The 57671-nt window shown below is 56.7% G+C and carries 57 protein-coding genes and 3 pseudogenes (2 of these 60 running past the window's edge); 40 read left to right on the top strand and 20 right to left on the bottom strand.

The features are described from left to right. The 5 genes from FHT76_RS28375 to FHT76_RS28355 all read left to right on the top strand — a co-directional run. Positions 1–224: the 3' portion of a glycosyltransferase gene (locus FHT76_RS28375; protein WP_183756755.1), read on the top strand. 847 nt of this gene lie to the left of the window's left edge; 224 of the gene's 1071 nt are visible here — the last part of the coding sequence; its start codon lies off the left edge, out of view; it ends in the stop codon at positions 222–224. Positions 225–259: 35 nt separating this feature from the next. Then, a complete protein-coding gene (locus FHT76_RS28370) occupies positions 260–1579 on the top strand; it encodes a polysaccharide biosynthesis/export family protein (protein WP_183756714.1) in 1320 nt (439 codons plus the stop codon). A gap of 130 nt (positions 1580–1709) precedes the next feature. Beyond that, entirely contained in the window at positions 1710–1997 is a 288-nt protein-coding gene (locus FHT76_RS28365) for a hypothetical protein (protein ID WP_183756754.1), read from the top strand. Between the two features lie 242 nt (positions 1998–2239). Beyond that, positions 2240–3379, top strand: a complete 1140-nt coding sequence (locus FHT76_RS28360) for a glycosyltransferase (protein ID WP_183756713.1) — start codon at positions 2240–2242, stop codon at positions 3377–3379. 27 nt (positions 3380–3406) lie between these two features. After that, complete coding sequence (locus tag FHT76_RS28355; protein ID WP_259186112.1) at positions 3407–4330, top strand: family 16 glycosylhydrolase; 924 nt, start codon at positions 3407–3409, stop codon at positions 4328–4330. Here FHT76_RS28355 and FHT76_RS28350 read toward each other — a convergent pair. Continuing rightward, entirely contained in the window at positions 4321–5784 is a 1464-nt protein-coding gene (locus FHT76_RS28350) for a hypothetical protein (protein ID WP_183756712.1), read from the bottom strand. The genes FHT76_RS28355 and FHT76_RS28350 overlap by 10 nt on opposite strands. Before the next feature lie 702 nt (positions 5785–6486). On the opposite strand from FHT76_RS28350, the gene FHT76_RS28345 reads away from it, so the two are divergent. Next, positions 6487–7911 (top strand): phosphomannomutase, encoded by a 1425-nt coding sequence (locus FHT76_RS28345; protein ID WP_259186110.1) that lies wholly within the window; start codon positions 6487–6489, stop codon positions 7909–7911. A gap of 36 nt (positions 7912–7947) precedes the next feature. Then, positions 7948–9375, top strand: coding sequence for a mannose-1-phosphate guanylyltransferase/mannose-6-phosphate isomerase (locus tag FHT76_RS28340; protein WP_183756710.1), 1428 nt, complete (start codon positions 7948–7950; stop codon positions 9373–9375). 17 nt (positions 9376–9392) lie between these two features. Here the strand turns inward: FHT76_RS28340 and FHT76_RS28335 are convergent, their stop codons facing one another. Continuing rightward, the gene (locus FHT76_RS28335) at positions 9393–10085 is read right to left on the bottom strand and encodes a bifunctional 2-polyprenyl-6-hydroxyphenol methylase/3-demethylubiquinol 3-O-methyltransferase UbiG (RefSeq protein WP_183756709.1); all 693 of its coding nucleotides are present in this window, start codon (positions 10083–10085) and stop codon (positions 9393–9395) included. A 503-nt stretch (positions 10086–10588) separates the two neighbouring features. Here FHT76_RS28335 and FHT76_RS41475 point away from each other — a divergent pair. Next, positions 10589–10840, top strand: a complete 252-nt coding sequence (locus FHT76_RS41475) for a hypothetical protein (RefSeq protein ID WP_405049520.1) — start codon at positions 10589–10591, stop codon at positions 10838–10840. Between the two features lie 149 nt (positions 10841–10989). Here FHT76_RS41475 and FHT76_RS28330 read toward each other — a convergent pair whose 3' ends face one another. The 4 genes from FHT76_RS28330 to FHT76_RS28315 all read right to left on the bottom strand — a co-directional run bounded on the left by FHT76_RS28330 (position 10990) and on the right by FHT76_RS28315 (position 14047). Continuing rightward, positions 10990–11592 (bottom strand): hypothetical protein, encoded by a 603-nt coding sequence (locus FHT76_RS28330; RefSeq protein ID WP_259130013.1) that lies wholly within the window; start codon positions 11590–11592, stop codon positions 10990–10992. Beyond that, entirely contained in the window at positions 11576–12172 is a 597-nt protein-coding gene (locus FHT76_RS28325) for a hypothetical protein (RefSeq protein WP_183756707.1), read from the bottom strand. Before FHT76_RS28325 ends, FHT76_RS28330 begins: the two co-directional genes overlap by 17 nt. Before the next feature lie 131 nt (positions 12173–12303). Then, positions 12304–12738: a SyrB-like regulator gene (locus FHT76_RS28320; RefSeq protein ID WP_183756706.1), complete on the bottom strand. Its 435-nt coding sequence runs from the start codon at positions 12736–12738 to the stop codon at positions 12304–12306. Positions 12739–12961: 223 nt separating this feature from the next. Then, positions 12962–14047 (bottom strand): YihY/virulence factor BrkB family protein, encoded by a 1086-nt coding sequence (locus tag FHT76_RS28315; RefSeq protein ID WP_259186107.1) that lies wholly within the window; start codon positions 14045–14047, stop codon positions 12962–12964. Between the two features lie 316 nt (positions 14048–14363). Between FHT76_RS28315 and FHT76_RS28310 the strand changes: the two genes are divergently transcribed. Further along, on the top strand, positions 14364–14558 hold the full coding sequence (locus FHT76_RS28310) for a hypothetical protein (protein WP_183756704.1): 195 nt from the start codon (positions 14364–14366) through the stop codon (positions 14556–14558). Positions 14559–14637: 79 nt separating this feature from the next. Here the strand turns inward: FHT76_RS28310 and FHT76_RS28305 are convergent, their stop codons facing one another. After that, entirely contained in the window at positions 14638–14841 is a 204-nt protein-coding gene (locus FHT76_RS28305) for a CsbD family protein (protein ID WP_183756703.1), read from the bottom strand. 85 nt (positions 14842–14926) lie between these two features. Next, positions 14927–15172: a hypothetical protein gene (locus FHT76_RS28300; RefSeq protein WP_259186105.1), complete on the bottom strand. Its 246-nt coding sequence runs from the start codon at positions 15170–15172 to the stop codon at positions 14927–14929. Positions 15173–15374: 202 nt separating this feature from the next. Here FHT76_RS28300 and FHT76_RS28295 point away from each other — a divergent pair, with 202 nt between their 5' ends. From FHT76_RS28295 to FHT76_RS28275, 5 genes are all read left to right on the top strand, one after another. Continuing rightward, positions 15375–16238, top strand: a complete 864-nt coding sequence (locus FHT76_RS28295; RefSeq protein WP_183756752.1) for an SDR family oxidoreductase — start codon at positions 15375–15377, stop codon at positions 16236–16238. 339 nt (positions 16239–16577) lie between these two features. Further along, a complete protein-coding gene (locus tag FHT76_RS28290) occupies positions 16578–17408 on the top strand; it encodes a phytanoyl-CoA dioxygenase family protein (RefSeq protein WP_183756702.1) in 831 nt (276 codons plus the stop codon). Positions 17409–17550: 142 nt separating this feature from the next. Then, positions 17551–18081: a DUF4142 domain-containing protein gene (locus FHT76_RS28285; protein WP_259186101.1), complete on the top strand. Its 531-nt coding sequence runs from the start codon at positions 17551–17553 to the stop codon at positions 18079–18081. 171 nt (positions 18082–18252) lie between these two features. Then, the gene (locus tag FHT76_RS28280; RefSeq protein WP_259186100.1) at positions 18253–18456 is read left to right on the top strand and encodes a transposase; all 204 of its coding nucleotides are present in this window, start codon (positions 18253–18255) and stop codon (positions 18454–18456) included. A 181-nt stretch (positions 18457–18637) separates the two neighbouring features. After that, positions 18638–18826 (top strand): hypothetical protein, encoded by a 189-nt coding sequence (locus tag FHT76_RS28275; protein ID WP_259186098.1) that lies wholly within the window; start codon positions 18638–18640, stop codon positions 18824–18826. Positions 18827–18938: 112 nt separating this feature from the next. On the opposite strand, the gene FHT76_RS28270 is transcribed toward FHT76_RS28275, so the two are convergent. Continuing rightward, a complete protein-coding gene (locus tag FHT76_RS28270; RefSeq protein ID WP_259186097.1) occupies positions 18939–19109 on the bottom strand; it encodes a hypothetical protein in 171 nt (56 codons plus the stop codon). Positions 19110–19486: 377 nt separating this feature from the next. Continuing rightward, a complete protein-coding gene (locus FHT76_RS28265; protein WP_259186096.1) occupies positions 19487–19717 on the bottom strand; it encodes a hypothetical protein in 231 nt (76 codons plus the stop codon). A gap of 707 nt (positions 19718–20424) precedes the next feature. Between FHT76_RS28265 and FHT76_RS28260 the strand changes: the two genes are divergently transcribed. The 14 genes and pseudogenes from FHT76_RS28260 to FHT76_RS28195 all read left to right on the top strand — a co-directional run bounded on the left by FHT76_RS28260 (position 20425) and on the right by FHT76_RS28195 (position 33705). Continuing rightward, the gene (locus FHT76_RS28260) at positions 20425–20829 is read left to right on the top strand and encodes a PAS domain-containing protein (protein ID WP_183864281.1); all 405 of its coding nucleotides are present in this window, start codon (positions 20425–20427) and stop codon (positions 20827–20829) included. A gap of 216 nt (positions 20830–21045) precedes the next feature. After that, positions 21046–21396: pseudogene (locus FHT76_RS28255) on the top strand (alpha-hydroxy acid oxidase); the annotation flags it as partial. A gap of 304 nt (positions 21397–21700) precedes the next feature. Further along, the gene (locus tag FHT76_RS28250; protein ID WP_259186095.1) at positions 21701–22051 is read left to right on the top strand and encodes a response regulator; all 351 of its coding nucleotides are present in this window, start codon (positions 21701–21703) and stop codon (positions 22049–22051) included. 53 nt (positions 22052–22104) lie between these two features. Continuing rightward, positions 22105–23082 (top strand): PAS domain-containing protein, encoded by a 978-nt coding sequence (locus FHT76_RS28245; protein WP_259186094.1) that lies wholly within the window; start codon positions 22105–22107, stop codon positions 23080–23082. Between the two features lie 6 nt (positions 23083–23088). Next, positions 23089–23478 (top strand): response regulator, encoded by a 390-nt coding sequence (locus FHT76_RS28240; RefSeq protein ID WP_259186093.1) that lies wholly within the window; start codon positions 23089–23091, stop codon positions 23476–23478. A gap of 595 nt (positions 23479–24073) precedes the next feature. Continuing rightward, positions 24074–24367, top strand: coding sequence for a hypothetical protein (locus FHT76_RS28235; RefSeq protein ID WP_259186092.1), 294 nt, complete (start codon positions 24074–24076; stop codon positions 24365–24367). Between the two features lie 275 nt (positions 24368–24642). Next, on the top strand, positions 24643–25281 hold the full coding sequence (locus FHT76_RS28230; RefSeq protein ID WP_259186090.1) for a UdgX family uracil-DNA binding protein: 639 nt from the start codon (positions 24643–24645) through the stop codon (positions 25279–25281). Positions 25282–25643: 362 nt separating this feature from the next. Next, a complete protein-coding gene (locus FHT76_RS28225) occupies positions 25644–28043 on the top strand; it encodes an FdhF/YdeP family oxidoreductase (RefSeq protein WP_259186089.1) in 2400 nt (799 codons plus the stop codon). Between the two features lie 26 nt (positions 28044–28069). Continuing rightward, complete coding sequence (locus FHT76_RS28220) at positions 28070–28660, top strand: c-type cytochrome (protein WP_183756692.1); 591 nt, start codon at positions 28070–28072, stop codon at positions 28658–28660. After that, on the top strand, positions 28657–29640 hold the full coding sequence (gene coxB, locus FHT76_RS28215; protein ID WP_183756691.1) for a cytochrome c oxidase subunit II: 984 nt from the start codon (positions 28657–28659) through the stop codon (positions 29638–29640). Before FHT76_RS28220 ends, coxB begins: the two co-directional genes overlap by 4 nt. After that, on the top strand, positions 29637–31544 hold the full coding sequence (gene ctaD, locus FHT76_RS28210) for a cytochrome c oxidase subunit I (protein ID WP_183756690.1): 1908 nt from the start codon (positions 29637–29639) through the stop codon (positions 31542–31544). Before coxB ends, ctaD begins: the two co-directional genes overlap by 4 nt. Continuing rightward, on the top strand, positions 31541–32143 hold the full coding sequence (locus FHT76_RS28205; protein WP_183756689.1) for a cytochrome c oxidase subunit 3: 603 nt from the start codon (positions 31541–31543) through the stop codon (positions 32141–32143). The genes ctaD and FHT76_RS28205 overlap by 4 nt, the downstream gene beginning before the upstream one ends. Positions 32144–32429: 286 nt before the next feature. Beyond that, entirely contained in the window at positions 32430–33320 is an 891-nt protein-coding gene (locus tag FHT76_RS28200; protein WP_259186088.1) for a cytochrome c oxidase assembly protein, read from the top strand. A gap of 19 nt (positions 33321–33339) precedes the next feature. Next, entirely contained in the window at positions 33340–33705 is a 366-nt protein-coding gene (locus FHT76_RS28195; RefSeq protein ID WP_246719956.1) for a cytochrome c family protein, read from the top strand. On the opposite strand, the gene FHT76_RS28190 is transcribed toward FHT76_RS28195, so the two are convergent. Beyond that, positions 33706–34620 carry a c-type cytochrome gene (locus FHT76_RS28190; protein ID WP_405049522.1) on the bottom strand — a complete coding sequence of 305 codons (915 nt, stop codon included), beginning with the start codon at positions 34618–34620 and terminating at the stop codon, positions 33706–33708. Positions 34621–34933: 313 nt separating this feature from the next. On the opposite strand from FHT76_RS28190, the gene FHT76_RS28185 reads away from it, so the two are divergent. The 3 genes and pseudogenes from FHT76_RS28185 to FHT76_RS28175 all read left to right on the top strand — a co-directional run bounded on the left by FHT76_RS28185 (position 34934) and on the right by FHT76_RS28175 (position 36256). Next, complete coding sequence (locus FHT76_RS28185; protein WP_183756687.1) at positions 34934–35140, top strand: hypothetical protein; 207 nt, start codon at positions 34934–34936, stop codon at positions 35138–35140. A gap of 39 nt (positions 35141–35179) precedes the next feature. Beyond that, positions 35180–35379 (top strand): annotated as a pseudogene (locus FHT76_RS28180) (IS21 family transposase); the annotation flags it as partial. Positions 35380–36067: 688 nt separating this feature from the next. After that, the gene (locus tag FHT76_RS28175) at positions 36068–36256 is read left to right on the top strand and encodes a hypothetical protein (protein WP_183756686.1); all 189 of its coding nucleotides are present in this window, start codon (positions 36068–36070) and stop codon (positions 36254–36256) included. A gap of 48 nt (positions 36257–36304) precedes the next feature. Here the strand turns inward: FHT76_RS28175 and FHT76_RS28170 are convergent, their stop codons facing one another. The 3 genes from FHT76_RS28170 to FHT76_RS28160 form a co-directional block, all read right to left on the bottom strand. Beyond that, positions 36305–36667, bottom strand: coding sequence for a response regulator (locus FHT76_RS28170; protein WP_183756685.1), 363 nt, complete (start codon positions 36665–36667; stop codon positions 36305–36307). Positions 36668–36685: 18 nt separating this feature from the next. After that, positions 36686–37939: a sensor histidine kinase gene (locus FHT76_RS28165; protein ID WP_259186086.1), complete on the bottom strand. Its 1254-nt coding sequence runs from the start codon at positions 37937–37939 to the stop codon at positions 36686–36688. Between the two features lie 262 nt (positions 37940–38201). Then, positions 38202–38624, bottom strand: coding sequence for a low affinity iron permease family protein (locus FHT76_RS28160; RefSeq protein WP_259186085.1), 423 nt, complete (start codon positions 38622–38624; stop codon positions 38202–38204). 1194 nt (positions 38625–39818) lie between these two features. Between FHT76_RS28160 and FHT76_RS28155 the strand changes: the two genes are divergently transcribed. Together FHT76_RS28155 and FHT76_RS28150 are read left to right on the top strand one after the other, a co-directional pair. Beyond that, positions 39819–39968 carry a DUF2382 domain-containing protein gene (locus FHT76_RS28155; protein ID WP_405049519.1) on the top strand — a complete coding sequence of 50 codons (150 nt, stop codon included), beginning with the start codon at positions 39819–39821 and terminating at the stop codon, positions 39966–39968. A gap of 284 nt (positions 39969–40252) precedes the next feature. After that, positions 40253–40498: a hypothetical protein gene (locus FHT76_RS28150; protein ID WP_183756683.1), complete on the top strand. Its 246-nt coding sequence runs from the start codon at positions 40253–40255 to the stop codon at positions 40496–40498. A gap of 143 nt (positions 40499–40641) precedes the next feature. On the opposite strand, the gene FHT76_RS28145 is transcribed toward FHT76_RS28150, so the two are convergent. After that, entirely contained in the window at positions 40642–44637 is a 3996-nt protein-coding gene (locus FHT76_RS28145; RefSeq protein WP_183756682.1) for a PAS domain S-box protein, read from the bottom strand. A 263-nt stretch (positions 44638–44900) separates the two neighbouring features. Next, entirely contained in the window at positions 44901–46394 is a 1494-nt protein-coding gene (locus tag FHT76_RS28140; RefSeq protein WP_183756681.1) for a murein L,D-transpeptidase, read from the bottom strand. Positions 46395–47004: 610 nt separating this feature from the next. Here FHT76_RS28140 and FHT76_RS28135 point away from each other — a divergent pair. From FHT76_RS28135 to FHT76_RS28115, 5 genes are all read left to right on the top strand, one after another. Then, positions 47005–47148 (top strand): hypothetical protein, encoded by a 144-nt coding sequence (locus FHT76_RS28135; RefSeq protein WP_183756680.1) that lies wholly within the window; start codon positions 47005–47007, stop codon positions 47146–47148. Between the two features lie 312 nt (positions 47149–47460). Continuing rightward, a complete protein-coding gene (locus tag FHT76_RS28130; RefSeq protein WP_183756679.1) occupies positions 47461–47694 on the top strand; it encodes a DUF6894 family protein in 234 nt (77 codons plus the stop codon). 520 nt (positions 47695–48214) lie between these two features. After that, on the top strand, positions 48215–48715 hold the full coding sequence (locus FHT76_RS28125) for a ferritin-like domain-containing protein (protein WP_183756678.1): 501 nt from the start codon (positions 48215–48217) through the stop codon (positions 48713–48715). 74 nt (positions 48716–48789) lie between these two features. Beyond that, a complete protein-coding gene (gene catE, locus FHT76_RS28120) occupies positions 48790–50949 on the top strand; it encodes a catalase C (protein ID WP_259186084.1) in 2160 nt (719 codons plus the stop codon). Between the two features lie 155 nt (positions 50950–51104). Then, positions 51105–51629: a DUF2934 domain-containing protein gene (locus tag FHT76_RS28115; RefSeq protein WP_183756676.1), complete on the top strand. Its 525-nt coding sequence runs from the start codon at positions 51105–51107 to the stop codon at positions 51627–51629. Between the two features lie 246 nt (positions 51630–51875). Here the strand turns inward: FHT76_RS28115 and FHT76_RS28105 are convergent, their stop codons facing one another. Further along, positions 51876–53615: a GAF domain-containing protein gene (locus FHT76_RS28105; RefSeq protein ID WP_183756675.1), complete on the bottom strand. Its 1740-nt coding sequence runs from the start codon at positions 53613–53615 to the stop codon at positions 51876–51878. Positions 53616–53824: 209 nt separating this feature from the next. Here FHT76_RS28105 and FHT76_RS28100 point away from each other — a divergent pair. Next, positions 53825–54212: pseudogene (locus tag FHT76_RS28100) on the top strand (response regulator). 80 nt (positions 54213–54292) lie between these two features. Here the strand turns inward: FHT76_RS28100 and FHT76_RS28095 are convergent. The 3 genes from FHT76_RS28095 to FHT76_RS28085 all read right to left on the bottom strand — a co-directional run bounded on the left by FHT76_RS28095 (position 54293) and on the right by FHT76_RS28085 (position 55628). Continuing rightward, on the bottom strand, positions 54293–54553 hold the full coding sequence (locus FHT76_RS28095; RefSeq protein WP_183756674.1) for a hypothetical protein: 261 nt from the start codon (positions 54551–54553) through the stop codon (positions 54293–54295). 155 nt (positions 54554–54708) lie between these two features. Next, positions 54709–55119 carry a MarR family winged helix-turn-helix transcriptional regulator gene (locus tag FHT76_RS28090; protein WP_246719952.1) on the bottom strand — a complete coding sequence of 137 codons (411 nt, stop codon included), beginning with the start codon at positions 55117–55119 and terminating at the stop codon, positions 54709–54711. A gap of 227 nt (positions 55120–55346) precedes the next feature. Next, complete coding sequence (locus FHT76_RS28085) at positions 55347–55628, bottom strand: hypothetical protein (RefSeq protein ID WP_183756672.1); 282 nt, start codon at positions 55626–55628, stop codon at positions 55347–55349. A gap of 818 nt (positions 55629–56446) precedes the next feature. On the opposite strand from FHT76_RS28085, the gene FHT76_RS28080 reads away from it, so the two are divergent. Further along, positions 56447–57671 carry the 5' portion of a sensor histidine kinase gene (locus FHT76_RS28080; RefSeq protein WP_259186075.1) on the top strand. 311 nt of this gene lie beyond the right edge of the window, so only the first 1225 of its 1536 coding nucleotides appear in the window; its start codon is at positions 56447–56449; its stop codon lies off the right edge, out of view.

The following is a 57671-nucleotide window of genomic DNA, read 5'->3' as shown; positions in this document are numbered from 1 at the left end:
GAGGTGGAGCCACCGAGACTGTTATTAGCAACAAGACCGGTGTCTTCTTCCAGAACCAGGCTGTCGAGGAACTGATCGATGCCGTCGAGCGGATGGAGAGACTTGACTTCAATCCGGGCGATGCCGTTTCACGCGCTGCTGATTTCCGCCGCGAAGTTTTCATAAACCGATTTCGCACCTTTATCGAACGCGCAACAGGAACCGAGCTTGCCGTTTCGGCCTGAAGGTAACCTGGCACACGGTTGTCATGGAGCAACGCATGTCATTCAACATCGAACACCACGTCCGCGCCATAAGAAGTCTTCTCGGCCGCCGTTCAAAAGCCTGTCTCCTCGCGGCGGTATCCGTCGTGGCTTCTCTGTGCGGCCACATGGCGGCAGCGCAGGACTATCTGCTCGGACCGCAGGACGTGCTCAGGATCCGTGTTTTCGAGTGGCGCCCAAGTACCGGCGCTCCATTCGAATGGGTGCCGTTGACCGGCGAATTCGTTATTTCAGCTGCAGGCAATCTTTCCTTGCCGATCATCGGCACGGTTCCGGCGGCCGGCAAAACGCTCGAACAGGTTTCTGAATCGATCGGTGAGCGCCTGCAAAATCAGGTTGGATTGCAAAAGAGGCCGAACGCCTCGGTCGAAATCGCTTCATATCGGCCGTTCTTCGTCACCGGGCTGGTCGCGACGCCCGGCAAGTACAGCTTCAGCCCCGGTCTCACGGTCGTACAGGCCGTCAGCATGGCCGGCGGGATCGGGCCCGTTGACTCCAACCTAATTACCCTTCAGCGGGACGCGTTGTCGGGTCGCGGCGAAATACGCGCGCTTGAGGCCGAAAGGCTCGAACTGGTGGCGCGCCAGGCGCGCATCGACGCTATCCTCAACAATGATCCCGAGATCAAGTTTCCGGCCGAGTTGACCTCGCGAAAAGCGGAGCCCGGGGTTGCGCGGATGCTGACCGAGGAACAAGCGCTCTTCGAGACCCGCCTGCGCTCCATGGAGACTGAGATCGGCTCCCTCAACCAGGCAAAAGTTCTGGCAGCCAATCAGATTTCCGCACTGAAAGAAAAGGCCGTATCGCTCGCAAAGCAGATCGATATGGCCAACAAGGATCTCGGCTCCGTCAACAAACTCGTTCAGCAGGGATTGACGGTATCGGCGCGCCAGCTCGGCGCCAATCAAAATCTCGCCGACCTCGAAAGCCGCAACCTTGACGTCTCGCTCGCCATTCTGAAGACGCAACAGGACCTTGCCAAGGTCGACCAGGATATTGGTGATGTTCGCAACCGGTATCGCATAAATGCGCTGACTGAAGCCGCTGAGCTTCGTGACCGTTTCGCCTCCAACGCCAAGAAAACCGAGACCGCCAGCGATCTTCTCAGAAATCTGGAAGTGCGCGCTCCTGCCGCCGTAGCGGCACTGGAGGAAGACAAGGATACCTATTCCTTCACGACAAGCATCAACCGCGTTGTCGACGGCAGCAATGAAAGCTTGATCGTCAGCGATAATGACCCTGTTCTGCCAGGTGACGTCATTCGCGTCGAGCGGCGGCAGCGGGGCGCCCAGGCCTCCGTTGCCGACAGCAACTAACGCTCTTAGCGCAAGGCTTTGCTCGGCGAAAGTGTGAATAGTTCTCGTGTAAGAGAATATTAGCTTGCCTATATTAGCTATTTGCCCGATGATTGTGTACGGTTACGTACGGGCGGTCGGGGTAGCGTTTATGGGTTTGACGTTGGCAATTTGTTTCGTTCTAGGCGCAGTTTCTGCGCTTCGTATGCCTATTTTGGTCTTCACCCTGGTCGTTATGGTTGTTATGGCGGCCTATGCGATCTTTAGCGTTGTGGCAGGCATGCCATTCCTCCTGGCACTCGGATTGAGCATGGCGCTCGCATCCGTGCTGGAAGCGGGCTATATTTTCACGCATGGCGTGCTGTATCTCCTCTACGTCCGGCGCGCCAACGAGATCCGCGCGCACCGGAAGATTGAATCGAAGTATACGACGGATTGAACACTATCCGGTTCCGAATTAAAAATCGCCTGCTAAATTAGCGAGTCGGCTAATCTAAAAGGCGTAGCGATATTGTTCCGGTCTTCGGCTTCCTCCCCAAAATTACTATTGCTTTTTACACTGCACCGCACAATTATACTGTGACACGGGCGGCGCTTATTGTGCAACGCGCAAGAGTCCCATTATTCATGCCGCCCACAGCGAACACTTGTGATCAAAGCGGCGCCAAAAAGGACCCTCTTATGGAGATGAGTGCCGCCAAGCTCGGACAAAGGCATCCCTTCCCTCGCGGGTCCGCTCTTAAAATTCTTTACATCCAGCCGGGAACCCAATCGTTTGCGGGCATTGAGCGGGTAGTCGACACGATTTGCAGCAATCTGACTGAACGCTACACCGATGACTTCAATATCGACGTTCTCTACACGTCAGAACATCATAATCGGCCCTCCGAGCGCAGCTATCACACGATTGATCGACGACCGCGGGGCAGGCTCCAGCTGATGACAACCTTCAGGGATGTCATCAAGAGCAAGAAGTACGATCTCATCGTTGTTCCCCAGATCGAACCTACTGTGATCGCGATGGCGTCCTGCCTCGGCATAAAGAGAAACTTTGTCGTCCACTTGCATGGCAACCCAAAGCGCGAACGCAGCCATCTCAAGGCACGTATCCTGTTTTTCTTGATGAAGACGTTTTTCCTTCGCCGCACCGCTTACGTGTTTGGAACCTCGCCCCGCCAACTTTCATCCTTTCGCGAGATGTTTGGCAGCAAGGTACCGCAGTGCTGGGTACCCAATCCGGTTCGCAAATTTGACAGACCAGAGGCTTTAGGTGGCGAGCCGGGATGCGTGACTTTTGTCAATGTTGGCCGATTTTCTCATCAGAAAGGCCAGGACATCCTGGTTCGCGCATTTGCCGAAGTCTACAAGCAGCGCAAGAACACACGGCTGAAGATCGTTGGGCACGGGGCGGGTGAAGAGGATCTGCGCCGCGACATTGAGCGACTCCAATTGCAAGACGTCGTCTCAATAGAACACCACCCCAATGATCCGTATCCCGCGCTGTCGACAAGCGACATTTATGTGTCGACGTCGCGCTGGGAGGGTTGGTCGCTGGCAATATGCGAAGCGCTGCGTTTCGGTCTCCCGGTCATCGCCACCGATTGCGAGTTCGGCCCGAGCGACATCCTTGTGGACGGCAGGCTCGGCCGCCTGGTTGATCCGGACGGCGGGCCCTCGCTTGTCGCCGCGATGATCGATTACTGCGATGACATCATCTTGGCCAAAGGTGATTCAGACTTCAGGAAATCGTTCATCGACCAATACAGCGAAGAGAAGGTGGTTGAGGTGCATGCCACGGCTCTGCGCGCTGCTGCAGGCTAATCGCGTTGGGCATTTCAGGAGGCCTTGATGACGAGACATGAGATGTCCCGAAGGCGGCTGCTCGCGGCCACTGGCTCGCTTGCCATTGCGGGTGTCACGCAGCGACAGGCTTTTGCCGGCACGGATGATCCGACCGACAATCGGCGCCTCGACTTCGAGGACAGTTTTTTGCAACTGGATTGGTCTGTCTGGCACGCAGGGCCAAAGGCCGGCACCTGGGACACCGGTTTCTACGGTCGCTCGGCCTTTTCCAGGCGGACAGGTGAAGAAGGCTTTATCCCCTACGAGATAGTGGATGATTCCCGTGCAGAAGACGGCAAGGCACTTCAGATATCGGCCAAGTATATCGGTGCTGCGATGTCTGTCCCGGCCTATTATGGAAACACCAACCCGGAATATCAGTGGATTTCGGGAAATATTCAGACTGCCAGGAAAGACGGGATCGTCACCAAGGGGTGGCGGCGGGGTTATTTCGAAGCGCGGATGCTGTTTCCAAGCCATCCTCTGACCTGGCCGGCTTTCTGGCTGATGAATGGTCGCAGTATTCTTGCTCCAAAGACCAGCGTCGAGCTCGATGTCGTGGAACATAAAGGATGGGAACCGACATTGTACGGCACCTATCTGCACGAATGGGGCCAGCCCGGGGAGCATCACGAGGGTACGGGCGTGCCGACAATTGTCGACGTTACGCGAGACTACAGACGGTACGGTATTCTCGTCGATGACACCAAGTGTGTGCCTTATTTCGAACGAAAGCCAATCGTCGATACACGCACCGGCAAAACAGCAAATTGGCCGATCCACCGTTCTCCTGACCTCGACGTCGATGGGGATGTTTTCTGGCCGCTGCTCACCCTTGCGCTCAGCGCCGACATTCCCTACCCCCAGGGTCTCGGGCCCGAGCAGCTTCTAACCCATATGCGCGTTGATTATTTTCGCGTCTACGTTTGATGCTTGCGGCTATGCAAGCTCAATTGCGGATGTGAATGGCGTGCCTCGGCCGCTCTGTCGAGGACACCACTACCCCGCAGTGGCAACAGTGGGATCTCTTTCAGTCTGGCAAGAGGACGGCTGGCCGTCAGGCCAGCGAGCACAAAGAAGAGCAGACCGAGATCGACGGTCGGCCCAGCCACCAATGATCCGGCAAGCAATCCGAGACAGCCGTTGCAGGCTGCAAGACGAACGTCGGATTCGAAGGTGCGAGCCGACATGCCAGGCCGTAGCGCAGACAGCAGGAACACCAGGAAAAATACCGTACCGGGGACGCCGACGTTGGAAAGCAGCGCCATCGGGAAGCTAGAGGTGCGCGCGGTGCCCAGACCCACTCCGAGACCCAAGGAGTCTGTAAAGTTCTGCCAGGCGGCAAGATTCCAGGATCCGCGCTCGACCGCCGAGCCGGATGTCGATTTGCTCAAGACCAGCAAATCGACGTAGTCATAGATGGTACGGAAGAGATTGTCCTGGAGCACGATGATCAATGTCAACCCAAGGGCAATCGGCGGGGCGAGCAGAACGACGCCCGTGCTGCGTCGACTCTCGGGCGAGATCCCGCATCGCAAAACCGCGGTCAGATAGAGCAGGAATAGGCATATCGGTGCGGCAATCAGACCGGTCGAGGATGTTGACAATATGATCAGCACGAACGAGCAGAGGGCGAGCAAACCGGTTGTGCCGGGATAGCGACCACAAATCCACAGCGTGCCGGTAAATCCGAGGGCACCGAGCGTCATCCCGGCGAAGGCCGAGGCTTCCGGCCATGATCCAACGATCCGCTTCATGCCATTGATCGTATCACTGTCATGGAACGTGTACTGGGCATTGCGCATGAACTGAAGAAGCTCTTCCGTGCCGGTTGCGCTGGTAGCCAGATCAAGCAGTGCAAACATCACATTGACCGCGGCCCAGGCGAGAAGCCCGTTGAACGTCGCGCGAAAACCGGTCTTTGTCGAACAGACGGACGCGATGATGACAAAGCACAGAAGATCCGCGGTGAGGTAAATCGTCTGCGTGAGATTGCTGGAGACGGGGCCAAGGGGAACGGTACCGCCCGTCGAGGGATACTCGGATGCTCCCAGCGGAATGATATGGCTCATCCCCGCAAACAGTCTGGGAGAGAAATAGGCGGAGATCGCACCGTAGAGCAGAAGTCCGGCCAACCAGAAGGCAGGCTTGCCGAGACGAAAGGCATTGATTGCCATACCCGGCAGGGAAGGAGTTCGCAGCGCAGCAATCAGAACAAACAGCAGAAAGAGATGTGCCGGGGGCACACTGGAGCCGCCGAGCGTCAACGCCGCGGCGGATCCAAGGAGCGTCAGGACGATGAAGGTGGTGACTGTCGCCCCATATCCACGCGTCAGGCAATAGAGGCCGAGAGCGACGGTGAATATTCCGATGGGCTCTATCATCCCATACGTCCCTTGAACTCAACCATAGTCGATAACCTCGTATTTCCTGGCGCTGAGGAAGGCCCGATCGTTTGCCTGGTATGCGGTGGCATTTCCTTGACGTCTAGACGCCTCTGATAGAGGTATACATTAATAAGCTGGCGCTGCAATGCAGCATATATGTGGGAACAGTGCTTGAAAAGAATATACCGAGAAAGGAATAGACCAAGTCGAAATGTCGCCGCTGACCCCGTCATATTTCAGTAGTCCAACATGTCTTTCCTTGCCGGCATCAACTCTAGCTGTCTGCAGCTTATCACACCCGCTTTTGTGCATTGCAGTAGAACATGTTCGCGCTTGCAAAACTTTTCTCCTTATGTGAACCTGCATTTGAAGGGGTAACTAATTATGAAGCGTTTTACCCAATTGATGCGTGCCCCGGGCATTTATTTACGCATGCTCTGCGCTTCATGCGTATTTTTTCTCCTGTGTTGGTACCATTACGGGAGTATTGCGCTTGCGCTTTACTATAGCGTACTTTGCATAATCCTGATGCAGGTCGGTTATGTCGGAGGTGTGCTCTTCCTGATCTGGCGCGAGGCGGGTGCTCGCAAGGGGCCGTGACCTAACGGCGCCGAAGGTTGCATCAAGACGTATTGGTGCCGGCAGCGGCCTTGAAATTGTCAGTTGAGTCCAGCGTCGAATGCGTGAAGGAAGATCGGAATGAAATTCGGAACGAGCGGGCTTCGCGGCCTGTCTGTCGACCTCAAGGGCCGGGCTTCGGCGCTTCATGCTTCTGCCTTCGGTCGCTACCTGCTCGACATCGGAATGGCCGGCTGCGGTGACGTCATTCTGATCGGCCAGGACTTCAGGGACTCCAGCCCCGAGATTGCCGGGAACTGTGCTGCGGCACTTGCCAGCCTTGGCTTTGATGTCCGCGACTGCGGTACGGTGCCAACGCCGGCGCTCGCTCTTTACGGATTGAAGAAAAAGGCGGCCAGCCTGATGGTCACGGGCTCGCACATCCCGGCCGATCGCAATGGCATCAAGTTCTACCGGCCGGACGGTGAGATCGACAAGACGGACGAGGCAGCGATCACGGCTCTTGCGGCAGAATTCGATCGCGCCGGTTTCACCTTTTCCCCCAGAGGTGCGAGGATGAAAGACAGATCCGAGGAATGCCTCTCTGTTTTTCGCCAACGCAACGCCACTGTTCTTCCCGCGGGCGCTCTTGCTGGCCTCAAGGTCGGCGTCTACCAGCATAGCACGGTCGCCCGTGACCTGATGGTGGAACTCCTGGAGCATTTCGGTGCGACGGTCGTACCGTTTGACCGCTCGGATGAATTCATTCCCGTCGACACGGAAGCGGTTTCTGAAGAGACGATAGCCAAGTTGAAGGAAGCGGCGAGACATCATCGACTTGACGCCATAATTTCTGCGGACGGTGATGGTGATCGCCCATTGGTGGCCGACGAAACCGGCATGCCGTTGCGTGGCGACCTGCTTGGGCTGATCGCCTCGAACTTTCTCTGCGCAGCGACTGTCGTGACACCCGTGACGTCGAATTCCGGCCTGGAGACCGCCGGTGCCTTCAGCGTCATTCGCACGCGCGTCGGTTCTCCATTCGTCATATCAGGGATGCAGGACGCACTTGCGGCCGGCCAGGACCATGTGGCGGGTTTCGAAGCCAATGGCGGCGTACTGACCGCAAGCGAATTTGACGTCAACGGCCACGTGCTGGACGCCCTGCCAACGCGCGATTGTTTCGTGCCGATCCTTTCGACCCTCTTTCTTGCCGCCACGAAGCGTCAACCGCTTTCGCTGATTGCGGCGTCCTTCCACCTTCCTTTTGCCGCAGCCGGCCGGCTTGAGAATTTCCCGGTCGACACCAGCGGCCGCTTGATGGCGCATCTCCGTTCCGGGTCTTCCAACCTCGCGGCGTTTCTGGAGCCGATCGGCAAAGTTGGCAGCGTCAGCGATATCGACGGGCTGGGTGTCACGCTGAAGGACCGACGAATCATTCATTTCCGCCCCTCCGGCAATGCTCCGGAAATGCGCTGCTACGCGGAGGCGCAAAGCGAAGCAGCCGCTCAGGACTTGCTACATGCAGGCCTGGAACGAATCCTGTGGTGGGCGCAGGCGAATTGATTGGTAAAGCAAAGGTAGTTTTCGAGGACACACCAAATGACACAGAAGATCGTTCCCGTAATCATGGCTGGTGGCAGGGGCACACGTCTGTGGCCGCTATCGCGTGCCGCAGCTCCTAAGCAGTTCATCCAGTTCATCGGCGATAAGACATTGTTCCAGGAGACGCTTCAGCGCGTGTCCGATCCCGCGCTTTACGATGCACCTGTCGTGCTCACGAACGAAGAATTCCGGTTTCTCGTCGCCGAGCAGGCGCGTGAACTGGATATCGACCTCGCCGCGATCCTGCTTGAGCCAGTTGCCCGCAATACCGCTGCAGCTGTGGCTGCAGCAGCGGCCATTGTCGGCAAACGCTTCGATGGAAACACGATCATGCATGTGCTCGGCTCCGACTACGAGATCGTCGCCGACGACACCTATTTCGACTGTGTGCGCATCGCTGCCGCCACGGCAGCCCAAGGCAAACTGGTGACGTTCGGTATCCAGCCGACCGAACCGGCTACAGGTTACGGCTATATCGAAGGCGGCGAAGCGCTGGCGACAGGAGCCCGCACGGTAGCACGCTTCATTGAGAAGCCACCTCTCAACAAGGCAGAGGATATGGTGGCGACAGGCGGGTTTTATTGGAATTCCGGGATGTTCATGTTCTCGGTCTCATGCCTGCTCGATGAGTTGGGCACCCACGCTCCGGAGACGATCAGGGCCGCTGATGAAGCCGTTGAAAACGCAAAGACCGATCTCGACTTCATCCGTCTCGACAAGGCAGCGTTCTCCGCTGCCCCGAACATCTCGATCGACTACGCGATCATGGAGAAGACGAGCAACGCCGCCGTCGTCCCCTCGCCGTTCAAGTGGTCCGACCTCGGCAGCTGGGATTCCGTCTGGAAGAGCGGTAGCCGCGACGAATATGGCAATGTGGCAGCCGGCAATACGACGGTCGTCAACACCAAGAACTCGCTGATCATGACACATGGTGTACACCTCGCCGTCCAGGGCATGGACGATATCGCTGTCATCGCCAGCGAGGACGCCGTGTATGTCGGCCGACTGCAGGACAGCCAGGACGTCGGGAACCTCGTGAAGATGCTCGCCGCCGCGCCTAAGACATCGCAGCTGACCGAGACCCATCCGACCTCCTATCGGCCTTGGGGCGGCTATACCTCGGTGCTGAACGGCGACCGCTTCCAGGTGAAACGCATCTTCGTCACGCCGGGCAAGAAACTGTCACTACAGAAGCACCACCACCGCTCCGAGCATTGGATCGTCGTCAAGGGCACGGCCGAGGTGACCATCGGCGAGAACGTGCAGATGCTGAGAGAGAACGAATCCGTCTACATCCCGCTCGGCGAAATCCATCGCCTGGCCAACCCGGGCAAGATCATGCTCGAGCTGATCGAAGTCCAGACAGGATCCTATCTCGGCGAAGACGATATCATCCGTATCGTCGACGAGTTCGGCCGCAGCTGATTGACCGCCGATCGATCCTATTCTGCCAGGACAAGCAGAGAGTAGCCTCCGAGGACCCTGACCGTAAGGTCAGGGTTAAGGGGGAACAGAAGTTTTCTGGGCAGGCTCATTAGCCTGCTGCTGAAGGCCTGTTTCGGCAGCTCGATGCGGCTTGCGGTATAGGCATGATCGACAATCCTATATCCGCAATCCGTCAGGCTGGCGAGCGCCGTATCCTTGAAGAAATAGTGGAGATGGCCGACGTTCTTGCGAAGGTTTGTAATTGGCCAGCCTCTGAGGACAGACTGAACCGACAGATCCAGGGGGATGTGGAAGATCTTGTAGCGAGCAAGGCCACGCAGACCCTTGATGAAGGAAAGATAGTCCTCCACGTGCTCGATCACGTCGGCGATGACGAGAACATCGTAGTGTAGGTCCGGTTCCTGGAGAATATCTTTCAGATGGAAGGAAACATTGCTCGTCGTTTTCAGGCTGGCCCTTTGAAAGGCGTGGGGGGCGACCTCATAGCCGTCAAATTTTGCCTGGGGGTAGGTTCGGGCCAGGTTGAGCAGGATCTCGCCGGTACCGCAACCAACCTCGCAGAGACTGGAAAAGCTGATCCTGTTCTTGTCGATGATCTTGGAGATTTGTGCAGCTTTCCATGGTGAATCTTCTTCATGCCATGTTGGATTCAAGTCGGCGTACTGATTTGAAATATAGATCTGCTCCACCGAACGCTCCCGTTTCACAACCTTCCACGGGTGCAGCCACGATTCTTTCGGGCAACACCGAACAAAGGCCCCAATAGCAAGTGCAACAATAGAGCGATTGAGGTTTCTCGAAGAAAGGCGCCCTCGTCTCTATTGTGCAGAGCAGCATAACAACCCCGATAGAGACCGTCCAGCAATAAAAAACGAATTAAATGTCACGATCTATTGCAGTCGGATGATTACCGAAATGCTTTTATGTAGGTAACAGGTAGTGACGCACCTTCGGGCGTTCGACCAAAGGAGGCCGCCTCTCTGTTGGGAAGGCTTACCTATGGATGCAGAGGCGCCATCTCATCCGACAAGCGGCTCAAGCCACCGCGAGGCCTCATTAGACTACGACCACCTTCACAAGCTTACGCTTATGATCACCCGGGACAGTGGCGCTTTCCTGCGAATGTTTCAAACATAGTCATTAACGTTTACGCGAAAGATCGCGAGATCCGGCAGAGAACCACGCGTTCCTCATGAACGTCGAAGGTCGATGGTCACTGTCGCCGGCTTACGATCTTACCTTTTCGTCGGGGCCGGGCGGCGAGCATAGCACGGTTGTCGCAGGAGAAGGCAAAGTCCGGGCAGGACCATTTGCTGACGATTTCCCGGGAGCGTCAGTTTCCGATCAAGCTGCAAATGATATCATAGAACAGGTCCGAGCCGCTGTACGCTGCTGGTCGCACTTCGCTGAGAGCGCTCGTTCGTCGAAATCCAGTGCAGTATAACGCGATCGAATTTTGAACGGCAGGGAACCCCGCTCCCCTTAGACAGCGAAGGAACAAAGCAGCGTGGTCCATCCCCCTTGCCAAGAGCGGTTGGACGACTGTGGCAGCCTGCCCAGGAGGGAAAATCCCCCGGTCGCAACGTCGCCGATCTAGGCAGCCCTGTCCGCGAAACGCAGGAGCATATCCCGAAGCGCAGTGTTCTGTTGGCGCAGATGTACTGTCATCAGCGCTTTGAGCCTCTTGTTTTCATCCTCAAGCGCGACAAGATCGTCGGGCTGAACGGCCGCCGCAACGACTGGCGCCTTGCGGCCACCGGCGTTTGCTGTGCGTGCTGGACGGGAGCGCAATTTGCGCTGCTTTCGCGGCGGTGTCGTGGATGGCACCTCCGGATGCACTGTCACTGCCACTGCTGCATCTGGTTCAAATTGTGTCGCCGCTTCAACCGGCGCATCGGACGGTAGGGGTTGCGTCTTGTGGTCCTGATCCAAGGCGACAGTTTCGACTGGTGTTGGGCTTTCTACTGGTTCATGCTTTTGCTCTGGTCCAGTCTGCAACGCCGGCACTACCGGCTCGAACAGATGCGGAGCATCGGCTTCCGTCTCACGTGCCATGGCCTTGAGATCGGTGTTTCCCCAAATCGATTTCGCCTGATCCTTCGGACGGCGACGCGATGATTTGAATTCTACAACAAACGTGCGCGACTGTGTTTTCATAATTGTCCACTCTGCAATATGGTCATTCGAATCGCTCAAGCATCGCCCTGAGCTGAGCATTCTGCAAACGCAGCCGTTCAGCCAATTCGTTTCTCAAATGCTTGATCTCCCGATCCAGCTCCGTACCGTGGTCGACGACGGTCGGAGCGGGCGGGATGGGCGATTCTGTTTGCCCCTTATCTAATGAGGACGTGGTCTTAGCAACCACCTTTGCGTGGTTTTTCTTTGGCCGCCCTGCTCGCGTCGGTCGCAACGGATGGACGATTTCGCTCTTTGCATCGCTCACCGACACCGGTGTCGGCTTGTCCACAGTGTCGTCATTGCGGCTTTTGGACACCAGTCGATCATTCCCATCGGCCCCATCTGACAGGTGTGATGTCGCGACGTCCAAGTCATCTTTGGTTTCAAACGGGGTGCCGACGTCCATCTCCGGATCAGATAGCGGCTCGTCTCCATCGGCCGTTCCAGATGGCAGTGTGGCTTCGACCTCCCCCGATGACTGAAGTGCCTCGCCTTCCTCCGCCCTTTGTCCGGGACTGTCGTCGAGTGACCTATCTTCGTAATCGGCCGGCCGCTTTCGGGATGTCAATTGTGTCAGATATTTCCAGGGTGATTTCATAATGCTTCAATCTCGGGCAGACCGACGGCGACGTTGCCGCAGTTGCGAGCCGGGCCCGTTGACCGAGTCCGGCAACTTTGTTCTAATGAGAGTGCGAGGCGCTGTTACGCGTTTCTCACTATGTTTTGCGATCAAGCGATCCCGAGCCGCTTGCGAAGATCGGCATTTTCCGCCCGCAGTTTTTCTGCGAGTGTCTTGCGCAGACGCTTGTTCTCTTCCTCGAGCTGAAGAAGATCGGCCACTTCGTCAACTGCCGTAGCGACCACCGTGCCGGTTTTCTTTGCCTGTTTTGCCGCACCGTATTTCCGCGGGCCCCGGACGCCGGTCGGCACCAGGCCCTTTGCCGGGGCGGCTGCCTCGACGGAAGCTGGCTTTGTTTCGCTGATCAGCTCGCTGCGCTTCTGGCGCGTGCCCTTCGGTGACTTGGCAACAGGAACAGCTGAACCGGCTGCTTCTGTGGTGATCTTCTTGCGCGGGCCGCGCTGTTTTTTCGGAGCCGGCATTTCTGCAGGAGCGGTTGCGTTAACAACCTCGCTCGTCGAACTTCCATTATTGTCGTCAGCCATCAGTTATCTCCCTCTATAGCCACAAGTCTTTTCGACCGAGCGGCACACGGAGTCAACCTCTCGACCATCGCTGGATTGCGGGTTTGATACGCCTAGCAGATGATGGTGCAAAAAAAGCCCATCGCGCCAGATAAAGGCCACTTGCCAGCTCGGTGAACTACCCCCGTGTGACATGTTGGTTCGGAAATGTTTGTTGGTTTTCGAGCCACGCAACTCAAACTGATCAATCTTGCACTTCACCGACAGTATCGGCGACATAAGCTCCGCGCGCGCCCATAGGCAATGGTCGTCCCGTCGTGGTGTCAATTTCCGTCTGGTGCTCGAGCTCCGCGTTTAATGCCGCGCCGAGAATCAGGATCACGACTGACAACCACATCCACATGAGAAAGCCTATCAAAGCTCCCAACGTGCCATAGGTCGCACTGTAGTTGGCAAAGTGGTTCAGATAGAAGGCAAAGGCAGCGGACATGACAAACCAGTCGATCGCTGTAAAGCCGGCTCCCCATGTCATCCATCTCACGCGGGCTGGCGCGCGGCTTGGACCAAACCTATAGATTGCTGTCGATGCGGCGATGACAAGAAGCAAGAGTACGGGCCAACGCATCAACAGGACAATCTGTTCCTTAAATGCATCAATCCACATGAAGGATAAAGCAAGGGGCATGATGGCAACCAGAAAAATCATGAGCAGCGCCGCAACGACGGCGCACAAAGTGAAGCAAAGGGCGACGAGATTCAGCCTGACGAACCCGCGCTTTTCGTTCTCTTCGTACGCCACGTTCATGGCGTCAAACACCGCAAGTGTTCCGTTATGGGTGCTCCACAATGCGATGGCCAAGCTCACAAAGAATGCTATGCCCAGCGTGCTTGTTCCGCGCTGTACGATACTCTTGATTTGCTCAGCTATGAGATCAAAAGCTCCAGGCGGAAGTACCCACGAAAGCTCTCTCAGGTGGTCGGATATCGTGATAGGATCGGCAGCGAGCCCGTAAAGTGAGACGACGGCGCCAAGCGCCGGGAAAATGGCGAGTAGCAGATAAAACGACACACCTGCGGCGATGAGGGTGATGCGATGGCTCGAGATCTTGCCGACAACCCGCCAGAATACGTCACGCAATCCCTTTCTGGGGATGTCTTCGGGAACCTCAGCCTTGCGCCCCCGCACATCGATCGGATCGTCATGCGGTGTACCTGGAGGTTCCGGTTCCTTGCGTTCCGCGAAGGCTTTCAACAACACAGCTCCGGCTGCCAACGCAAACAGGCTTGCCGTTATCGAGTTGCCCGATTTGCTGAGGATTGGTTGTCTCATGATGCTTCACTCCGCCGATCCTCCCAATAACGCAGCTGGCGCCGGAAGGATGCATCCGGGATGCAGCGAGCAATGCACGAAGGTAGAGCGATGCAGCCCGGCAGGGCCTCTCTCCTCACGACTCAATCGTCAGGCAACCGCGCGCTCGGGCTCTTATGAGCGATGCAACACCTACGCATTTCGAGTGACACGGGAGCGAACCGTCGGGTGGTTACGCCCAAAGGTTCTCCGGGTTAGCCCTGTTTACTCACATTGAAGGGATTGCAACCGAGCGGGCATGCTTAATTATTTCTGGATTGCCTCAGGAGATCAGCCGGTGTCCATTTTCCAACGCTTGCCCCATAGGATCCGGGCAGAAAATTTGCGTATCGCCATCGAACAAATGCGCTCGGCGCAGAAGTTCCTGCCGGACTTCGAGCACTACGGCGACACGCGGTTTGTCACCGAGGACGGCGACGTCGTCACACACGTCGATGGCGATCACGTTCTGATCCTTCTCAAGACGGATTGAGACAGTAATGGAATATCAACGGGGGCGCCGTCTCTATGCATGACGGCCCGGACTGGGGTCCGGGCCGTCGATTGATTTATCACCAGGTTTGCCTGCCATACCAATCATCGATATCCTGCCGGGCGCGGTCACGTTCCAGCCCGTAGCGCTCCTGGATTTTTCCTTCGAGTTGGTCGCGCTTGCCAGCAATTTGGTCGAGGTCGTCATCCGTGAGCTTTCCCCACTGCTCCTTGACTTTGCCTTTGGCCTGCTTCCAGTTTCCTTCTATGCGGTTCCAATCCATTCTTTTCTCCATCGGGTTGGGACTGCGAGACAAACGACCAAGCAGCCAGACAGTTCCCTCTAAAAGAAGGTCGGGCCGCTGGCGTTTACGGGCCGAGTTTACTTACCTTCCAATCCAGGTATGGCCGCATGAGTTGTCCGGGCTGACGTCGTTCTATCTCGGTTTCGGTCAACGCTATCCTCGCAAGAATTTCGTCGACATCGCCGCGCTTTGGCGCCTCGCTCATTACCTCGAGAAGCTCCATAGTCTGGTACAGCTCGTCATCAATCATGGCTGCAAGCCTGCTGGCAAAATCGTCAATGGAAGCGGTCAATATGTTGTCGCTGGACATCGGTGACGGATCCGTTCGAATTGAGACTTTGAAAACCTTTCCCGGCGAAGAAGGTTCCGGACGCGCGGGCCAGTTGGCGCTGCCTCGGACAACGTTAGAGGCGAGATGCTATCCCGCGCCAGGTTGCGAGGTCCGCACACGAGAAGGGAACTGTTCCCCTTTATGGCGGTTAATCGCCAGAGTATTCAACGAGGATATCGCAATGACTCACGCCCGTAGACCGCTACCACCATTTCCCAAGCAACAGCAGAAGCCGCCAGGCAGAACAGCCGACATGCAACCGCGTCCGGATCATGGTGAGCACGACTACAAAGGAACTGGCAGGCTTGAAGGGAAGGTTGCGCTCATCACGGGCGCAGATTCCGGGATCGGGAAAGCTGTGGCAATCGCATTTGCGCGCGAAGGAGCAGACGTGGTGATCTCCTATCTGAGCGAAGATGATGACGCTCGAGACACTGAAAGATGGGTCAGAGAGGCGGGCCGCAAGGCCGTCCTGATGGCAGGCGACATCAAGTCGGAGGCTCATTGCCAGGAGCTTGTCAGCCGTACGGTTGGTGAATTAGGGCGGATCGACATACTGGTCAACAACGCGGCTTTCCAGCGGACATACGCCGACATTGCCGATATTAGGGAAGAGGAGTGGGACGAAACGTTCAGGACCAATATCTACGCTCCCTTCTTTTTGTCGAAAGCCGCGATCCCACACATGAGGAAGGGGAGCGCCATCATAAACACGACATCAATTCAATCCAGACAACCCTCTTCCCAGCTTCTCGCCTATGCCTCCACGAAGGGCGCCATTTCGAACTTCACCGCAGCGCTCGCGGAGATGGTCGCCGAGAAAGGCATTCGAGTGAATGCGGTCGCACCGGGCCCCATCTGGACACCGCTCATTCCTTCGACGATGCCCGTCGAAAAGGCTTCGAAGTTTGGTGAGCAGACGCTTTTAAAGCGCGCCGGCCAGCCAGCTGAATTGGCGGGCGCGTATGTTCTCCTTGCCTCCGATCTTGGAAGCTACATGACAGGCGCTGTTGTTCCGGTGACCGGCGGTGAGATCATGATCTAAGAGATTGCTTGTCACGATTCATCGCAACGTCAGCCATTTCAGCTGGGATTACTCCGCCGCGACGTGAAGCGCCACGACGCTGATTCGCAGGCGATCAGTCGTGACATCCCCGAGCTTTTCGCCGGTGAGGGTTGCGATCCGTTCGTGACCTTAGTCAATGAGGGCCTTCGTCGCCCCAATCCGGTCGGCTGGGGACAGGTCGCTGCCCGTGCACATCTGCCATTGTAACTCGTCGCAAGGTCGTTACCTTGCGTTGCTTCATCGTGCCCTAATAATATACGGTTGATAGAAATTATTAGTAATCTTACTCTCCCACTTGGACAAGGAGGAGGAATTCCGATGGCAGGTGACGACCATTTCGACTTGGAATCCAACATTGCCGACCTGCGCAACGACGGAATTACCGGGCTGAAAGGCGCGTTCAGCCGCGACTGGGCCGACGACATGCGCGAGGACATGATGACGGCTTTCTGGGAGGCAATCCAGAGACCCGGCGGCGCGGTCGGTCGGGGCCCCAGAAGATGGTATGTCGAGATCCATCCCCAGAACTTCCGAGGGTTTGTTGACCTTGTCACGCATCCCTGGCTTGTTGGCATGTGTACCGCTGTGCTCGGTCAAGACTACCAAATCGTCGAGATTGGGCTCGACGTCCCCTTCCAAGGCGCCAAGTATCAGCCCTGGCATCGTGATTTTCCGTCGCCTATCGATACGTATCGCGATCGGAAAATTACTTCACTTGCCTTCAATCTCACCGGTGTCGATGTGACGGAAGATATGGGGCCATTCGAAATAGCTCCCGGTACGCAGTATGATGACGGCAGAGAATGGAAACATGAAATGTTTCCGGACAAATCCGAGTGGGCAAGATTTCAGGAGCGCGCGACCCGCAAGTATCCCAACCGCGGTGACATTTCTTGCAGATCCGCACTAACGGTCCATCGAGGCACGGAGCATGGGTCTCCGATCGCTCGTCCCGTCATGGTACTCGGTGTCGATGCGCCCGGTGCCGGCCACGCGGAACTTCATGACATGATGGTCACGCGCGAGTGGTACGACACACTTCCCCCCATCGCCCGAGACCATCTTGTTTGCCGTGTCGTGGATGACTTGCAGCCGATCATTCAAAAGCATGATATCGAAGGCCTGGTCATGGGGGCAGATCCGACCTGAAAAAGGACTGGGTCTAGTCGGGCGAAGGTCTTTGTCTTGGTTACAAAGGCGTTTCGCATCATTCTTGCGCTATCGGCTGTTCTGGAACATTCCCATCCTGATTGGGTTTGAGAATTTCTTCTCAACTGTCCAGGAGGACGACATGAAACACCTTCTCATCGCCAGCGGATTCGCCATCGCGCTCGCATCTTCCGCCTTTGGCCAGTCCGCGGCGGAAAAAACCGGCGTGAATTCCCTGATCGGTGTAGCCCCAAAGACTGAGGACTTCGTCACAGAGGCCGCCGCGAGCGATATGTTCGAAATTGCCTCCAGCAAACTTGCTCTGGAACGCGCAGACAATGCCACGAAGACCTTTGCTCAACAGATGGTTACTGATCATCAAAGGACCTCTGAGGAGCTCAAGGCACTCGTGAGCGGGGGCAAGGTGAAGGCAACGCTCCCCACCGATATGAGCAAATCACAACATAGCATGCTCGATAAGCTCCAGAAGCTGAATGGTGATGACTTTGTGAAACAATATCATGCCGATCAGGAGGAAGCCCATGAAATGGCCGTAGACCTGTTCAAGCGGTACGGTGATGAAGGGGACAACGCCGATCTCAAGGCCTGGGCAGCAAAAACGCGCCCGGCATTAGAACACCACCTGCAAATGGCGAAGGCTCTCAACAAATAGACCAGATCGCGCCTTGGCGAGCCAGCAGCAGGTCGCGGCTGGTTCACAAGTGACCAGAGTTGGCGCGGGGGTGTGGCTGCCACCGACGCGGATCGCGGGAAACATCCCCGGATCAAGTTGCCGACAAAATTCAGTTCGTCAAGAAGCACGAGGGAAAGGGATCGCGCATCCATGGCCGGCCTGCAGGAACTCTTTCGGGTCAACCACAGCAAGGAGTACCAGAACCATGTCGAGAGCTTCTTCAACTGCATCCAACGGGCCTACGTCGGCATCCATCACCGCTTCTCCGTGCGCACCTCGACTGGTACGGCGCCGAGATCGCCTGGCGCGAGAACAACCGGCATGTCGACAACGGCATGCCGCTCTGGGGAATGATCCACTTCGCGATGTCCCGGAAGACATCAAGGAACCTGTGCGGCTCTTGGCAGGGACGACATCCACCCGACCTCGTCTCGTAGGACGGTCGAAGTCGCGACGTCCAGTGTCGTCCGCCTGCCGTCGCGAGGACTTCCTCGATCTGTGACTCATCAAGGCACAGCAGGATGCTATCGACGACATGGAGACGCCTCTTGCGGCCATCCGTTTGATGATGCTGGCGAGCGAGGGTTACGATGCCACGGTTTTCGGCGACCCGCTGATCCACTGCGTCATCGTCATCATCTCCCGTGAGGTGACGCCGTGGTGGTTGAAAAGCGGAGATGCCGACAGGAGGCTGCTACGCCGCCACCTGGCGTCATCTTCCTGAAGTCCGGTCTCACGGGCGAAGGCACAGGCACATTCCGCCGTCGTGATCGGCCGACGTGCCTCGCGCAATGTGCGCAAGACGAAGTCACGACGATCAATGTCCTTCAGGAGTTCTAAGACTTCGTCGACGTCTTGGCGCTTGCGGCGCGTGATGAGTCGAGGCATTCCGGTTGGCGCAGCGTGTAGTCCGGCTCATAGGTTCGAATGACCACGTCGAACGCCCCCTGCTGTCGCTCCAGGGAGCCGATCTGCGTCCGAAGCTCTGCGTCGGCGGCGGTTTCCACGATGTTGCGGGGAAGAGAGCGCCAGGTGGAGCAGAAACACCGAAGCAGTCGCAACGCGGCGTGGACTGGTGTAGCACAAGAGGCCTCTTGGCGGCCTGGCCCTGCGCCGATCCTGAACGACCTGTGCCACGGACGATACATATTCCGACAAACATACCGTCACATGCCTGACTGTTTTTACCGGCTTTCTTGGTTGATGCGCGACAAAGTCGATGGCAGCCTACGTAGGGTTTAGGTCACAACGTCGACGCATCGTCCGGCCGCGATGTGTGCGCCTCAGCGGCCTGCGACGTTTACGCCACCGATGAGCGGCGGGGCTGTTACATCGACGTCTAGCCTCAGTACGCGTTGGATGCGCGGAACTCAACCGACCGTGGTCATTCCCACGGTTGCTGATAATGCCGAATCGCCATATGGGACCGAATAGCTTCGCCTAAAATAACTGCTGAGTGTTCGCCAGCCAGAACACGTTCGATCGCTGCCGCCATGACAGCTTTTCCCAGATCACTATTCGGGGACACGTGATATTTATGGCACCACTTCGACACCACCTTGGTGACAAGCTTCAGTTCATTTGGATTGAGGGCTTGGGCATTCGAGAGGGACATTCGTTACTCCGGTTGAACGTGCCGGCTACGCGCGGCAGATTGCTTTGCTAGATTTCCCTAGAACCGCTCAGGATACCGAAAGTTTCAAGTTTGGAGCGCGAGCCGCACGTGCGGTGCCGCGCCGGACATTTTTTAAAGGCGTAGATAGGTTTAATATGCCTCCGGCGGTCTGCGTCGCCTTCTTTCTGATCCTAGCTCTGCGGTACCGGAGGTCAACCAGGAACACCCGTACGATATCGTACATAGGTCGGCGATGATCCCGCCGGACTGTCTCTTGCGGCGGGTGGCAACTGAAGGGGCTCTGAGATATTCGCGGTGAGGAGGATTGAACAATGACGAGAAACGAAAAGTTACCCCGCGTGATTTCGGCTTCGTGCGCTGTTCGGGAGATGGCCGGGCAGCCGATCAGAGGCCCCCGAACATGACTTTATTACTCGTTCACTATGAACCCTGCTGGCGAACACCGTCAGACCGTGATTCTTGGCGGGGCAAAGCTTCGGGCTAGTCGTTGCCGCAGAGCGATCCGCGTCGGCAGACAAAACCTGCCTTCCATGGCAAGGGGCGCTTTAGTAGGCCTGGCGTTAAGCATTGTGAGAGGATCAATCCCTCCTTTAAACCTCTGGACGTAGGCGATCCTCTCAAAAGACAGCTTGCATGGATACTCGGTGCGGGTCCATTCTGGTGGAGGCTTTTGAATGGGAGGAACCATGGTACGGCGCGCGGAGCGGCTGTTTCTTACGCAAATCTCGACTGAGCGAATGCCGGATGCAGGGTTGTTCACCTGGGATCTGAATAGCAACCTTGTCTACGCCGACAGCGCGCTGGCCGAGCTTTTCGGTCTCGACCCGGTTGAAACCGAACGTGGACTGCCCGTCCAGACCTATCTTGATCGCGTGCATCCGGACGATGCACCGACATTGGCCAAGCAGATAAACGACGCCATCATTGCGGAACACCCGACGGTGCAAGAATATCGATCACGCAAGGCAGATGGCTCATACATTCATGTTTCGGCATTTGGTCGCTGTTTCAGGGATCGCAATGACAATCCCGTCCACTACGCCGGCATCGTCATGGCGACGGAGAAAGCGCCAGCAGGCAGCACACACTGAGACAAAGCTGCAATGCCCGGCCGAAGCCTCAATTGTTGTCGCTCGGCAGACAAGAACATCTTTTGGCGATGCGCCGGTAGTAGTACGGTGGCGGGAGAGAAAAGCTACCGCTTGTGGACCTGTTCCTCGCGGTCGTGCGTCGGCGCCATCAGCACAAACCACGGTGCTTGCGTCGCTCAATGCAAGGCGAGGCAACTTTGGGCGTTCCCAGTTCCTGCGCCGCCGGTAGGCGCCGACGGAGTGATCGTCTCGAACCACGGCGGACGGCAGCTCGATGGTGCCATATCGCCTCTGGCCGCACTCCCAGCGATCTTTGAACGTGTTGGCGGGCAGTAATGGTCGACGGTGAATTTCGACGTGGTACCGATGTCATGAAAGCGCTCGCTCTCGGTGCGCACTTCGTTTTTGTCGGCCGCCCCCTTCCTTTACGCGGCCTCGGTTAGCGGACTGCCCGGTGTCATGAAAGCAGCAGAGATTTTCCACGCCAAACTTCATCGGAATATGGCGCTCCTCGGCATTTCGACAATTGATGAGTTCACCAGCGAGCATCTTGTGCGCTTGGCATAATGCGCGTTAGCAGGGATCTCGCCATCCGGTCGACGCGCGCTGGGTCGATGATCAAATGAACGAACCCTTCCGTAGTTAGTTCCCCGGCGGCCGATCGAGAACAATTTGGGATGGAGAGCTAGTTCGAACCCGAAGCAGTGGGCGTCGCGTCATGGCGGCGCCGCGGCGAGTCATTGTCTGCTGCCGTACATTTCTGGGCCTTCATGGACAGGGCGCCACACATCTGCAATTGTGCACCTGAAGCGGCGCCAGCCGCGGTGAAAGCCATCTCGATCCTCGGGGTGCTGACCTGAGATAGATACCCGTGACGCGTATCCTTATTATCGAAGATGAGATGCTGATAGCGGTGACGCTTGAAGCAATGCTCGCTGAAATTGGCCATGAGGTCGTCGGTATCGCCGGACGCCTCGACGAGGCGCTGGACATGGTCGGCTCGCTTGACTTCGATGTCGCCGTGCTCGATCTGAAGCTCGGGTCGGAAATGACCTTTCCCGTCGCGGACAAACTCGTTGAGCTCGGCAAGAGATTCATCTTCTCGACTGGCTTCGGCGAGGCTGAGGTCGATGGCCGCTACAACCATCCTGTGCTTCAGAAGCCATACGACGAGGTCGCGCTGATGGAACTGATCACGCGTATCACCAATTCCAATCAATAAGTTCGCCGTGTGATCCGCAGATGGATAGACCACAATTGCCGAGGATGACGCAGATGCAGCTTGAAGACCTATACCGCCTGATGAAGACGGGACACGTCCAGGCTCAGGGCGTTGTCGACACGATGACACAGCCTGTCGTCGTCATCGATGAGAACTTCTGTGTCACTACGGCCAACAATGCGTTCATCAAGGCATTCAAGGTCGAGCGGGACGACATCATCGGGCAGAGCTTCTTCGGCCTCGGCAATGGGCAGTGGGATATTCCCGAGCTGCGGCAGCTCATCTCGGCGGTCATTCCGCGGGCGGCCGCCGTCATTGGTTTCGAGGTGACGCACCATTTCCCCGCGATCGGGCCCCGCACCTTTCTCATTGACGCCCGCCGCCTCCTGCATCCGAACGACAATAGTCCCAACATCCTGATCATCTTCGACGACGTGACAGAGCGCCACCGTCATGATGCCGAAATGGATTTCATCGTCGCGGAAATGCGCCATCGGATGAAAAACATGGCGGCGGTCGTGCGGTCGGTGGTTATTAACACGCGTGCCGACCAGCCCGCGGTGGCGATTTTCAAGGAGGCGCTTGTCGGGCGGCTGGACGCCACGTTCAAGGCGCAGGACATCGCCGCGCGCGCTAAAACGGCCGATTTCGAGTTCCTTGTGACACAGGCGGTCGGCACCACCGTTTCGGAACGGCTGGAATGCTCCGGCCCGGCCGTGGAGATGCCGAGCGCAAAGGTGCTTCCAGTGAGCATGATTTTTCATGAGCTTGCCACGAATGCTGTCAAGCATGGTGCCATTTCCACCTCGGCGGGGCGCATTCGTGTGAGCTGGTGTATGGAGACCGGACCAAATGGTCGTCAACTGCTCGCCTGCCAATGGCAAGAGGAAGGCGGCCCGTCGGTTTCCGCCCCCAAGCGGAAAGGTTACGGAACCGAGCTAATTGAAGGCCTCGGAGCACATATCGCTGGATCGGCGGAACTGTTTTACAGGACTGAAGGTTTGGCTGCGGTGATCAAGATCCCGGTGTGAGGACACGTGAGAGATCCCAAGCGAGAGAAACCCCAAGGGCGGACAGCCGTCCTTGTCGTTGAGGACGAATTCTTTATTGCGGACGACCTTCGACGCGTCCTGGTGGATGCTGGGTTTGAGGTACTTGGGCCTGCTTCTTCGGTTCAGGACGCCCTCGATTTGCTTGAAGCAGCGCGGCCACACGCGGCCGTGCTCGACGTCCATCTCGGGCGGGAGAACGTCACCCCGGTCGCACGCGAGCTTGCGAAACTGAATGTTCCCTTCGTTATCGCGACCGCCTCACCCGCCCACGAGCTTGCGCCCTTTCCCATTCTCGCCAATGCGGTCAACCTCGGCAAACCGACGGATGGAAGCCAGATGATCGACGCCATCCGTAAGCTTGTCGCTACCAGCTAGTGGAGGTGACGACAAAGGCGTTTCCCGTTGCGGAGCGGCGATGGCATGCTTGGCATCCTCGCTCCGGACTGCGTTCTCTCTCGCATGGCCGACTTCGCGCCATCTCCCGAAAGCGAGCCTGACCGACGCCTCCGGTGCCAAGAAGCCATTGATGGTCCCGGTCAGGTGGATGGAAAAAAATTGCGCGCGGTTTTGACTGTATGATTTTTGACGTCAAGTCACACACTCGGCGGTCACGGGTCAATGCAGCCGCTCAGAATCGAGCGGCCGTCAGCACAACTCGGACGCAGTCCAACCCCGCTTTTGAAAATGGCGTCCTGAATCCGGTCCGGATCTCCGTCGATCAACCTCAATGGGTTGGCTAGCAAGCTGCCGCCGCTCCGTCTTCGCCTCAGGGTAATCGCAACCGTTCCTGTTCCTTTGAGGAGCCATCAGCGGGAATTGAACCGCTTCCGATGGACCCGAATATGGCGCTCGCTCAGTCCAACGCTTTCCCTCTCTGCAACGACATCGGGGTCTGGCAGGCGTGGAACAATGACGAAAGCCTGCAGTTTCAAAGGAAGTGCAACCAAGCAAAGCTCCAAAGGAGGAGACAATGCGCTTCAAGATCATCGGAACATCACTTCTCGCCATCGGGCTCGCAGGATCCGCATTCGCCCAGTCCAACCCGGCGCCGGCAGGCTCGACGATGGACAAGAACCATGGTGCCTCCAGCAGCACGACCAACGGAATGAAGATGAAGAAAGTCGATAAAACCACCACCGGCAGCACGCAGGCTTTCAACAAGCAGAACTGCAAGTCGATCAAGGGCAAGAACTCGCTTCAGACGCAAGGGGGCAACAGCAACACGCAGAATGCCGAAGACACATGCGCCGACAATAACAACTAAAGCCGCCGGCGTAAGCGGGAAGGACGCGGTCGTCGACGATGCCGGATGACGGTGTGAAGAACTTCGGCAAGCAGGTTCCTATGCAGCGGCCGGGGCAACCCGCAGAACTGGCGACGGCCTATGGGATGCTCGCTGATCCGCTCTCAAACTACGTGTCGGGGCGACAATCGCGGTTACCGGCGGCAAGCCAATCCTCTAGGCGCCACAAAGATATAAGCGCGCTCTGCACTCTAATGCGCAACCCTTGGCTTAGCGTCCGAGGTGGAGAAACAGGCATGGCAGAATTAGTCGGCCCGGCATTGACGCAACCGGGCGCTCCCGGCGCGAGCCTCGATGAGATTCATAGAGAAGCGACCATCTGCACGCGATGCGAACTCTATAAACACGCAGCGCAGCTGGTGTTCGGGGAAGGTCCGAAAGGAGCCGAAGTCGTTTTCGTTGGCGAGCAGCCGGGCGACAAGGAGGATGTTGCCGGACAGCCGTTCGTCGGGCCTGCGGGAAAGCTGCTGGATCGCTGTCTGGAGGAAGCCGGTATCGAGCGCGCATCCTGCTATGTCACCAACGCGGTCAAGCACTTCAAGTTCGAACCCCGCGGCAAACGTCGTATCCATGCCAAGCCCACCAGGGGAGAGGTTCGGGTGTGCGCGTGGTGGCTCGCAGCCGAATTGCGCCTCGTGCGGCCGAAGCTCGTCGTGGCGCTCGGAGCGACGGCGGCGTACTCCCTGCTCGGGCCACAAGTTAAGGTCACCCGCGACCGAGGCTCCGTCTTTCGTTCACCCGTCGGACTTTCGGTGTTCGTAACCATTCATCCCTCGGCGCTTTTGCGAGTGCTCGACCAAGCGGCGGGGCGGCAAGACAGGGCGCGCTTCGTCAATGATCTGAAAGCCATAGCCACGCTTCTTGAGGACGGATAGCCGCGTGAGGGTCAACTCGAAGGAACAAAGTGGCGGCCTATCATTTGGCCTTGGAAGTACGGAGGAAAGCCGATGCAGCCGAAGGTCATTACAGACGCCAAAGGCCAGTTCGCACCATCGAAAGCGGATCGAAAGACGTGGGCACGTCACGTCCCTATTGGAACAAATGACCTTCGTCCACGGTTAGAAGCTCACTCCTCGATAAGGACCGCGTAGGTCCCATGGGAGGCTTGGTCACGGAGGAGCCGAATGCAAATAACAGCCCCCTCTCCCTTCCGATTTTCTCTTGCTGAGGAGGAATCAGCCCTGGACAGCGGGAATGCTCACGAGCGTTCTTTTTCAGTTCCTAAAGGCCATGTCCCATGACCTCTCGCCCCCAGGATAAGCCTCATATTGGCTTCGACAGCGGCCCGGCCGGTGGATGGGGCTCAGCCAAGTCAGTGACGGAGATCGTTTTGCGGGAACATATCCCGCTGTCCGGACCGTCGCTGCTCAGGCACCAGAACAAACCCGAAGGCTATATGTGCGTAAGCTGCGCCTGGGCAAAGCCGGCGAAAACACACCCGCTGGAATTCTGCGAGAACGGCGCGAAGGCAACCGCTTGGGAAGTCACCAGCAAGCGCGCAGACGAAACCTTTTTCGCCGCGCATACGCTTGGCGAACTCGAGACTTGGTTGGATCACGACCTCGAGGAGCAAGGTCGCCTTACCCATCCGATGCGCTGGGATTCCGCCTCTGACAAATACATTCCGGTGGCCTGGGACACCGCATTCGACGAAATTGGTCGTGAGTTGAAGCAGATTGCCCCGGAAATGGTTGATTTCTACACATCTGGCCGCGCTTCGCTGGAGACATGTTACATGTACCAGCTCTTTGCTCGTATCTTCGGCAGTAACAACCTGCCGGATTCGTCGAACATGTGCCACGAGAGCACGTCTGTTGGGCTGCCTGAAAGTATTGGCGCCACCGTCGGCACGGCAGTTCTCTCAGACTTTCAGAACTGCGATTGTATCTTCTACATAGCGCAAAATGTCGGCACATCGTCGCCAAGACTCCTGCACGATCTTCAGGATGCCGTGCATCGCGGCGTTAAGATTGTCACGTTCAATTTGTTGAGAGAGCCCGGCCTGGAACGCTTCATCAACCCTCAGGCCCCAAGCGAGATGATTACCGGGTCCGAAACCCCGATCTCGAGCGAGTATTATCAGGTCCGAAATGGCGGCGACATCGCAGCATTGTTTGGAGTGTGCAAGGCGTTGATCGAGGCCGACGATGCCAAGCAGAGCCTCGGCTTGAGCAAGGTTGCAGGATCCGATGGAGAGGCGAGGAGCGAAAGCGCCGCAGCTGTCGCCTTCGCCGCAGCGATGACTGCAGCAGACAAGAAGCATGTCCTCGATCACGATTTCATCAAAGAGCACACCTCTGGTTTCGAGGCATTCGCAACGGCAGCCCGCGCGCATTCCTGGGATAACCTGGAGGGGACTTCCGGACTTACACGCGAGCAAATGATCGCAGCTGCCAGAACTTACGCAGAGTCGGACGCGGTCGTGCTCGTCTATGGAATGGGGCTTACTCAGCAGGTAATGGGCGTTGAAAACGTCCATATGGTCGCAAATCTCGCGCTTCTTCGGGGCAACATCGGCAAACCCGGTGCCAACATCTGCGCCGTGCGGGGCCACTCCAACGTCCAGGGTCAGCGGACAGTTGGGATTACCGAAAAGCCGGCCCTAGTTCCCCTAGACAAGCTCGCGGAACTGTACCGTTTTGATCCTCCGCGATGGGAGGGGCGGAGCACCGTGGACGTCTGTGAGGCCGTACTGTCGGGAAAGAGCCGGGCTTTTGTGAGCCTCGGAGGCAACTTCATCCGGGCCGTTCCAGACACAGAAATAATGGAGGCCGCCTGGCCGAAGCTTCGTCTAACCGTGCAGATCGCAACCAAGCTCAACCGAAGTCACCTGATTCACGGCGAAATTGCATATCTGTTACCTTGTCTCGGACGGCTTGAGATCGATCAACAAGCCACGGGCCCCCAAGCTGTTTCAATGGAAAGCTCCGTTGCCCATTTCCACGGATCAAGAGGACGCGTCCAACCGGCCAGTCCTCATCTCTTGTCCGAACCAGCTATCATTGCAGGGCTGGCGAAGGCTACTTTAACGAGGGGTATCGTCCCCTGGGACGAATGGGTCGCAGACTATTCATTGATCCGAGATGCTATCGAAAATACCTATCCAGAAACCTTCAAGAAATTCAATGAGCGGCTGTTTCAACCTGGGGGCTTCGCGCGACCTGTTCCAGCTAGGGAGAGAAAGTGGGTCACGGCGAACAAGAAGGCAAACTTCATAACGCCTTCCCGCCTCTTTCCCGAATTCGACATCAGCAGCGTCGACGACAAGGTACTCAATCTTGCTACGCTACGCTCGAACGACCAGTTCAACACGACCATCTATGGATACAGCGACCGGTTCCGTGGTGTTGATGGAACAAGACAGGTTGTCTTTCTCAACGGGGAAGATATTGAGCGGCTTGGATTCAAACCAGGTGAGTTCGTCGACATGACAACGGCGATTGAACCGGGAGTTGTTCGCAGCATCCAGGGCTTCCGCATCGTCGAATACGACATTCCCAGAGGATGCTGTGCGTCCTACTACCCCGAAGCAAATCCGCTGTTTCCGCTGGGCCATCACGCCCCGAGAGCGAAGACGCCGTCCTACAAGCTGCTGCCGATCCGGCTCAGTCGATCGGACAAGGTACCTGTTGAGTAAGTCTTATCGATTTTTGGCGGGAGGCCATGTCGAGCATCACCACAACGATCGCTGCTACAACGGGGTTCTTCTGCCTTTGCGGCGCTGCAACTTTTATCGGATGGGCGAGAGAGCCCCGTCAATTCCGTGCTGATCCCCCGACGGCGGCAGCGCTTGACCATCTTCGTTTGATGCCGAACAACATCGGGGGCACGCCGCCTGAGGTCTATTTTAAAATGGGCAAGCCCTATGAAAGCACGGCCTATAATCTGAGCCAGGGCAAGCGGCTCTATGCGTGGTTCGGGTGTCCGCAGTGCCATGGCGATGGCCAGGGAAAGAATGGACCATCGTTTCTCGATGGTTGGTGGCTTTACGGGCCTTCGATGATATCGATCGTTGCCTCCATCCGAGACGGGCGCCCGCATGGTATGCCAGCGTTCAAGGGCAAGATGACGAGCGTTCAAATCTGGCAGCTGGCCGGCTACGTGAAGTCAATTGGGGCCTATTCTCCCAGCGTTGTGGCTCCCAGCCGCAACGATGACAAGACCAATCGACCAGCAGAAAACCGCGCGCCAGCGATAATCCTTTTCGATGAGGGGCCGACACCGGTGAGACCCGACCAGGGACCATCTCCGTGAACGCCCTCTTCGTGGCCGCCCTTCTGCTCCTTATCGCTGGCTGTAGCGGAAACCAGGCCGCACTCAATGCCCATGGCCACGCCGCCATTGCCCTTCAACAGCTCATCATCGTCATGGTCATTATCTGCTCTGTGATCTGGATTTCGGTGACGGGTTTTCTTGTGTGGGCCCTGCTTCGCCGAGGACAGATCCCAGACGACAGCGTTAACACCCGTAGAATGACAATATCCGTTCAGGCAGCGGCAACTGCGACGGTAGTCATCGTCGCGGCACTCACATTAACCAGCTTCTACACGACGCGGGCGCTGGATGCCCCTGGGCATCCCGCCGACTTTGTCACAGTCAAGGCACAGCAGTGGTGGTGGCAGTTTATCTACAAGGACCAGAACGGCGCGACGCTGTTTCAGACCGCCAACGAACTTCATGTCGCTGTCGGGAAGGACGTGCAGCTGGAGCTGGAATCCATGGATGTGATCCACTCATTTTGGGTACCAAGTCTCGCTGGGAAACTGGATTTGATCCCTGGTCGCCGCAACCTCCTGACGCTTCGAGCAGAGCGACCAGGGGTATATCGCGGGCAATGCGCGGAGTTTTGTGGCTTGCAGCACGGCCACATGGCCTTGCTCGTGATAGCACAGGAGGAGGCCGACTTCCAACGGTGGCAAGTCAATCAGGCAGCAGCAGCAATCGAACCAAGTATGCAGGAGGCAGATGCAGGCAAGACCGTGTTCAACAACAAGTCCTGCGCTGCCTGCCACACGGTTCGGGGAACGCCTGCGGCTGGAACAAGCGGTCCAGATCTGACCCATGTCGGTAGCCGGCAGACAATTGCTGCTGGCGTGCTCGAGACCACACGCGGCTCGCTTGCCGCATGGATAGCAGACCCTCAGACAATAAAGCCAGGGAATAACATGCCACTCGTTCCATTGACAAGCGATGAGCTGCGACACGTCTCAGCCTATATGGAAAGCCTGAAATGACCGGTGATCAGCGAGCCTTGACAGATATCGACCTCAGTGACGCAGATCTGGAATCGCGGTTAGCCAGAACATGGGCTTCTCCTTCTGGTGTAAGGGGCATTCTAGCGACCGTGGATCACAAGATCATCGCGCGACGCTATGTCGTCACCGCCTTTGTGTTTCTCATTCTTGGGGGAATCCTGGCACTTGCGATGCGCCTTCAGCTATCGCGGCCGGAGGCGCGCTACATCGGCCCTGACCGGTATAATCAGATCTTCACGATGCACGGGTCGAACATGATGTTCCTTTTTGCCGTCCCGATCATGGAGGCAATGGCGGTCTATCTTGTTCCTCTCATGGTCGGAACGCGAAACATTGCTTTCCCTCGCCTGAACGCGTTCTCGTATTGGATATTCCTGTTTGGTGGCATCCTGCTCTGGCTGTCATTTGCGCTAGACACAGCGCCTGATGTCGGATGGTTTGCCTACGTCCCGCTCGCCGGCCCGCAATACAGCCCCGGAAAGCGAGCCGATCTCTGGGCGCAGATGATTACCTTCACGGAGCTTGCCGCACTCGCTGTCGCTGTAGAGATCGTCGCTACCGTCTTCAAGCAGAGGGCACCGGGAATGTCGCTGGACCGAATTCCCGTCCTTGTCTGGGCGATGCTCGTCATGTCGTTCCTCATCATCATGGCGATGCCTGCGATCATGTTCGCCAGCTCAACACTAATACTGGACAGGCTGGTTGAAACGCAGTTCTACAACCCGGCCAAAGGGGGCGACGCGCTTCTTTGGCAGCATCTGTTCTGGTTTTTTGGCCATCCCGAGGTTTACATCATTTTCCTTCCTGCTGTCGGCATGGTTTCCACGATTTTGCCGACATTCGTTGGAAGGCCATTGTTTGGCTATCTGGCTTTGGTCACCGCGTTGATTGCGACCGGAATTTTGTCATTCGGTCTTTGGGTGCATCACATGTTCACCGTTGGCCTGCCAAGGGTCGGAGAAAGCTTTTTTACGGCTTCCAGCATGGCAATTGCCGTGCCAGCCGGCGTTCAGATTTTTTGTTGGCTTGCAACCCTTTGGGCCGGAAAGCCCGTATTCAAGACGCCCTTTCTGTTTGTTCTCGGCTTCATAGTGACCTTCGTGATGGGTGGGCTGACGGGGGTGATGGTCGCTTCCGTTCCCTTGGACACGCAAGTCCATGACACCTACTTTGTCGTAGCACACTTTCACTACGTGCTGATCGGTGGCGCAGTTTTCCCATTGCTCGGAGCCATTTATTACTGGTATCCCAAAGCGACCGGCCACATGATGAGCGAACGCCTCGGACGGTGGGCGTTCTGGCTCATCTTCATCGGCTTTCATCTTACTTTTTTTCCGATGCACATTCTCGGCCTAGCGGGAATGCCCCGACGGGTCTACACTTATCAGCCGGAGCTGCCTTGGGCGGGGCTGAATCTCTTTATCAGTTTTAGTTCTGTCGTCCTGGCTGCCGGTTTTTTTATCTTTTTTGTTGACATGGTGTGCAGTTGGCGAATGGGGTCGTTAGCCGGGCCAAACCCATGGAGCGCGACGACTTTGGAATGGGCGACGTCGTCGCCTCCCCCAGCCTTTAATTTCCGCCGCATCCCCGTGGTCAACAGCTTGGCTCCACTATCAGCTGACCAGGATCTTCTGCCTGTCGCGGCCGGGCTTCGCGTGGACCGTCGCGAACTTCTGGTAACACGAGTGGTGGATGCCGCGCCTGAGGCACGGGAATCGTCGGCACGAAATTCACTATGGCCCTTTTGGACCGCTGTTGCGACTGCTGTCATGCTGATCTGGTCGATCTTCTCCCCCTGGGCAATCATCTGGGGCGCGATACCGATCGTGGTAACCTTAATCGGATGGTTCTGGCCAAAGGGAGATCCGGAGGACGAGGCGTGAGGGATCGTATTGTACTCGACACGTCCAACTTGCCCCTTCATGGGATGGGGATGGCTAGCCCCACGTGGTGGGCGACCTGTGCATTCATGCTCATCGAAGGGACCGGATTTGCGCTAGGGATCGCTGTCTACTTCTACCTGATGGGCCTCGCGCCGGTATGGCCGATTGATGCGCCCCCGCCCGATCTCCAGGCAGGCACCTGGTTGACAGCCATCCTTCTGGCAAGCGTTGTTCCGAATGTTCTTCTCTCACGATGGGCTGAGCGAAAACAGATACGGCGTGTGCAAATTGGTCTGATCTTGATGACTATTCTTGGAATTATCCCCTTGCCGTTTCGCGTCTTCGAATTCTACGCCCTTCATACGATGTGGGACCAGAATGCCTACGGGTCGATCGTGTGGACACTTCTCGGCCTGCACACCACCCATATTGTAACGGACCTCGCAGATACTGTCGTCCTCACTTGTCTGATGTTCACTCGGCACGGGAACAACACGCGCCGCTTCGGCGACGTCCAGGACAACGCGCTTTACTGGAACTTCGTGGTCCTCATTTGGTTGCCGATTTACGGCTGTATTTATTGGGTTCCACGTCTATGACATCATCTTCACTCCGACACCGTCTCGTCGTTCTGCCTCCGTTTTTATGGGCGCTTAACACCCAGCTCGGCCTCTTACTTCCGTACAGGGATTGTCAGTTGGGCACGGATTGGACGCTCCTCGCGGCGTTGGCGATCGTGGCAATCTCAATCGCGACAACGATCGCTTTGAGAAGGCGGGCGACGTCACGCATTGGCATCTTTGGCAGCAGATCCGAAGTGCTTCTAGGCATGAGTTTTACATTTGCGCTCATCTTGCAGGGGGCAGCTGCCGTGCTGTTAGACCCATGCGTGCACTAATAGCGATCTTTATCTTCATCAACCCGCACTTTGCGGTGGCGCATGACGCCGACCAGCATACGGTTGCACCGTGGCCCATCGATCCGTGGATTATGGTGCCGTTGACAATTCTCGTTCTCCTCTACAGCGCTGGCGTCTTCGCCCTCACAAGTCGCAGACCTCGCGGCTCGTATCGGCTCCTGGGGGAAGCAACGCTCTTCTGGGCAGGCCTCGCGACCCTTGTCGTTGCGTTGGTCTCACCTCTACACGAGCTCGGTGAACACCTTTTTTCGGTTCATATGGTTGAACATGAGCTGGTCATGATCGTTGCAGCACTATGTCTTGTGCTGGCAAGGCCGATTGGATCATTGATGTGGGGCATGCCGCGCCGATTGCGCCATCTCGTCGGAAAGGTCCTTGTCACCCGCTTTCTTCAGACTGGCTGGCGATTACTAACCGTACCCTTCGTCGCGACTGTCCTCCATGGTCTGGCGATCTGGAGCTGGCATGTGCCTGCCTTATTCGATCCTGCGGTTACAAGTCCCCTGGTCCACCGCTTGCAGCATCTGAGTTTTTTCCTGACGGGGGTTTTTTTCTGGTGGGCCGTCATCTGGCGTTGCGACGGGGGTGCCGCAGCCTGGCACCTCTTCGTCACGATGATGCATACGACCATGCTCGGCGCATTGATCACCTTTGCCCCACGCGTCCTCTATGTTGACCAAACGCGCTCGGCCCCTCACTGGGGGATGACCCCGCTGGAGGATCAGCAACTCGCGGGCGCCATAATGTGGGTACCAGGGGGACTGATCTATGGGGGCGCTGCGCTCTGGCTGATGGCCATCTGGATCCATAGGGCGGGTAAGGGAGGAAAGGATGCCCCTGGGTTTGATGTCGTATAGACTCGCGGCAATAACCGGAATGGTCGCTGCAGTGTTGCTTGTCGGATACCTGACAAATGCGTTCAAGGAACAATCAAAACGACAAACGATCGCCGAGGCACTTACAGGCGGCGATTCAACGCTCGCATTGCCCATTTTCCGTCGGTACGGGTGTGGTGGGTGTCACACCATTTCTGGTGTTCCCGGAGCAGATGGAAAAGTAGGGGCTCCCTTGGAGCAATTGTCCCAGCAGGTCTATATTGGCGGTGTCATCAACAACACGCCAGACAATCTTACGGCCTGGATTGTATCGCCGCAGCGCTTTTCACCGCAGTCCGCGATGCCAGCGACCGGCGTGACGGAGGCCGAGGCGCGGCATCTTTCGGCGTACCTCTACGGCAAATAATCAGGGCTTGGGGGTGTGACGAGATGGGAGGCTTTTGATGTAGCGGGCAATCGCTTGTAGGTCGGTTTCCGGGAGGGTTGATGTATTTTCGACTACGTCTGCCATTGAGGAGCCGACACGGCCGTGGTTAGGTGTTTCTCCCGTCGCCAACATTGTTGCGATATCGTTTTCCGTCCAGCTTCCTATCCTGCTTGGCGTGATATTCGGAACAAAGCCCGTTCCTTCGGGGTCTGGGCCGCCGGCAAAGCGCGTTGAAGGCTGGATCGCGCCCATAACGTTTCGTGTCGAGTGGCATTCGGCGCAATGTACGAGTGCCTCCACGAGGTAGCCGCCGCGATCGTGTAAAGCATCTCCGTTTTTTTCGCCTTGAGTTTGTCCCTCGATGAAGTAGAGCAGCTTCCAGAACGCGATAAAAGGTCGGAACCGCAGTAGGATCGGAATGTCGTGCGGCGGCGGGCGTCCCGTCACAGGTGGAAGAACGCGCATATAAGCAATGAGATCTCTGAGATCCGCCAGCGTTATGCCGGTATAGCTAGTGTAGGGAAACGTTGGGTAGTAGTGCTCCCGGTCAGGCGATATTCCGACCACCAATGCATTCCCGATGTCGGATGCAGACCAAGAGCCTATACCGTCAGTGCGATCCGAGGATATATTCGGGGCACGGAAAGTACCGTACGGCGAGGCAAGCGCTAGGCCGCCTCCGAGCTTATGACGGTCGGTTTGCCCCGGCGTAGCGTGACAAGACGAACAACTGGCCGCGGCAAAGACCAGGGCGCCGCGCCGTTCATCACCCCCTTCAAGCCGTTCGTCACCAGGCAGAAACGTTGGGACGGCTTTCGTGAAGTTCCAAGTAACGAGACAGAAAACGGCGACGAGACCGAACACAAGGACAGTTATTGCAACCTTGCTCGGCATACGGCCAACCCATGACATGGATGTTGAGAGGGCACTCATTCGTTCCCGCAAAGCTAACAACGCGTCGACGAGAGAAGATATACCCCTCTCCTTGGAACCCAACTGCGACGCGCTTGTTTGGTTCCGTGATCGACCCCAAACAGTCGATAGCTGTGGAACCCAAACCCCGCCCCCTTGGAGACCTCTGCCATTTAAGATTGTAGTGAGCGTATTGATCCTGTCTCGATGCCACAAACTTGCGAGCAGACAGACCGATAATGAGAGGAACCGAAGCTTCTCTGGTTTGTTTTACAGGGATCAAAGGAGATGAACAATGGGAATGAACACCCCTAAAGACGGAACACCAGGTACGACTGACCAGTCACCGCGTTGGGAAGGCCCTCGAGAAAATAAACCGCGCGGCTATTTGCCGGCCAAGGATGATCCTGACAAAACACCGGATTCCCAAGGTGAGACCAACGCCAATCCGCGCGTCAAGAATCTCTCAGATGGTCTCAAGCAACGGGGCGATAGTGAATAATCCGGAAGCTAGCGGTTCCATGGGCCGTGGCATTTGACCGCTGGAAATGCGGCGCATTATGGGAGCGCCGTCGTGCCGACGCGGCCACGCCGTTCTCGAGTAGAGGCGGCGGTTCGCATCGTCGCGCGCTGGCTGTTGGGCGGCCTTCGCCATCGAACATTCTACAGTCTGGCGGAGGTGAAGGCCGTGATCACCTATTTGCTGCTGATCTCAACGACACACGTTTTCTGCGCCGCGTTGCGGGTTCCTCCGGCGAAATGGCAATTGTCGCGGCGGTCCGTAGTCACTCGACAGGATTGCGCGGTAAGTAGGGTCTGCGCTGCTGAATCCCTTGGAGCTCAATCTTCCTGAGATCAATGCACCGATTTTCCAGCGGCCAAACGCAAGACCATCGAGTGCAACGATTGCGGCTTGCGACACCCAACGAATGCAGTGCGGTGCAGACAGCTCACAAAAACCCTTCTCGGTGAATGATTTCGTTTATCAAATCGTCCAACCGCGTCCGGGCAGCCCGCATATGCGGTCCGGGTCCAATGGATTTCCTCCTACGCTGAACCACTCATGGCCGCCAAACACCGAGCATGCGGGAGGTGGGGGCGCCACGAGGATGCCAAAGCATCAGCTGCGCCCCCATGCGCCAATTCCATGAAGAAACACGATCAACATCGACTGGTCGCAGGTTTCTTTCAGGCGAACAGGCGACGCCGAGCACTTCAGCGGGGGGCGTGGCTAACAATGCCAACATGTTTCTCCGCGGACGCCATCTCGGCTTTGCAAGGCGAGCCTCGCTTCAGATCGGCCAGGCACTCTTCGGTTCATCTGCAGCCAACGACAGTCGCCATCCACCAGCGCAGCTTGCTCCGTGGTAGGCGAAGGAACCTAGAGCCCTTATTCTGGTTTGGGGTTTCCAGAGAAGGGAGGTTAGAGATGGAAACAGCCCATTTACCGCTAGTGCTGGGTATAGTCGCTGTCATGAGCTTCATGGGTGCGGGCATTGCCGCCACGTTCGAGCGATCGAGACGACGTCGCGCGTCTGATATCGTGACCGTTGGGCTTGATGTACTTTGCTTGCTGACCGCCGCTATCATGATCGTACTTTTGATTGTGCTGCCGTAGCTGACTGAGAACATCGAACCACACTGTTTCGCAAAGAAAACCACTGCTCTAAGCCAGCATTTCACGGATTGTCCTGACAATCTGTCGCGGGTCGTAGGGCTTGCTCACAAAACGGCTTTCTGGAGGGATCTCATCTCTGTGGACCGTTCGGTAGCCTGAAACGACGATGATTTTCAGAGGCGGCCACCGATCCCTGACGTAGGTGGCAAGCTTGATGCCATCCATTGCGCCAGGCATGTCAACATCGGTCAGGACAAGCCTGATTTCTTGATGGTGAACGAGGGTATCCATCGCCTTGGCTGCATTATCTGCCTCCCAGACGATGAAGCCCTCGTCCGTCAGGAAATCAACAATGTCAAGCCGTAGGAGGGGCTCGTCCTCAACGACTAGAAGCGAAATAGCTGCGGTCATTCTGGCCTGGTACCTAGTCTAGAGCGCGTGAAAGCCATGCGTATTGCTCTCGACGTTCTCGAGAAATCCATCGAGAACGAAGCGAATGCCATCTGGCTCGAATAAGGTTTGCCCGGTGCCCTTGAAATACGAGGCAACGATCCTTTCGGTCAGTCGCGACCCAAATCCGGTTCGGTCGCGAGGTTTCGGTGGTGGTCCATCCTTTTCCTTCCATTCAAACCTGAAACGGCTGCCTTCCAATACCCATTGCATATGGACAACGCCCTTGTCAGAAGACAGCGCCCCGTATTTGGCTGCGTTTGTTGCGAGCTCATGTATGGCAAGCGAAAGTCCGAGGGCGCGCTGCCCTTCCAGCAAAAGATCCGGTCCCTCTATGGAAAATCTGCCATCACCATCTGCATGACCGTCGAGAGCACGGTCGATAATAGAACGAATGCCCATTCTGGAGGTGCTGCCCTGAAGCAGGAGGTCCTGAGCCCTTGCCATTGCAATCAGGCGACCACTAATCGTTTCGCTCGCCTCCTGTGTAGACGATGCGGTTCTCAGCGTCTGGGAGACAACAGCCTGCGTTATTGCGATCGTGTTTTTCATCCGGTGCGTAAGTTCGGACTGCAGCTCACGCTGGCGATGCTCGAGCTCGCTCTGGACGCGGATATGCTCCCGCGCCTCCTCCAGCGCCTGCCTCAGCCGCTGGCGTAGAAGGACATGCTCCGTCGCCTCAACCACGATATTCATTATACCTGCGACGGTTCCGTCGTCATCGAAGACTGGGGAGTATGAAAAGCTCCAGCTGGTTGGCTCTTCATAGCCATTGCGCGTCATAAGCAATGGCAGCTCCTCCCTGCGGACAGAACGCCCGGCGAGTGCTTCTTGGACCAAAGGGTGGACGTCGTCCCAGACATCCGGCCACAATTTCCGCGCCGGCTGGCCGAGCGCGCCGGGGGCTCTCGCTCCGAGCATTGGTGCATAGGCGTCATTGTGGAAATTGATCAGGTCGGTTCCCCACCACAAGCAGATCGGCTGCGTCGTATTGAGCACCAAACGCAGACTGACGACCAAGGAATGCGGCCAGGTGCCCGGAGGGCCCAAACTGGAATGCGACCAATCGAAAGTCCGGATGGCATTTGCCATGCGGCTTTTCCCAAGCCTGAGATCGATCTCGGTGGCTATTCCGGGGTCCTGCGACGTGTCTTGGGTGGCCATGGAAACGTTAACCTTCGAAAAGACAGCTGGTTCCGGCACGACGACAATCCTCAGCAGATCTGCGCTCACGGCACTGCCTGCAGCAGACTGCCGTGGTGCGAGAACGGTCAATCGCCGTTCCGGCGGACTGGGAGAAATCCGCTCACTTTGGAGAAAGCGATGCCGGAACGGCTGACGATAGAAATGCGTGTGCAAAGAAGTGGTTCCCAAGGGCTACGCAAATGCAAGCCAAAGCGGCCCCGAACAAGTTCGCTCCGATCTCCCGATCCTGTTTGACAGACCGTCTGGGAGCCATCCTCCGAGCTTCGATCTTGCATGTCGGTCAAAAAAATCAAAGTTGCGTTTGATCAAGGTTGCGTTCTTGCGCTTTGTCGGTTGCCTTGTCTTCTACGCATTCCGCTCGTTCGGAAAGGGTCCGGCTCAATTCACGTAGTTCCTGCTCGTCGAGTTTCTCGATCCCGACAAATTTATTCTGCGCCTGAGATGTCAGGATCAGTTCGTCAAGCTTGGCTTGCAGGGCTTTACCATCGCGGTTCTGCGAGTTCTGCAGAACAAACACCATGAGGAATGTGATGATCGTGGTACCAGTGTTGATGACAAGCTGCCAATTCTCAGAGAAGCCGAAGAGTGGTCCAGATGCGGCCCACACAACGACCAAGAACACCGCCGCAACGAAAGTGGCCGGCTTGCCGGAAAACTCAGAAATGACAGTGGAGAATTTCGAAAAGATTTTTGACGCTTCGTGTTCGCTCATGGAGGTCTCGCTGTTGCCGGCCCATCACAAACGCGTGATTACAGAAACAGTTCCCCTTGGCATTAGCTCTGTACGCCAGGGGACGGACGGAGTGCAGCCGAAATCTCGTTTCAAGCCTGCTGACTTGTGGTGAGTGCGTTGGAAAATCTTCAGCGGCTCAGCACCCGGTGACCAGGACTGGCCGCCACCGCCCGCCGCGCCATAGACCTGCGGTTGCCAAGCTCGCCTGTGGATCAGCCAACTGTAGATGCACGCTGCTGGACTGGGTCTCGAATGCATTGAGCTCGACACGCCCTTGAACTGGGGCCTGGACGGCTCGTCCGATCAGCGAGATTCGACGGGTGTGGCAGTGGTCCGACCATCCTGACTGGATTGCTGTCACCTCCATAACTGTCTTTCAAGATCGGCATTGTGTCAGTTGACCCGGACAGCCGGGTGCTTGAGGACATAGTAAAAGAAGCGAGGAAGCTGCCTCTTGCCAGCGATCTAATTTCGAGGGAACGAGGTCGGCGTCACCCCCGCCGTTTCACAAGTTCTCTATCAAAGGTCGTTGGGGCCATTGAGAGAACATTGCTGCAGAACGTAGGGCATTCCTCAGCGAAAATTACCCCGAGACCGTATCGAAAGTGCTCGCGCGGTTTGTGAAGGGCTAATGCATTAAGACGCAAGGTTCATGTTGCTGCTATATCCATGGTCCGCCACCTAACAGTTCATCCAATTTTCGGGACCATGCGGAACCGCATCCGTTTGCTGTTCGAAAGGTGGCACATGCAGCACCATGGACGGAAACTGGATGTCGTTGAGGAGCGTCAGAAATCATCAGAGAGGGTAGTGTTTCGGTTACCACCCGGACGGAAGCGAGCGTCGCGAGTGTCGCAGTCGAGCTCCGCGCAGGATGACGTGCAGGTCCAACGCGTGTCGGTGGACCGGTTTGTGGACGATTTTCCGAAGGTCAGGACAGAAGCCGATGTAAGCGGTTCTGGCCAATGCTTGAGGATTTCTTCCTTCCTGATGAAGATCGCGCGATTTACGCCGAAGGTCTCCGTCGCGGCGGGTTTCTGGTTTCCGTTTCCAATCTGAATGATACCCTTGTTGAAGTCGACAGACGTCCAGTCGACCGCCCACTGACCGACGCCGATCGCGGCTTCGAAGGATGGGACGGTTTCGGCCGAGGAGCATCATGAGGAGGCGCTCGTGCAGAAGGAAGCCCGTGTCGTCGAGGAGATTGGCATCCGAAAGACTGCCTCGAACCGCACCGAAACCATCGATGACGGCGTTCGCAAGACTGAGTTTGAGATCGACGACGAACGTTCCAAGGGCCTGTCGCAATCCCAAGGCGGATAGAACCAGGGTTTCCGCAAAGATTGAACTTCAGATGATTGCCGCATCCAGAGAGCCCGACGTGACGTCGGGCTTTTTGTTCGCGCCCTGCTTGCGTGAAGGCTCTGCTTCGATTATGTTTTCGCCACGTTCGAACCGGAGAAGGAGGCGTGCAATGGCAGACTTTTTGTCCCTTACGCCACCGTTGTCTGAGATCGAAGTGACGTTCCGGCCCAGGTCCGGCTAGCCCGTCACCAATCATTTTCTTTCGCGGTCTGGCGTCTTCACGCAGCGCGGCCATTTCAGTTTTGGATACGGCGCGGCTGCTTTCCCATCATTGGAAGAAGGCGCGGCGCATTGGCCGCGAAATCACCATGAAAAGAATTGCTTTGCTGAGCGCCCAATCACCGCTCTCCACTAAAAGGCACCGATCGAAATTCAAACTGCGCATCGTCGGGTGCGTCGCCGTCCTGATGCGACGGCCGGGCAGAAAGCTGGCAACAGTACCGGATCTTTCTCGCTGGCTCAAACGTGACATCGGCTTCGATCCCTGACCTGTTGGTTGCGCATGAAAGTAGAAAGGCCGGGCAAGCGCACCGGCCTTTTCCAATATTTGGCGATCGCGCGACGCGCTGATCGAACAGGCATACCGTATTTCCCTATCCGACCCGTCGCCGGTCGATCCTACCGAAGCGGCTCAACCGGCCAGGCTCAAAGCCTTTTCGAGGTCTTCTGTCCTGTAAGGCTTCAGAAGTAGGGCGGTTCTGGACGCGTCCTCCATTTCGGGAGTGCGATTGGATCCTGTTGCAAAGACAATGCCGAGGCCCGGCCAACGCTTGCGCACCTCCCTGCAAAAGTCGTGTCCTGACATCCCGGGCAGCCCAAGATCGGTTACCAGTATGTCCGGAACGCTTTTTTCGAGCAGCGCCAAAGCCTCTTCGGCCGACCCCGCTTCCAACACCTCGCAGCCAAGTTCCGTGAGCATGTCAGCCGCGGCCATCTGTATGAGCATATCGTCTTCAACAAGGAGTACACGCCTTGGCCGTTCCTCGGTGCGAGCAATGGGTTCGAGTTGCGCCGATTCGACGGGGCGCTTTCGCTCCAGCGCTGCCCTCGCCTGCTTTTCGTTGTTGAGGACGTGACGTATCTTCCGGGCAAGCGCTTCGCGGGTGTAGGGTTTTGATAAAAGTTGCACGCCGGGATCCAGGCGGCCTCCATGGACAATGGAATTCTCGGTATAGCCCGACGTAAACAGCACTGCGAGATGTGACAACCGCTCCTTCGCCTTGCGTGCCATTTCGCTGCTTTTCAATGGCCCCGGCATGACGACGTCTGTAAACAACATATCGATATGAACGCCACTTTCGATGATGGACAGCGCGGCAGCAGCGTCAGGAGCCTTGAGGACTCGGTAGCCGAGATCCTGCAGCATCTCGACAACCGTCATGCGCACGCCTTCGTCGTCCTCGGCGACGAGAATGGTTTCAGGGCCGCCTTCAACTGGCAGATCCATATTTCCGACCTCAAGATCCTCCTGCTGCATTGAACGGGGCAGATAGATCTTTACGGTGGTCCCATGACCAGGTTCGCTATAGATCTTGACGTGACCACCTGTCTGCCTGACGAAACCGTAGACCATGGAGAGCCCGAGGCCTGTTCCTTTTCCTTCCGGCTTCGTCGAGAAAAACGGCTCAAACACCTTCTCGACCAGTTCGGGCGACATTCCGGTGCCCGTATCGGTGACAGACAAGGAAACATATTGCCCGGGCTCTACATCCTGGTGCTGTCTCGCATAAATGTCGTCAATGAAAGTATTCCCCGCCTCAATCGTCAGCTTTCCGAAGCCATCCATGGCGTCACGGGCATTGATAGCAAGATTGAGGACCGCGTTCTCGATCTGCATGGGATCAATGAGCGTATTCCAAAGTCCTCCGGAAATAATCGTCTCGACTTCTATCCCCTCTCCAATCGTTCGACGAAGCATTTCGTCCATCGCACGAATAAGCCGTCCGACGTTGACGACCCGAGGATCGAGGGCCTGCCGGCGTCCGAAGGCCAGAAGCTGCGACGCGAGCTTGGACCCTCGGTCAACCCCGGCCAGTGCGTTCGCAATCTTGGTTTGCGCCTTGTCGTTTCCGGCTGTGTCCTTGGCAAGCAGCTGCAGGTTTCCTCCCACGATCTGGAGAAGGTTGTTGAAGTCGTGTGCAACACCTCCCGTCAGGTTTCCGATCGCTTCCATTTTTTGCGCCTGCTGAAGCGCGAGCTCGGTTTTTCTGAGAGCTGCGGCGGCTTCCCGCTCGTCCGTGACGTCGCGTCCGACGGCATGAATGAAGGTCTCGTCCGGCACCGCGGTCCACGAAATGATACGGTAGCTGCCATCCCGTGCCCGATACCGGTTCTCGAAGGAAAACGTGGTTGCACCTTTGCCCAGCCTTGCGACCTCTTTGAGCGTCCCCGCCCGGTCATCCGGGTGAACCAGATCCACGAAGGGTATGCCTACAAGGTCTTGCTCGTCCCAGGCGAAGATCGTCTTCCAGGCGGGGTTGACCGCCGTTATCCTTGCATCGAAATCAGCGACGAGCATGATATCGGTGGACAGGCGCCACATCCGATCCCTGTCTGCGGTACGCTCAGCGACACGTTGCTCGAGCGTCTCATTGAGCGCCTCCAGCTTTGCGCGTGTCTCACGCTGTTCCTCGATATCCGTATTGGTTCCGATCCAGCGGACGACCCGTCCCTCCTCATCACTTGTTGGGACGGCGCGGACAATGTGCCAGCGATAGTTTCCGTCAGCCCGGCGCAAACGGAATTCGGTTTCGTATGGCTGCCCCGATTTGAGCGAGGCCTGCCAGACACTCAGGACACCAGGAAGATCCTCGGGGTGGACGATCTTCGTCCACTGGTCGTTGTCCAGATCCCCCTGCAAAGTTCCGGCATATTCGTAGACCCGTTCATTGAACCAATCGAGCTGGCCATCGGGTCTTGCCGTCCACACGTGGTTCGGAATGGCTTGGGCAAGCGCCCTGAACCTGGCTTCACTTTCCCTCAGGTCGCGCTGAGCCTTTCGCCGATCTGTAACATCCTGCACGACCCCCACGAAACGGACTGGCACGCCGTCCGCATTTCGTTCAAATTCGCCGCGCCGGGCGATGAACCGCTTCTGCCCGGTGTCTGCGCGACGAATGCGGTACTCGACGTTCAAGGGAGAGTCTCCGACACTGCGTGTCCTCTCATTGGACGCTGTTTCCCGGTCTTCCTCGAGAACAAGCTTTTCAACCTGCTCGATCGAGACATCCTTGTCTTCGGGCAATCCGTAAATCTTGCAGAATTCCGGCGTCGCACTGAGCACATTTGTGACGAGGTCGAGCGAGAAAACGCCGACGCCTCCAGCTTCCTGCGCACGTCTCAATCCCGCTTCCGTATCCTTCAGAGCCTGAGCCGCCAAGTGTTCCTCTGTCCTGTCACGCAAGACTTTGACGAGACCCACAGGCCGGCCTTGCTCGTCGCGAATAACACTGATCTCGCCATTCGCCCAGAAACGTTCACCGGATTTTCGAACGTGCCATCGATCATGATGGGCGCTACCATCTTTGAGCGCGGCGTCCATGGCCTCACGCGCCTTGCCTGCGTCTCGGTCTTCCGGCGTGAACAACATGTCCCAGTGGACTGCAACAGTCTCCTCTTCCGTCCAACCGAAAATCCGTCTTGCGCCTTCGTTCCAGCGAAGAATCCGACCATTCAAATCCAATGCGAGAATTGCATAATCGATCGCTCCGTCCAGAATCTGGCGAGACTGCCGCTCGCTCGCGCGTAAGGCTTCTTCCGCAGTCACGCGGTCGGTCACGTCGGTGCCCTGAGCGAAGATCCCGACGATCGCTCCGTCAGCATCGAGTACAGGCTGGTAGACGAGGTCAACATATTTCCGTTCGACGTTCGATTGTGCGGACGGTTGAAAATCAACGGCCAGAGCCTGCCCCTCATAGGCAACGCCTGTTTGGTACACCTTGTCGAGGAGCTCGAAATACCCCTGCCCCCTGAGATCAGGGAGCGCATCCCTGGCCGTCTTTCCGACAATGTCACGATGCCCAACCAGTTGCTGGTAGGCAGCGTTGGTTAACTCGAACACGTGCTCTGGACCCCGCATCATCGCGATGAAGCCGGGGGCCTGCTCGAACATCCGCCGCAACCGGTCCTGCTCGCCGTGGCGCCACCGCTCGGCCATGACTTTCGCCGTCGTCTCCACAACAATCGCGATGACCCCGCACGGCCTGCCGTCCTCGTCCATGATCGGCGAGTAGTCGAGATTCATGAAGACCTGTTCCGGCCTCCCCTGCCTGTGTAGCGTCAGTTCCTGGTCCTGATAGGCAAGAGTTCCGCCGGCCAGCCCGACATTCATGACATTATCGTTGAAGTCGGCAATCTCGGCCCAGCCCTCACGCACCTTGGAGCCGAGCAACTGGGGATGGCGGCCTCCCGCAAACACGGAATAGGCGTCGTTGTAAATCATGATCCCGTCAGTTCCCCACAGGGTGACAATGGGAACGGGGGATTGAAGAATGGTACTCGTAGTCACCTTGACGGCTTGCGGCCAGCCCGACGGCGGTCCTAGCGACGTCTTTTCCCACTCGAAATTACGGATCAGGTTGGCAAGCTCGCCACCATGAGCAAGAAAATCAAAATCGTCAGCTATCATTGAAACCACAGTCGTTTTTCGCGACTTATGTAGTCGGAACATTCCGTTCGGGAAGTGCCCAGCAAGCCGAAAAATCAGTTTTGTTCGATGTGGTACAGGCCCCGAGCAACCAACACAACCCCGGCAAGGCGTTTGGCCACAAGCAGCACACGCTATGATTGCTGCAAAATCGCAGGCAGCCCAAGGAAGGGTGTGCAGGGAACAGCGAGCGGTGCGCTGTCTCGATCGCAGAACCATCTAGTCCAGCTGCTGTAGTCCTTCTCTTACGGCTGAGCGCGACTGGCGCTTGTTGCGGCAATCGCAGCCAACGTCTGCGCATCGCGACCATAAATGTCATCGAAGTAGTGAATGACGCCGTCGGCGGTCGGCCATGCCGTGAAATAGGAAACATAAACAGGAATTTCCTCAGGCACCGGCATGTCTTTCTTCTCGCCGCCGGCAATTTCCTGATCAACAAATTCCACGGAGGTCTGCAGGACGGCGGCGGCCATGGCGCGAGGATTTTCCAGTCGAACGCACCCATGACTGAACATGCGATCCTGCGACGCAAACTTTCCTCGTGCCGGCGTGTCATGCATGTAGATGTCATGAGGATTGGGGAAAAGGATCTTGAGTTGGCCAAGAGCATTGTCCGGCCCTGGTGGCTGGACAACCGAGATGTTCTCCAGCGGTTGGGCCCAGTCGACCTTTGCAGAAGACATCTCCTTCCCCTTCACGGCTACCTTATAGCCCTCTCGGTCCAAATAGGACGGGTCGCGCTTCAAGTGCGGCAGCATTTCATTTCGAATGATAGATTGCGGGACACCCCAATCAGGATTGAATTGCACGGTCTTTATCGTGGCATCGAAGAAGTTTGTCTGGTGGTCTTGTTGGCCGATGACCGCTTTCATTGACAGTGCCAATTCACCTCGGTCGAAATAGTAGGCCATGTAAGCAGGCTGGTTGATGAACACGTACTTTTCGGGAAATTCCTGCGGGAGCCATCGCATTTCCTCCATTGCCACGATGACCTTGTTGACGCTCGCGGATGCATCGCCTTCTCCCGATGTGCGTAGCCAGTGAAGTTCAGCGGCAAGCTGAGCGAATTTTGGGTTGCTCGGCATCAAGCGGTCAAAAATCCCCATCAGGTCGGGCGTCTTGGACAGTTGATAGAGGGTAGCCCTGAGATCGACCTGTTTGCGTTTGAAGTCGTAGTAGTTGGACAATTTGTTCGGATCGATCCGACCGCGAAAATTGTCCTGAAGGAACATCAGAAGCTTCTCTGACAGGGATGCTTCAAACAGGGCTACCGATCTGGCATAGTCTGAGGAATTCCTGGGGGCGCCTTGAAATGACAAGGCAACCTCATAGTCGGCCGGATTTAGTCCCCAATCGCCAGCCTGCTTCAACAGGCTGATTGCCTGAGCGGCTTTTGCGTTCGGACCCCTGCCGTCAACCCAGATCAGTTTCGCTTTTTGGTCGCTGTAATAGGCCTCGACAGCATCGGCTATGTCGCTATTCATCTCTTTCGAAAGGCCGCCCATTTCCTGCAGAACCCTCGATTGATTGTTCCCGACGGCAAACAGCGTCGTGAGTGGGCCGGCGCCGTTACGCGGGGAAATGTGGGCCGGACGGCGCGCTGGGACGGTGTACGGAATGGTCGAAATGACTTCTTTCGACAGGACGGGCTGAGGCTCTGCACGGAGGTCTCCCACAGCGGAAGCAAGAGCCATCGCACTGACAAGGGCAACCCATTTGGTCGTTTTTTTTCGGATCATCTACTTCCTTGAACCTCAAGTGCGACGCAGGCGCCGGAAAGCCGGACTACAACGCCACATTTGGGCAGAAGATAGGCGCGGCGACTTGGCCCCCATCTTGCAGCCCCGACGATCTTCGATCCACTTTACGGACACCGGCATTCCGGTGTTGCTGATAGACAAATGAAGGCGCCATATCTTCGAACTCTCAGCCGCGCTGGGAACTGCATCGGCGATCGTTCAAGAAGCCTCTGCCGGCTTAAAGTCGAACACGTAGAAGCCGCGGCTCCCTACCATCATATATTTAGATATCCTCGTAAAAAGATGATTGAAATGGTAAGCAGGATCAGAAGAACCCTGACCGTGTAGAAACGCACGCATGCGTTCGAAGGTACAAACAGGTTTGTCATGGAACAGCGGAACAGGAGCGGCGCCAGTGCGAGGAAAGACCGCGCGACTGCGAAAACTTCGAATGGCGGCCATCGCGGGCGCATCGCGCAAGGCATCCGGCCCAACTTCTCAATGACGAACTGTGAGCCGATGCGGTTTCGAAAGGCGCGATTGAGCTCAAGTCTTCAACTGGAACTCGTGCAATGGTTCTGAGTTTGCCTCCGGAAACGGAGGCCGAGCCATGACAGACAAGCCAATCCCGATTCTGCCAAGCTTCCACCGAAGTCACGAGGATACCCAAGGCGACGAGCTTCCCGACATCAATCGCTACAAGCAGCGCAAGCCGCCCGTCAGGATAAAATGCTCGAAACCGATGATGGCGTAACCGACACGGATCCCGAGACAGTCCGGGCGGAGACCATGGATCCCATTCCGCCGCCCCAATTCTCCAACCCCGAGTAAGTCCTCGTGACCGAACGCAAGAATTACCGCAATACCGATGAACTGACGTCTGAGGACCTTGAGCCGAGAATCGTGACCAGCGCAGTGGAAGCGATCTATGAGAGGAAAAGACACCCGCTGCAGCCGGACCCCATCTTCCCGAGTTGCGATCGAGGCGCTTTCGTCCACTCGCTGACTGAACGGTCGGAACAACGACCAGAGTTTGGGGGTTTCCTGCTCTAGGTGGAGGTCCAAGATGCTGTATTACTTCAACCTTTGCTCCGACGACGGAATTGATCTCGATCAGCAAGGCTTAGACTTACCAACATTGGACGATGCGAGACGGGAAGCAAACCGTGCTGCGAGAGAAATGGTCGCCGAACTTGTTCTCGAGGATCGCAAGATCGACGGCATGCGCTTCGAAATCGCGGACCACGCTGGCAACCGGGTGGAGACAATTTATTTTCGTGACGTTATCCGGTTTGAGTAAGGACGTAAAGCCAGATTGCGCTCAATTCGTTGCCCGATTGATCGAGTTATCCAGGGAACCTTCCGTTCTCCTATTTGTTCTTTCTACCGGGCACACGCAAAGCGAAAATGGACGACAACACAAACATTTCTTACCACCATCAACTCTACTTGACTCCACGCGCTCCCAGCCAGGTCGAGAAGCCTCAGCGTGGTCCGGCCTGACAACGATGCCCGGCGCGTTTACCTCGATCGTGTAAGAGCCTTCGACAACCGCGAGCAGCCGGTCAAGGCATGGAAAACCTTCTTCGGAGAAACGAAGCAGTCGCTGTCGAAAAGGCGAAGGAACTCGCCAAACGACTGGCCACTCATGCTTAGTGTGAGCAGGCCGGACGAATTTCGTCACTTGGCAAGAACGCGCTACAGCACCGGGTCCTCGCTCCAACAAGATGCCTCCGGCATGAAAAGGATTCGTGCCATGTGGAACAATCGGCGCAGGTCAAAGTTTAGTCGCGCTACCATTAAAGTGAAAGGACCACAGCATGGCAACGACGAAAACCCTTGACGATCTTTTTCTCGATACCCTCAAGGACATCTACTACGCCGAAAAGCAGATCTTGAAAGCCCTGCCTAAGATGGCCCGTGCGGCGCAGTCGGAAGAAGGCAGGGCAGGATTTCTGCAGCATCGCGATGAAACGCAGGGCCAGATTGATCGTCTTGAGCAGGTATTCGAGATCATCGGCAAGCCTGCCCGGGGAAAGACTTGCGAAGCGATCCAGGGTATCATCGCAGAAGGCGAGGAAATCATGGAAGAGTTCAAGGGATCGCCTGCTCTCGACGCCGGTCTCATCTCCTCCGCGCAGGCGGTCGAACATTACGAAATTGCGCGTTACGGCACCCTGATTGCTTGGGCGAGCCAGCTTGGTCTCAAGAACGCCATCCCGCTTCTGCAGACCAGCCTCAAGGAAGAGGAAGCAACCGACCAGAAGCTGACCCAGCTCGCCAAGGCGTCTGCGAACCCCAAGGGCACGAAAGCCGCCTGATCCAAATCGCGATCACTCGGGAAGGTCGTTCAAACGAGCGGCCCTCCTTTGCCTTTCACCAATCGGAGGGAACCATGGCCAAGAAGCCATCGGCATCGCCAACGTTATCCAAGAAAACCACCGTCTCCGACAATGTCACGATTCATGACCAGAAGATCCACCGCGGCGTCGGTGGTGAACTGCATCAATTTTCGGAGGACGGTCATGATATCCTGACTACCGCTCAGGGGTCGCCCGTCGCCGATGACCACAATACGCTGCGCGTCGGGGCTCGCGGACCTGCTGTTCTTGAAGACTTTCATTTTCGCGAGAAAATTTTTCATTTCGATCATGAACGCATTCTGGAGCGCGTTGTGCATGCCCGTGGCTATGGCGCCCATGGCTTTTTCGAAACATACGAGCCTCTCACCGATCTTACCCGCGCCGACATTTTCCAACGCGCCGGCGAGAAGACCCCCGCTTTCGTGCGTTTTTCGACTGTTGCAGGAAACAAGGGCTCGTTTGATCTTGCGCGCGACGTCCGCGGCTTTGCGGTAAAGATGTACACGAAGGAGGGCAATTGGGACCTCGTCGGCAACAACATTCCTGTCTTCTTCATCCAGGATGCGATCAGGTTCCCGGATCTCGTCCACGCTGCCAAACAAGAGCCAGATCGGGCATTTCCGCAGGCACAGACCGCTCACGACAATTTCTGGGACTTCATCAGCCTCACGCCGGAGAGCATGCACATGATCATGTGGATCATGTCGGATCGTGCGATCCCAAGGTCCTTCCGGTTCATGGAAGGGTTCGGCGTTCATACGTTCCGTTTCATCAATGCCAATGATCAATCGACATTCGTCAAGTTCCATTGGAAGCCGAAGCTCGGCCTTCAGTCGGTCGCCTGGAATGAGGCTGTCAAGATAAACGGGGCGGACCCGGACTACCACCGCCGCGATCTCTGGCAATCGATCCAGGCGGGCAGTTTCCCCGAATGGGAACTGTGCGTCCAGCTTTTCGATCAGGATTTCGCGGATAATTTTGATTTCGACATCCTTGATGCGACGAAAATCATTCCTGAGGAGGTTTTACCGGTCAGACCGATTGGTCGACTGGTGCTCGACCGGATGCCCGATAATTTCTTCGCCGAGACCGAACAGGTCGCATTCATGACGCAGAACGTGCCTCCTGGTATTGGCTTCAGCAACGATCCCCTGCTGCAAGGTCGAAATTTTTCCTACCTCGACACGCAACTCAAGCGGCTCGGCGGGCCGAACTTCACGCATTTGCCGATCAATGCCCCGAAGTGCCCCTTCCACACCTTCCAGCAGGATGGCCACATGGCAATGCGTAACCCGGTTGGACGTGTGAATTATCAGCCAAACTCGTTCAATCAGGGTCCGCGAGAATCCCCGCTGCAGGGCTATCGCCATTTTCCAGCCGAAGAACAGGGATCGATGGTCAGGCTTCGGTCAGAGAGTTTTGCGGATCACTATAGTCAGGCGCGCCAGTTTTTCATCAGTCAGACGCCACCTGAGCAGCGACACATTGCCATGGCTCTGACGTTCGAGTTGAGCAAGGTAGAGACACTGGCAATCCGAGAACGGATGGTTTCGCATCTGATGAACATCGACGATACGCTTGCCACAACGGTTGCGGAAAAGCTCGGTTTTCAGTCGATGCCCACACCCGCGGAGGCGGCGGTCCCAACCCGTCAGGATCTCGAGCCGTCGCCAGCGCTGAGCATTGTGGAACGTGGTCCGAAACGCTTCGAAGGCCGCAAGCTTGGTATTCTTGTCACCGACGGTGTAGATGCCAAGCTTCTGAAGGCTCTTAGCAAAGCTGTCACCACCGAGAAGGCAGTCTTTGAAATCATCGCACCCAAAGTGGGAGGCGTGACGGCTTCAGACGGAAGCTGGGTGGAGGCGCACCACATGATCGACGGCGGACCGTCCGTGCTCTTCGATGCCGTGGCACTGCTGACCGCACATCAGGCCATGGACGATCTCGTCAATGAAGCCACTGCCCGAGACTTCGTTGCTGATGCATTTCAGCATTGCAAGTTCATAGGCTACGACCAGTCGGCTCTCCCCTTGCTTGAGAAAGCGGGAATCTCTGGCGCGCTTGACGAAGGCACCATCGCCCTGCCGGGCGACAAGAGCGTGTCGGACTTCGTGCAGGAGATCGGTAAGCTGCGCGTTTGGGCTCGCGAACCCGCTGTGAAGCTCGGCAAGGCGTCTTCGCCGATCGTTTGAGCGGAAGGCGCGGCCTTGCAGCCGCGCCTCCAAAGCCCCTTGTCCCCAGAACAACCAAGCGGCCACACCACTTCTTTGCTCGTTTTTTTTGATTTTTTTTGTGCAACGGAACCGGCTCCCGCCTGCGGCGTTCGCCTTCCCAAAAGAGGCAGCACATGGATCAGGAAGCATACAACTGGATCAGCAGGCGCGCTCACGCCCTGTGGCAGGGCGAAGGATGCCCGCACGGGCGCGACCGCGATCACTGGTCACAAGCCGTGGCGGAATGGGGGACACTCGGTCAAGGCAATTCGGCGCAAACAATTGAGACGACTGTCAAAAAGGTTCTCGTGGTCGATGATGAGCCGCTGATTCGTTTTGCGGCGGTGGACGCCCTCGAGGCAGAGGGCTTCGATGTGCTGGAAGCGGGAAGCGCCGATGAGGCGTTGGTCATTCTTCAAAGCAACGAGATCGACGCAGTCTTTACCGACGTCAACATGCCTGGCTCTACGGACGGCCTTGGCTTGGTGAGCCGAGTGCGGGCACAGTTTCCCCGGACGCGGGTTATCGTAACATCCGGGCACGTCCGACTTGGCGCCTTTGACCTCGCGAGCGGCGTCTCCTTCATTTCGAAACCATATGCGCATGACGCGCTGATCGGGATGCTTCGGGCCCATGTTGATCGACCAGGCAACCGTTGATTCTCGGAGGTTAAATGAAATGGCAGGGACGTCGTCAGTCTGACAATGTCGAGGACGGCGCGACGAAGGTGGGACTCATGGAAACTGTCCGGTCGCGCTGGAGGCCTCAGCCTTCCAGTCGGCCGTCGCGGTGGCGGGCTCAGCATCGGTACCATCATCTTCCTGGTGGTGGTCTGGCTTAAAGGCCGTGGGCGTGGATCATGATTATACGCACTACGGGGACCGTAGCATCAGTTGTCGTCGAGCCTAGGGATCCATCACGAGCATCGGCATACGGAAGGTGAAACGCGTTTCGATTTCGTCGGAGAAAACATCGATCTGCCCTCCATGGGCTTTTGCGATCTGCGACGAAATATAAAGGCCGAGACCAAGCCCATGGGCAGGCGCCATCCCATCGGCGCCGGTGAAGGGCATGAACAGTCTGTCGATCCGATCTTTAGGAATCGGCCGACCTCCATTCGAAACGCAAACTTCAATTGCACCCTCAGCCGTAATTCCGGTGATGACAATCGGTTTGTCGGCGGATCCGTGCGTGACGGCGTTCGAAACCAGGTTCGAAAACATCTGCGCAATCCTAGGGTGGTCCGCAACGACCGGCGACGAAAAATTGAACGACGCTGAGATACGCCTTTCCGGATGCGCCACCTGAAGCTCGCCCACGACATGCTGCAGCGTATCGGTCAGATCACCATGGAAAACTGTCAGGGTTATTCCACCTCCAAGCCGTGCCCTGGCCAGATCCATAAGATTATCGACCAGCCCTGCCATCCTCGATATGCTCGATTTCATGAGCTTCAGCATAGCTGGGGTTCGGTTGGTCCATCCTTCCTGAAGCATGCGGCTTGCGCCTGCGTCGACGGCGGCGAGCGGATTGCGCAGATCGTGTCCAAGTATCGCGATGAACTGCTCGCGAAGCTCGGCAAGCTCCCGCTCACGTTCAAGAGATTCTTGCGCGGCCTGCAACCTTTCGCCGGCGTCGAGATGGTGCGCAATCAGTTCGGCAAAGAGCTTGAATGTTCCAATCACCATTGGGTCGTTGACCTTGGCCGGACTGGAGTCGATTGCGCAAAGCGTACCGAAGAACGTTCCGTTCGCCAATATGATTGGCATCGAGATATAGCTCCGCAGCCCGTAGATCTGCGGCGTATGGTGGTCGCGGTAACGTGGGTCAACCTCGGCGTCATCAAATACGATAGGCTGGCGGTGATCACGGATTTCGTTGCAGAGCGTTGTTTCTACTGGCAGCTCATCGCCTGGCTTGAGGCCGAAACCGACGTGATCCAGAGCCTGACAGGTGATCCATTTCGTCTCGGTAACCCGTGCCACGGCGGCAAACCCCATGCCAGTCATGCGCAGCACGATATCGAGGATAATCGGAACGGCATCGATATTGCCGACGAATTCGATATCCCTTGCAAAATCATCGACGAACTGTTGGCGGCCAGCCGGATCGGTGCCTTTCGCGTTCACCAGTTGATCCGAAAGGGACGCGATAAAGTCGACATTCTCGATAGCTGCCGCGGCGGCCTCTGCGAGTGCTTCGAGCGTCTCGATCTCCCACCGCGAGGGAGTGTATGCCTGCGACCAGTAGGCGCCAATCGCGCCGATAGGATCGCTCGGGCGAACAGGAGCCATTGCGAGTGCCCGGACAAAGGTGCCGGCATAGAGCTCGATTGGAATGCGGTCATCCTGGGCAATATCGGGGACAACAACTGTCTGGCGATTGATCATTGCCCAACCAGAGATACATGCGATCGCGGGGAATTTCTGCCCCTTCCAGAGTGGCTCGATCGCATCCTCCTCCACATAGCGGCAAAGGTCCCCTTCCCGTCGGATGACCGTAATGCCGTCGCAGCCAACCAGAGAGCGCGCCGTTCTGCGAATTGTCTCGATGACCTCTTTCACTGAACGTGCACGCGCGATCGCCGTCGTTGCTCTGGTCAAGCTCCCCAATGGAGTTTGAAAGATCTGGTCGTTAAGGGCCATATTTTCCTCCTCCAAGCCTGATGGATGACGAATCCCAACATTCCTTCTTCTACTGGATCAAACAAAACGTGTTGATGGCCGCCTGTGGAATCAACATTGGCGTCAGAAGCTGGCGCCAATTTCCGAGTGAAAATAACACGCTTGAGATAAATGCCGCATGAACCAGTTATGTCTTCTAGCGTACCAACTCCTGGCGGAAAAGTTGATTAATGTCATCGAGAAGTGAACCCCTGCCTCGCCGATCAGCTACGGTCCTTGTCGTGGAGGACGAACCGCTCCTGCGCCTTGCGATCGTGGCGATCTCCAGGATGAGGGCTTTACCGTCCTCGAGGCTTCGGGCGCCGCCGCGGCGATAGGCATCATCGAAAATCATCCCGAGATCACGCTGCTGTTTACCGATATCGACATGCCGGGAACAATGGATGGATTGTTGTTGGCGGCTTTCGTACGGGTCGGTGGCCACCAATCAAAATCATCGTCACATCGGGGCATCGTGTCCCCGATAGTAGCCAGCTTCCCATCGGCACGCCTTTCATGAGCAAGCCCTACGTTGCCAATGAGGTTGCCTCTGCGGTCCGGCTTTTGACCGGGGCATGATCTTTCGCGGCTTTGCGCCTAGAAGGAACGGAGAAACACTCAACTGCCGAGCGTGGCCTGAGGCCGGCATCCCTGGCGCTTCAGTTAAGCACCGGGCCGCGCTCGAGAAGCGTATGGCCACAACGGATGATGCCTGCCTGGACAGGCACGACATCAATCAGTGCGGCGATTGCAAATTCGTGCCGCTGGCCCCCAGCCTGAACAAGGACTTTACCGTTCGACAGAATGACTTCGTTGGCGACAATATTTCTTTCCTGCCCATTGTCCGAGACTGCCACGATGAACATGTTTGTAGTGCCTTTTCCCAATTGTCCGGAAAATCCTGCATAGAATTTCAGCATCAGGTTATCGAAAGGTTAGCAATTTTTTCTTTCGATTGCTTTCTCGTACAAATCACCAAAAAAGATCTACTAAAATGACTCTTATATAAACGCCGGCAGATACTTTATGCCTGCTCATATAGTAGGAATTTAGACGTTGCGTCCTCCCCCCCACACTACTTCACCGGTATGGTCTTCAGTCCTCGTCTCTGGACGAGTGATTTCAAAATCTCATCAAGCGCGACACGCTCCTGCCCGGTTAACACGTCGAAATACTCTGCGTCGTTTTGATCCGCCAGAGCCGCTAGGCGCGGAACCTTTTCACGTCCCGCCACAGTCAGGACCAAGCTGTGGGCGCGCCGATCCCGATCATTCCCGATGCGGTCGATGAAGGCTTTTGTCGCGAGGCGATCAGCGAGCTTGCTGACCGTGCCTTTGGTCATGTGCATTTTCTCTGCCAGGACTGACGGAGAGATTGGCCCCTCATCATAGAGCGAACGCATGAGTACCCACTCGGCGACCGTTACGTCCTCCACGGCAAGGCGTCGAGCGAACCCGTGTGAAACGGCATTGGATATCATTCTCATCCAATAGCCTGTATGGGAGGTAAGGTCAGATACCATTGAGCGGCAACCAATTCGTTGACTAGGAAACTAGACGAATTCGTTTCGTAGTCAACCAATGTTTTCGCATGATCGATGGGCATTGGAAAAGCAGCGCGTCGTCGACCGCCCACGGCGCCGGGAACGCCATCTGGGTTGGCTCGGGTTCCGAGAGCGTTGCCCCGAGATCCTGGACCCGCCGGGGCACGGGCCTAGTTGAGAAGAGTCTCGGGCTTCGATCTGTTGGAAAACTGGTGCATCAGCATAATACCCTGCTCAAGAAGCAATTCTGCGGCCGCCATCTCTCGGGGTGCGAGATCTCCGGATAAACCGCGAATGGTGTTTGCCAAGCAGGTGGAGTTGGCAACGAAACGTGCATCACCGTTTTCCTCTGCCTCACTTGCCGTCGCCTCGAGCGCGCTGGCGACCGCTTCCAGCAAGCTGGAACGCTCAACCCGCGTCATCTCGTCCAATGTCTTCGAAATGATGTTCACGATGCCTCCTTACGTGCAGCCCGATTGCCGGGTCGCGGCGTTTGTTCCAAGGTGAAGTCAACTGATTACTCCGCAAATAATGGTTGCGGCACGAAGACACAAATCATACCAGTCAAGCGTCGGATGCATGGGTTGAACCGCGACATCCCCTGCAAATGCTACATGTCGCGGCTGGTGCGCGCTTTCAACTCTCCCGATCGATAAATGTACCTGTGGCCTGTCTCGTGATCAGGATGGGAAATCTCGATCTCGATAGCTTCGGCAAGGGAAAGGCCTGCTTTGCGTTCATGATCCCCAGGGCCAGACGCTCGCCTTTCGAAGTGACCGCAACCTCGACGTCATCTTTTACTCCTTGTCGACTGTAATCAACAACGGTCGAGGAGTCGTCCGGTTCCGAAGAGATGGGAACGTATAGGGAACCTGACCGGCTAAGCGGGACCGGTCCTGAATGCCGATGGACGACGTCCATGCGCCCTCCTCGGGGGAAGTCCCTCGCTCGCCCGACGTTACACGGAAATCCGGCCTGATTGACCCGCCGGATGGTCTGGACATCCCTGATAACGCACAGAAGAGAGATCGGGGCCCCTCAGCTTCCCGCGTCTTGGTCAAAAACCGTACAAACGATAAGAGATTATTTACAACCCTCCCTATGTTTCTGAATTGGCAAGGATTTCGCGTTCCCCTGCCGGTCTCGCGCCGCCTTGAAAGCTCCTCGTTTCCAGGGAAGTCACGACGCTGACCGCAAACCCCGTTGCGCCGAACACCTAACACGTTACAACATTTATTACCGCCTCCATGTGATGAGCAAGACAGGATTGATGACGAAGCGCGACAAAGCTGAGACTTCACTGGGAAAGGCATCAGTTGCGATCATCGTTTTGATGTTTTTTGCCCTACTTAGCGTTTTGTCTGTCTGGCTGATAACGAGTTATCGAACGACCGTCCATCGCGGCGACGAACGGATCATCGCAGCGTCGAAGATTGTGGCGGCGAATGCCATATGGATGAATTCGCTGGCACGGGAAACGCTGCACCGGATCGATGATAGTCTTGGAGCAAACATTCCAGTGCCGGGCCCCGACCGTGTCCACGACCTGAACGCGGCTGTCGCGGATCTGCCCTCGCAGGTGACCGCTTATGTGCTTGGACCGGACGGGCGGACACTGTTTTCCAACGACCCCAACATCCGCAAGGTCGATGTCACCGACCGGGACTACTTCGTGCGACTTCGCAACGGGGCGGATGACTACACGTCCGCGTTGATCCAGAGCCGTCTTTCCGGTCGCCAGATCTTCGCTTTCAGCCGCAGACTGGAGCGCAATGGCATGTTTGCCGGCGCGGCCGTCATTGCTTTTGATGCGAGCATCCTGAAGCCGGTGTGGGACGCCGTGGCGCTGGGAAAAAACTCGACAGTGAGCCTGATCCGGCGCGACGGGCAGCTTGTCGCACGCCATCCGGAACCTGACGGGCCGGTCAACATGAAGGACTATGTGCTCTTCACCGACTACATGAAAAAATCGACGACAGGCGTCTACCGCGCGCGCTCCCCGGTGGATGACCAGGACCGGCTGGTCGCCTATCGAATAATCGAACGCACCCCCTTCGTGGCTATTGCGTCCGCAGATATGGCGCTGATCATGCAGCCCTTTTGGAATGACGTGGAGATCGCGATCGCCATGATCATTCTGGCCGTCATCGGCGCGCTTGCTGCAGCTTACTGGATACGCGGCCTCATTCGCGTCGATGCGGTGCACGTATTGGAACTCGCGGACGCAGTGAAGGCGAACGAGATGTTGATGCGAGAAATCCACCACCGCGTCAAAAACAATCTCCAGACTGTTATAGCACTCATTCGCATGCAGGGGTTCGAGCCCGAAGCTGTCAGCAAGGTCAATGAACGGATCTCCGCGATGTCGGCAGTGCATGAGCAAATGTACGGGTTTGACCAATTCGCGGGAGTGGCGGCTCGTGATTTCGTACCGGGATTTGTCGGGAAGCTTGTCAACATGCACGCCCTCAACATTGAAACGACGTTTGATGTTG

The organism is Rhizobium sp. BK176, from assembly GCF_024808055.1.
This window is presented reverse-complemented; position numbering and strand designations above follow the sequence as displayed.

What these genes read in the sequence shown, in the direction of transcription:
- FHT76_RS28370 (WP_183756714.1), top strand. Translation starts at nt 260, where the DNA reads ATGTCATTCAACATCGAACACCACGTCCGCGCCATAAGAAGTCTTCTC.
- FHT76_RS28365 (WP_183756754.1), top strand. Translation starts at nt 1,710, where the DNA reads ATGGGTTTGACGTTGGCAATTTGTTTCGTTCTAGGCGCAGTTTCTGCG.
- FHT76_RS28360 (WP_183756713.1), top strand. Translation starts at nt 2,240, where the DNA reads ATGGAGATGAGTGCCGCCAAGCTCGGACAAAGGCATCCCTTCCCTCGC.
- FHT76_RS28355 (WP_259186112.1), top strand. Translation starts at nt 3,407, where the DNA reads ATGACGAGACATGAGATGTCCCGAAGGCGGCTGCTCGCGGCCACTGGC.
- FHT76_RS28350 (WP_183756712.1), bottom strand. Translation starts at nt 5,784, where the DNA reads ATGATAGAGCCCATCGGAATATTCACCGTCGCTCTCGGCCTCTATTGC.
- FHT76_RS28345 (WP_259186110.1), top strand. Translation starts at nt 6,487, where the DNA reads ATGAAATTCGGAACGAGCGGGCTTCGCGGCCTGTCTGTCGACCTCAAG.
- FHT76_RS28340 (WP_183756710.1), top strand. Translation starts at nt 7,948, where the DNA reads ATGACACAGAAGATCGTTCCCGTAATCATGGCTGGTGGCAGGGGCACA.
- FHT76_RS41475 (WP_405049520.1), top strand. Translation starts at nt 10,589, where the DNA reads ATGAACGTCGAAGGTCGATGGTCACTGTCGCCGGCTTACGATCTTACC.
- FHT76_RS28325 (WP_183756707.1), bottom strand. Translation starts at nt 12,172, where the DNA reads ATGAAATCACCCTGGAAATATCTGACACAATTGACATCCCGAAAGCGG.
- FHT76_RS28320 (WP_183756706.1), bottom strand. Translation starts at nt 12,738, where the DNA reads ATGGCTGACGACAATAATGGAAGTTCGACGAGCGAGGTTGTTAACGCA.
- FHT76_RS28315 (WP_259186107.1), bottom strand. Translation starts at nt 14,047, where the DNA reads ATGAGACAACCAATCCTCAGCAAATCGGGCAACTCGATAACGGCAAGC.
- FHT76_RS28305 (WP_183756703.1), bottom strand. Translation starts at nt 14,841, where the DNA reads ATGGATTGGAACCGCATAGAAGGAAACTGGAAGCAGGCCAAAGGCAAA.
- FHT76_RS28300 (WP_259186105.1), bottom strand. Translation starts at nt 15,172, where the DNA reads ATGTCCAGCGACAACATATTGACCGCTTCCATTGACGATTTTGCCAGC.
- FHT76_RS28295 (WP_183756752.1), top strand. Translation starts at nt 15,375, where the DNA reads ATGACTCACGCCCGTAGACCGCTACCACCATTTCCCAAGCAACAGCAG.
- FHT76_RS28290 (WP_183756702.1), top strand. Translation starts at nt 16,578, where the DNA reads ATGGCAGGTGACGACCATTTCGACTTGGAATCCAACATTGCCGACCTG.
- FHT76_RS28285 (WP_259186101.1), top strand. Translation starts at nt 17,551, where the DNA reads ATGAAACACCTTCTCATCGCCAGCGGATTCGCCATCGCGCTCGCATCT.
- FHT76_RS28280 (WP_259186100.1), top strand. Translation starts at nt 18,253, where the DNA reads ATGGCCGGCCTGCAGGAACTCTTTCGGGTCAACCACAGCAAGGAGTAC.
- FHT76_RS28275 (WP_259186098.1), top strand. Translation starts at nt 18,638, where the DNA reads ATGGAGACGCCTCTTGCGGCCATCCGTTTGATGATGCTGGCGAGCGAG.
- FHT76_RS28265 (WP_259186096.1), bottom strand. Translation starts at nt 19,717, where the DNA reads ATGTCCCTCTCGAATGCCCAAGCCCTCAATCCAAATGAACTGAAGCTT.
- FHT76_RS28260 (WP_183864281.1), top strand. Translation starts at nt 20,425, where the DNA reads ATGGTACGGCGCGCGGAGCGGCTGTTTCTTACGCAAATCTCGACTGAG.
- FHT76_RS28245 (WP_259186094.1), top strand. Translation starts at nt 22,105, where the DNA reads ATGCAGCTTGAAGACCTATACCGCCTGATGAAGACGGGACACGTCCAG.
- FHT76_RS28235 (WP_259186092.1), top strand. Translation starts at nt 24,074, where the DNA reads ATGCGCTTCAAGATCATCGGAACATCACTTCTCGCCATCGGGCTCGCA.
- FHT76_RS28230 (WP_259186090.1), top strand. Translation starts at nt 24,643, where the DNA reads ATGGCAGAATTAGTCGGCCCGGCATTGACGCAACCGGGCGCTCCCGGC.
- FHT76_RS28225 (WP_259186089.1), top strand. Translation starts at nt 25,644, where the DNA reads ATGACCTCTCGCCCCCAGGATAAGCCTCATATTGGCTTCGACAGCGGC.
- FHT76_RS28220 (WP_183756692.1), top strand. Translation starts at nt 28,070, where the DNA reads ATGTCGAGCATCACCACAACGATCGCTGCTACAACGGGGTTCTTCTGC.
- ctaD (WP_183756690.1), top strand. Translation starts at nt 29,637, where the DNA reads ATGACCGGTGATCAGCGAGCCTTGACAGATATCGACCTCAGTGACGCA.
- FHT76_RS28200 (WP_259186088.1), top strand. Translation starts at nt 32,430, where the DNA reads ATGCGTGCACTAATAGCGATCTTTATCTTCATCAACCCGCACTTTGCG.
- FHT76_RS28195 (WP_246719956.1), top strand. Translation starts at nt 33,340, where the DNA reads ATGGTCGCTGCAGTGTTGCTTGTCGGATACCTGACAAATGCGTTCAAG.
- FHT76_RS28190 (WP_405049522.1), bottom strand. Translation starts at nt 34,620, where the DNA reads ATGCCGAGCAAGGTTGCAATAACTGTCCTTGTGTTCGGTCTCGTCGCC.
- FHT76_RS28185 (WP_183756687.1), top strand. Translation starts at nt 34,934, where the DNA reads ATGGGAATGAACACCCCTAAAGACGGAACACCAGGTACGACTGACCAG.
- FHT76_RS28175 (WP_183756686.1), top strand. Translation starts at nt 36,068, where the DNA reads ATGGAAACAGCCCATTTACCGCTAGTGCTGGGTATAGTCGCTGTCATG.
- FHT76_RS28170 (WP_183756685.1), bottom strand. Translation starts at nt 36,667, where the DNA reads ATGACCGCAGCTATTTCGCTTCTAGTCGTTGAGGACGAGCCCCTCCTA.
- FHT76_RS28160 (WP_259186085.1), bottom strand. Translation starts at nt 38,624, where the DNA reads ATGAGCGAACACGAAGCGTCAAAAATCTTTTCGAAATTCTCCACTGTC.
- FHT76_RS28145 (WP_183756682.1), bottom strand. Translation starts at nt 44,637, where the DNA reads ATGATAGCTGACGATTTTGATTTTCTTGCTCATGGTGGCGAGCTTGCC.
- FHT76_RS28140 (WP_183756681.1), bottom strand. Translation starts at nt 46,394, where the DNA reads ATGATCCGAAAAAAAACGACCAAATGGGTTGCCCTTGTCAGTGCGATG.
- FHT76_RS28135 (WP_183756680.1), top strand. Translation starts at nt 47,005, where the DNA reads ATGACAGACAAGCCAATCCCGATTCTGCCAAGCTTCCACCGAAGTCAC.
- FHT76_RS28130 (WP_183756679.1), top strand. Translation starts at nt 47,461, where the DNA reads ATGCTGTATTACTTCAACCTTTGCTCCGACGACGGAATTGATCTCGAT.
- FHT76_RS28125 (WP_183756678.1), top strand. Translation starts at nt 48,215, where the DNA reads ATGGCAACGACGAAAACCCTTGACGATCTTTTTCTCGATACCCTCAAG.
- catE (WP_259186084.1), top strand. Translation starts at nt 48,790, where the DNA reads ATGGCCAAGAAGCCATCGGCATCGCCAACGTTATCCAAGAAAACCACC.
- FHT76_RS28115 (WP_183756676.1), top strand. Translation starts at nt 51,105, where the DNA reads ATGGATCAGGAAGCATACAACTGGATCAGCAGGCGCGCTCACGCCCTG.
- FHT76_RS28105 (WP_183756675.1), bottom strand. Translation starts at nt 53,615, where the DNA reads ATGGCCCTTAACGACCAGATCTTTCAAACTCCATTGGGGAGCTTGACC.
- FHT76_RS28095 (WP_183756674.1), bottom strand. Translation starts at nt 54,553, where the DNA reads ATGCTGAAATTCTATGCAGGATTTTCCGGACAATTGGGAAAAGGCACT.
- FHT76_RS28090 (WP_246719952.1), bottom strand. Translation starts at nt 55,119, where the DNA reads ATGAGAATGATATCCAATGCCGTTTCACACGGGTTCGCTCGACGCCTT.